This window comes from Mycobacterium sp. ST-F2 (genome assembly GCF_001905655.1).
Classification (GTDB): Bacteria; Actinomycetota; Actinomycetes; order Mycobacteriales; family Mycobacteriaceae; genus Mycobacterium.
Window position 1 is genome coordinate 55,967 of sequence record NZ_JMHT01000023.1, and the last position, 55,988, is coordinate 111,954.

Sequence of the window (55,988 nt, forward strand, 5' to 3'; positions counted from 1 at the left end):
AGTAGAACGACGTCACCGACGCCAGGTTGCACATCCGCTTGGTCGGGAAGTGGTGCAGGTTCTTGCCGAGCATCGCGCGGCGCAGCGTCTCCACCGGCAGCTGATGGCTGACGCACACCGCCTCGTGCCCCATGCCCTTGATCCGGGCGCGGTCCACCGCGGCCGTCATGCGCGCCGCGATGTGCTTGTACGGCTCGCCCCACGACGGGGTCTTGGGGTCGCGCAGGTGCCACCAGTTCCGCGGGTCGCGCAGGGCACCGTCACCCGGCGAGACGCGCTGTCCCTCAAACACATTCGTCGACTCGATGAGCTCGGGATCGGTGTCGATGGGCAGTCCGTGCCGGGCCGCGATGGGCGTCGCCGTCTCCTGCGCGCGCTCCAGCGGCGAAGCAACGACGTAGACGATGTCGCGCTCGGCCAGCCAGCCGGCGACCGCCGCGGCCTGTGCCTGCCCACGCTCGGACAGATGAAAATTGGGCTTGCGGCCGTAGAGGATCTTGTCCGGGTTGTGGACCTCGCCGTGCCGCATCACGTGCACGATCGTCTTGTCGGTCATGCGGGCTCCTGAGCTTGGGCGGCGGCCTGCGCGGCAGGGGGCAGCGCGTCGGCGATCCGGTCGAACGCAGCGTCGTCGAGTGCGGCCGAGACGAACCAGGTTTCGAAGGCACTGCACGGCGGGTAGATCCCGGCGTCGAGCAGGGCGTGGAAGAACGCCGGGTAGCGCCAGGTCTCGGTCGCCTTGGCGGATGCGAAGTCGGTGACGGGCGCGTCGCCGAAGAACACCGTCAGGAAGTTTCCGGCACGCGAAATCCGGTGCGCCACAGAGGCTTCGGTGAGCGCGTCGGACAGCAGCCCGGACAGCCGGTCGGCGTTGGCATCGAGGGCACGGTAGACGGCGTCGTCGGCGGCGCGCAGCGTGGCCAGGCCCGCGGCCATAGCGACCGGGTTCCCCGCCAGCGTCCCGGCCTGGTAAACGGGGCCCAGCGGGGCGAGGCGTTCCATCACCTCGGCGCGGCCACCGAACGCGGCGGCCGGCAGGCCACCGCTCATCACCTTGCCGAACGTGAACAGGTCGGCGGCGACGGGATCGAGTCCGTACCAGCCGCCACGGCTGACGCGGAAGCCCGTCATCACCTCGTCGATGATGAGCAGCGCGCCGTGCTCGGCGGTGATCTGCCGCAGCGCGGCGTTGTAGCCCGCGGCCGGCGGGACGGTGCCCATGTTGCCGGGGCTGGCCTCGGTGATGACGCAGGCGATCTGGTCACCGGCCGCGGCGAAGGCCTGGCGCACCGCCTCGACGTCGTTGTACGGCAGCACGATGGTGTCGGCGGCGGCCGCCCCGGTGACGCCCGGCGACGACGGCAGCCCCAGCGTCGCGATGCCGGAGCCGGCGTCGGCCAGCAGGGCGTCGCTGTGGCCGTGGTAGCAGCCGGAGAACTTGATGATCTTGGGCCGGCCGGTGAAGCCGCGGGCCAGCCGGATGGCACTCATGGTGGCCTCGGTGCCCGAGTTCACGAAGCGGATGCGCTCGACGGGCGCGACCCGGTCGATGATCTCGCGCGCCAGCTCGGTCTCGGCGGGCGTCGGGGCGCCGAACGACAGGCCGTTGACGGCCGTGGTCTGCACCGCTTCGACGACGGCCGGGTGGGCGTGGCCCAGGATCATCGGCCCCCACGAGCACACCAGGTCGACGTACCGGTTGCCGTCGGCGTCGGTCAGCCAGTAGCCATTGGCCGAGGTGATGAAGCGAGGGGTACCGCCGACCGAGCTGAAGGCCCGCACAGGCGAGTTGACCCCGCCGGGGATCACGGTCGACGCGTCGGCGAACAGTTTCGCGGAGACGTCGGTAGAGCGCATGGCCACCAGTGTCCCAGCCGCGCGCGAATGGACCAACTACAGGGTGTAGGAGCTGGCTCACGTTGGCGTGGGTCCGCGGCCGGTGACAGCCGAGATGGGCGAAATGGTCGCTCGACAGGACGCCCGAGCAGCCAATTGGTCAATGTCGACAGCGGGCAACCCACGGGCTACCCCACCAGCCACACGGGCCACTCCTGTGAGGCTCTCCCCCGACACCTTTCGCCCGGAGCCGTCAACTTTCCTTGACGTCAAGGAAAGTTGACGGGCTGAGATCGCACGTGTCATCAGAGATACGACACGCCTGAGCCGACACGCCGACGTCTCCCCCAACGTGCCGCCAGAGCGCCAGAACAGCCGGGAAGGCGATCTGTGTGCACCGTCGCGGTACGTCCGCTAGTTCTGCGGCGTCAGCTTGAAGACCGGGTGGTCGGCGTCGTCGGGCAGCTCGCGCCAGTACTGCTCGACGACCTTGCCCGCCAGCGGCCGGTACGCCGCGATGATCGGCGCCCGGTCCGCCACCGGTACCTCACTGGCCAGGTAGTTCTTCTTGCCGAGCGCCACCACCGGGTTCTCCCGGACGTTCTTCACCCACGCCGACTCGCCACGCGTCGACACCAGGTACTTCACCCCAGCCACCTCCGGCACGACGACCGGGATGCGCTGTGGCACATGGTTCGAGCTTCGGGTGACCGTCAGGGTCTGGCTGCCACCGATACCGGTCAGCCGCGCGATCGGGTTGAAGACATGGACGACGAACCACGGCGGCTTGAGGTAGGCCATGCGCCAAAGCGTATGGCTATACCGCGCTCAGCGCATCGTCCAGAATGTCCAGCCCGCGCTTGGCGTCGTCGATGCTGATGTTGCACGGCGGCACCAGGTGGAAGCGGTTGTAGTTCATGAACAGCAACAGGCCGTTCTGCTTGGCCCGCGCGTTGATGGCACCCATCTCGGGCGACGAACCGCCGTACGGCGCCAGCGGCTCCTTGGTGGCGCGGTCCTTGACCAGTTCGACGGCCCAGAACACGCCCAGACCGCGGACGTCACCGATGATGTCGTGCTTGTCGGCCAGCGCCGCCAGGCCCGGACCGAACACGTCGGTGCCGATCAGCTCGGCGTTCTCGACGATCTTCTCGTCGTGCATCGCCGTGATGGTCGCGACGGACGCCGCACACGCCAGCGGGTGGCCCGAGTAGGTGAGGCCGCCGCCGTACGGCTGGTCCAGGAAGCGCTCGAGGATCTTGTCGCTGACGATGACGCCGCCGAGCGGGACGTAGCCGGAGTTGACGCCCTTGGCGAACGTGATGAGGTCCGGGGTGACGTTGTAGTTGTCGAGCGCGAACCACTTGCCGGTGCGGCCGAAACCGGCCATGACCTCGTCGAGGATCATCACGATGCCGTACTGGTCGCACAGCTCGCGCACGCCCTGCAGGTAGCCGGGCGGCGGCGGCATGATGCCGACGGTGCCGGGCACCGACTCGAGGATGATCGCGGCGAACGCGCTCGGGCCTTCGAACTCGATGACCGACCGCAGGTGCGCCAGGGCGCGCTCGGACTCTTCCTCCTGCGTCAGCGAATTGAACTGGCTGCGGTACAGGAACGGGCCGAAGAAGTGCGTGGTGCCCTCGGTGCCGTAGTCGTTGCCCCAGCGGCGGACGTCGCCGGTGAGGTTGACCGTCAGCGCGGTGCCGCCGTGGTAGCTGCGGTAGGTCGACAACGTCTTGTAGCGGCCGGTGTACACGCGGGCCATGCGGATGGCGTGCTCGACGGCGTCGGCGCCACCGTTGGTGAAGAACACCCGGTTGAAGCCCTCGGGGGCGACCTGGCAGATCAGGTCGGCGGCCGTGGCGCGGGCCTCGTTGGCATGCTGCGGCGCGATGGTGCACAGCTTGGCGGCCTGCTCGGCGATGGCGGCGACGACCTTGGGGTGCTGGTGGCCGATGTTGGTGTAGACGAGCTGGCTCGAGAAGTCGAGGAGACGGTTGCCGTCACCGTCGATGAGGTAGCTACCCTCGGCGCCGGTGAAAACCATCGGGTCGAGCTTCCCCTGGGCCGACCACGAGTGGAATACGCGGCTGCGCTCCAGGTCATAGATCCGGCGGGCGTCAGCGTTGGCGGGCGCAGGCATGCATTCCTCCTCGGAGATGAATCAGCGGGTTACGGGCTGGTGTGCGACACAGCGTCGTCGCCGCTACCGGTCGGTAACTTTACTCGCTTCCCTGGCCGCCCCAACCACGATGGCGCACGATGGGGACATGCAGATTCCGCAGTCGGTCGCCCGGTTCAACCGTCGAGTCACCAACCCCATCCAACGGCTGTGGGCCGGCCGCGCGCCGACGTTCGTCATCCTCGAGCACGTCGGGCGCAAGTCCCGCAAGACGTTCCGCACGCCGCTCACGGTGTTCACCACCGCCGACGGCTTCGCCATCCTGCTGACCTACGGCCCCGACCGCGACTGGCTCAAGAACATCACGAAGTCCGGCGGCGGCAAGCTCACCCGGCGCGGCCAGACTTACGACGTCGTCGACCCGCGGGTGGTGAGCAAGGAAGAAGCGGCCCCGCTCGTCACCGGAGCGCTACGTAAGGTGTTCCCGCGCTTGCCTTTCGAGCAGGCGGTGCTGTTGCGCCGGGCCTAGCGCGTTTCGTCCAGTACCTGCTGCACCACGCGCATCGCGCTCAGCGCCGCGGGCGCGCCGCAGTAGCCCGTGGCGTGGATGATCGCCTCGACGATCTCCTCGCGGGTGAGGCCGTTGTTGAGGCCGCCCCGCACGTGGCCGGCGAGTTCCTCGTGGGCGCGCAGCGCGGTCAGCATGCCGAGGTTGAGCAGGCTGCGGTCGCGGCGGCTCAGCCCCGGCCGGTTCCACACCGCGTCCCAGACGTGCTCGGTGACGAAGCGCTGGATCGGCTCCGACTCGGTGCCGCTGGTGCGGGCCAGCGCGCGGTCGACGAACTCGTCGCCCATCACCTGGCGGCGGGTGGTGATCCCGGCGTCGAACGCCGAACCTGGCTCGCTGGTCATCCCTGAGTCCTTCTCTCGATGTGGCTGCCGCCGACCGTAGCGCAGCACTCCGAGGCCGAATTCGGTGAACACAACGCGATACCGGTCGCGGGTGACCCAGCTCTCAATTAGGTTCATGCCCGATTCACCTCACAGCCAACTGCCAGGAGCCATCGGTGCCCGAAACCGACCGTCCCGAGAGGGTTGCCCCCACCGGGGAGCAGTTCCTCGCCATGCAAGCCAGCCCCGAGTTCCAGGAATTGCGAACCAGGCTGCGCCGCTTCGTGTTTCCGATGACCGCGTTCTTCCTGGTGTGGTACGGCCTCTACGTCGCACTCGGGGCCTTCGCCCATGACTTCATGGCCATCCGGGTGTTCGGCAACATCAACGTCGGACTGTTGATCGGATTGGGCCAGTTCCTGACGACGTTCGTCATCACCGGGCTGTACGTGCGTTTCGCCAACCGCGAGCTCGACCCGCGGGCCAGCGCCATCCGTGACGAGCTCGAGGGCGCCTGATGCACACCACCGTTCTCGCCGCCGCGACCGTCGGCAACCCCGTCGCCAACATCGGCATCTTCAGTGTGTTCGTCATCGTGACGATGGTCGTGGTCATCAAGGCCAGCAAGCGCAACGCCACCGCCGACGAGTTCTTCACCGGCGGCCGCGGTTTCTCCGGTCCGCAGAACGGCATCGCCATCGCCGGCGACTACCTGTCGGCCGCGAGCTTCCTCGGCATTGCCGGAGCCATCGCCGTCTACGGCTATGACGGCTTCCTGTACTCCATCGGCTTCCTGGTCGCCTGGCTGGTGGCGTTGCTGCTCGTGGCCGAATTGCTGCGCAACACAGGCAGATTCACCATGGCCGACGTACTGAGCTTCCGACTCAAGCAGCGCCCGGTCCGGCTGGCGGCGGCCACCTCGACGCTGACGGTGTCGCTGTTCTACCTGCTGGCCCAGATGGCCGGGGCGGGCGGTCTCGTCGCCCTGCTGCTCGACGTGAAGAGCCGCGGCGGCCAGTCGATCGTCATCGCCGTCGTCGGCGTCCTGATGATCGTCTACGTGCTGGTCGGCGGCATGAAGGGCACCACGTGGGTGCAGATCATCAAAGCCGTGCTGCTGATCACGGGCGCCGCGCTGATGACGGTCATGGTGCTCGGCAAGTTCGGGTTCAACTTCTCCGACATCCTCGGATCGGCGCAGTCCGCGATCTCGCACGCCACCACCAAGGGCGTGTCGAGCCGCGACGTCCTGGCCCCGGGCGCACAGTACGGCGGTTCGCTCACCTCGAAGATCAACTTCGTGTCGCTGGCCCTGGCGCTGGTGCTGGGCACCGCGGGCCTGCCGCACGTGCTGATGCGCTTCTACACCGTGCCGACCGCGAAAGAGGCTCGGCGGTCGGTGGTTTGGGCGATCGCGCTGATCGGTGCCTTCTACCTCTTCACGCTGGTGCTCGGGTACGGCGCGGCCGCCCTGGTGGGCCCGGACCGGATCCTCAAGGCGGCCGGTGGAGTGAACTCCGCGGCTCCGCTGCTGGCATTCGAACTGGGCGGCGTGATCCTGCTCGGGGTCATCTCGGCGGTGGCGTTCGCGACGATCCTCGCGGTCGTGGCCGGCCTGACCATCACGGCGTCGGCCTCGTTCGCGCACGACATCTACGCCTCAGTCCTCAAGTCCCACAAGGTGACCGAGGACGAACAGGTGCGGGTATCCCGGATCACCGCGGTCGTGCTCGGCGTGTTCGCGATCGGGCTCGGCATCCTGGCCAACGGTCAGAACGTGGCGTTCCTGGTGGCCCTGGCGTTCGCAGTGGCGGCCGCGGCCAACCTGCCCACGATCCTGTACTCGCTGTACTGGAAGCGGTTCAACACCCGCGGCGCGCTGTGGAGCATGTACGGCGGCCTGATCTCGACCATCGTGCTGATCGTGTTCTCCCCCGCCGTGTCGGGCAGCAAGACGGCGATGATCCCGGGTGCGGACTTCGCGTTCTTCCCGCTGGCCAACCCGGGCATCGTGTCCATCCCGCTGGCGTTCCTGCTCGGCATCATCGGCACACTGACGTCGTCCGACACCGGGGACCCCGAGCGGAGTGCCGAGATGGAGGTGCGGTCGCTGACCGGCGTGGGCGCCGAGAAGCCCGTCGCGCACTAGGTCGCGGTCAGCGCATCGACTCCGCAGCCGGCTTGCCCGCCTGTCCTTGCAGCGCGGGCGGCAGGCTCGGCACGAAATGCCGTGCGGCGAAAGCACGGATCTCCTCGGCGCTGTCGAGCGCCTCGACGCTCGGCAACAGCAGCACCATCGCGGCGTAGCGCAAGATGGTGTCGGCCAGGTCGTTGACGGCCTGCTCGCCGATCCGGTCGGCGAACCCGTCCGGGAAGATGACACGCAACGCCGCCGCCATCCGGCCGACCGCCGCGCCGTAGTGGCGCTGCATGAGTTCGATGACGAGCGCGGGTTCGTCGGTCATCATCCGGTTCAGGACGCGGTGCCGCCGGAACCGCAGGATCGACAGCGTGAACGCCTCGACATACAGATTCGACTGCGGCCCAGCCTCTTTCAGCTCGCGCGCGATGTCGTCGAACAGCACGACGTTCTCGCGCTCGACGACGGCGGCCACCAGCTCGTCGCGGTTCGCGAACCGCCGGTAGATGGTGGTGCGGCTGACGCCGGCCCGGCGCGCCACATCGTCGAGCGCGACGCGGCGGAAGCCGTGCTGCTCGAACTCGACGAGCGCGGCGTCGAGGATCGCGGCCGTCGCGTCAGCGGGCACGCGCATAGCCCTTCTGCGCAAAGCTGTTGTACCGCACCGACATCGGCAACCGGTCCCACACCCAGTTCACCGGCTTGGTGCGCCAGGCAGCGGCGAACAGCTGGTAGGCGCGCTCCTGCCGGTCGGACCAGGGCAGCTCCAGCAGGTCCCGCGCCCGCGGCGGGAGCCCACCGGTGGTCAGGAACGCCGCGACGGGGTTGAACACCACCGCGATGACGCGCCACACCGCCGGGTTGACGGCCTTGGGCGCCGGAAAGCCTTTGGTCACATAGCCGACGCCGTACCGGGCCGTCTTGTGCGGCACCGCGACCTCGTTGATCATCCGGTCCCAGTACTCCTCGAATTCGGCGTAGGTGGCCGGCATGGGCCGGTCACTGACGCCGTAGCGGCGGTACCAGGTCTTGGACTCGAGGTAGATCTGCTCCTTCTCGGCATCGGTCAGCCGCTTGACGAAGGTGTCCGCGAAATAGAGCACCTGCTCGACGAACGTCGCGTGCGCCCAGTAGTAGGTCTCCGGGTCGAGCGCGTGGTAGCGGCTCCCGTCGGGCATGTCGCCTTTGATCTCGCGGTGGAAGTCGCGGACCTGGGTGCCGGTGTTGGCGTCGTCGGTGCCGTAGACGGTGCGGAAGATCGGCGGCAGGGAGCGCTTGATCCGCGCCGAGGTGTCCGCGAAGAACACCGAATGGTCCAGCACACCCTGGCCCAGCTGGGCGAGCATGTTCTGCAGCACCGCCGGCCGCGGGCCGATCAGGTACATCCGGTTGTCGCCGAAGTACTTCCACACCAGCGAGTCCGGCCCCAATGGCAGCGCGTCGGCTTTCCCCGTCGCTCCGCTCGCCCCGTCGACCAGCTCGGACTGTTCCGCAAGTTCGGTCATGCGGAACAGTGTTACAAATTTTGCACTCTGTAACAACTCCTATTTGAGCGGCAACCCCGTGATCGCGCGGGACATCACCAGCCGCTGAATCTCGCTGGTGCCCTCGAAGATCGTGAAGATCTTGGCGTCGCGGTGCCACCGCTCCACCGGGTAGTCGCGGGTGTAGCCGTTGCCGCCCAGAATCTGGATGGCCTCGTCGGTCACGTAGACCGCGGTCTCGCTGGCGACGAGCTTCGCCATGGAGCCCTCGGCGTTCTCGAACGGCAGGTTGTTGCGCGCCATCCAGCCGGCTCGCCACACCAGCAGCCGCGCCGCGTCGATGCGGCACTTCATGTCGGCCAGCTTGAACGCGACGGCCTGGAAGTCCCCGATCTTGCGACCGAACTGCTCGCGCTCCTGTGCGTACCCGAGCGCGTACTCGTACGCCGCACGGGACACCCCGAGCGCCATGGCCCCGACGGTCGGCCGCGTCCGCTCGAACGTCTTCATCGCGACCTGGCCCGCTGAGCTCTTGCCCTCACGGGTGCGGGCCACCCGCTCCTCGAACTTCTCTCGGCCGCCGACGATCAGGCGGCCCGGCAAGCGGACGTCGTCGAGCACGACCTCGGCGGTGTGCGACGCCCGGATGCCGTGCTTCTTGAACTTCTGTCCCTGACTGAAGCCCTTGGTGCCCGGCGGGATGATGAAGCTGGCCTGGCCACGCGATCCCAATTCCGGGTAAACCGAGGCAACGACGATGTGCACGTTGGCGATTCCGCCGTTGGAGGCCCAGGTCTTTGTCCCGTTGAGTACCCATTCGTCGGTGGCCTCGTCGTACCGCGCCCGCGTGATGATCGACGAAACATCCGATCCCGCACCGGGTTCCGACGAACAGAACGCGGCCAGCTTGGGATCGTTGATGTCGCCGTACATCTGGGGCAGCCACTCACCCAGCTGTTCCATGGTGCCGTTGGCCGCCAGTGACGCGGCAGCCAGACCGGTGCCCATGATCGACATCGAAATTCCGGCGTCGCCCCAGAACAGCTCTTCGACGGCGACGGGCATGCCGAGCCCGGTCTCCTCGGCAGTCTGAGCAGCAAAGAACTCCATGGAGTACAGGCCGACCTTGGCCGCCTCCTGGAGGATCGGCCAGGGCGTCTCTTCGCGCTCGTCCCACTCTTCGGCGGCGGGACGGATCACGTCTGCAGCGAACTCGTGAACCCAGTCCCGGACCTGGCAGACGTCGGCAGACAGTTCCAGCGAAAAAGACATGGGCGACACACTACTTGGCGCGCCGCCACCTCGCGGTACCTACTACGGCGAGCACCCCGGCCAAGGCCGCCAGCAACAAGGACAGCGTGATGAGCGACGGGTCATAGAGCACCGACGTCTTCACCGGCTCGCCGGGAATCACCGGCGCGACGTCGGCGATCGACGACGCGGCCAGCCAACTCACCACGGCGCCGACGGCCGCCAGCACCGCGACCACGAGCGCACCGGCGGCCACGATCTTGTCGCGGCTCATTCGTCGTTGTCCTCGCCGAGTTCGCGCACACCCAACGCCTCCAGCTGGGCCCGCAACCCGCGATGGCGCCGCGCCCAGGCCTGCCCGCTGCGCTCACCGGTCAGCTTGACGCCGATCCCGGTGCGGCCGCGCGGAACGCCCGTGAGCTCCCCGAACGCCCGGTACGACTGCCAGCGGGGCACGTCAGCGCCTCTGGCCTCCGGGAACATCCCGATCATGTCCGCGACCCGCACGGACTCGGTGCCTTGCCGCAGGTACTCGGGCGTCAGCTCGACCGAGGTGTGCAGCCGCGCCGCCTTGACCTGCAACCCCAGGAACCCGGTGACCAGGACGAGGAACACCACCGGCACCAACGGGTCCACCCGGTGCGCCGACCACAACTGCATCGCCGCGATGGAGGCACCGGAGAACGGACCGAGCGCCAACCACCACCAGCTGGCACCGACCTCGTGGAAGAGAATCTGCTCGGCGTCGGTGTCAGTCGGCGCGTCCGTCATGCGTTGGCCTTTCCGTCGAACCACGTCTGCGCCGCCGGCCGGGTGATCGAGACCGTCCCGCCGATCAACGGCAGCAGCGCCAACAACGACAGCAGCTGCGCCACTCCCAGCAGCGCGAGAAGGCCGACGACGATCACGATCGCCATGGACAACGCGACCGCGGCCCGACGAAACCGGTTGTCCCCCGAGCGGGCCCGGCCGGCGGAAAAAGCCATGGCGGCGCCGGCGAGGGCGGTGATGGCGCCGAAGCCCAGAACCAGGCCACGGTAGGCGGCGGGCACCTCCGCGGTGGCGGTCAACATGCCGCCGACCATCAGCAGCACCGCGGCCACCACCCAGCACCAGAAAGCGACCGTGACGGCCTGCGGTCGGGCGGGCGCGGAGGGCGTGGGCTCAGTCATATCCGGGCCAGCCTAGCGGGCCACATGTGCGTTCACGTCGACCTGGGCGCCCGCGAGCGGCCCCGAAATTCACGCTTCGCGCGGCGCGCCGCCGTACAGACACGGCCGCTCGCGGGTGGTTAGCGGACGAAGTAGGCGTTCGAATCGGGGCGGTGCAGCAGGTACACGCCGCCGCCGATCAGCACGGCGCCGCCGATGCCGCACACCGCGTAGCCCAGCGCCGCGGCCGCACCGTGGTAGTTGGCGAACAGGTTGGTGGTCAGGTACAGGATCGTGGCCGCCGACCCGCCGGTGAGGATGCTGCGCGCCCACCGGTAGCGCTGGCGCAGCAGCACCAGGAACGTGGCCACCAGGACCACGATGATGAACAGCATCAGGCCGGACACCGCGTACGCGTAGCCCGACACCTCCCGCTCGGGCGTCGTCAGCAGGTTGATGACGTAGCCGATCACCGACAGCGGCAGCGCGGCCGTCCACAGCCAGAAACCGGTGACGACGTCCTGCGGCATCTCCTGCGGCTCGGGTGCGGGCCCGTCGGGCCCCGGACCCTGCTGCGGCGGGTACTGCGGGTGGTAGGGGTTCTTCGGGTCGTGCGGGTTGAGTGGGTTCACCGCAGCCAGCCCGCGACGTCCGTCGCCCAGTACGTGAGGACGATGTCGGCGCCGGCGCGCCGAATGCCGACCAGCGACTCCAGGACCGAGGACCGCAGGTCGATCCAGCCGTTGGCGGCGGCTGCGCTGATCATCGCGTACTCACCCGAAATCTGGTACGCCGCAACGGGTACCGGCGAAATCTCGGCAGCGGCGCGCACCACGTCCAGGTAGCTCATCGCCGGCTTGACCATCACCATGTCGGCGCCTTCGGCGAGGTCCAGCTCGATTTCGCGCACCGCTTCGCGGGCGTTGCCCGGATCCTGTTGGTAGGTACGACGATCGCCCTGCAGGCTCGAGCCGACCGCCTCGCGGAACGGGCCGTAGAACGCCGACGCGAATTTGGCGGCGTAGGCCAGGATCGCGACATCGCTGTGCCCGGCGTGGTCCAGCCCGTCGCGGATCGCCGCGACCTGACCGTCCATCATGCCGCTGGGACTGACGACGTGTGCGCCCGAATGCGCTTGCGCCACGGCGAGTTTGATGTACTGCTCGTTGGTGGCGTCGTTGTCGACGCGGCCGTGCACGTCCAGCACGCCGCAATGCCCGTGATCGGTGAATTCGTCCAGGCAGGTGTCGGCCATCAGCACCGTCGCGTCGCCCAGGTCCGAATTCAGGTCGCGCAGCGCGACATTCAGGATGCCGTCGGGGTTGACGCCCTCGGAGCCGGTGGCGTCCTTGTCACCGTCGCACGGGATGCCGAACAGCATCAGCCCACCGACACCGGCCTCGACGGCTTCGGCCGCGGCGCGGCGCAGCGACTCCCGGGTGTGCTGCACGACACCGGGCATCGCGCTGATCGGACGCGGCTCGGCGAGCCCGTCGGCGACGAACAGCGGCAGCACCAGATGCCGTGGCTCCAGCGAGGTTTCGGACACCAGACGGCGCAATGCCGGGGTGGTCCGCAGTCGCCGCGGCCGATGCCGTGGATAGGACACAGGAATGCCTCCTCGTTCGCCGAAACCGCATTCCGGCAGGCAGAGTGCGAGTACCCGCCTGCTGGAATGCCGTTTCGATCGAGTTTAGCGGCGCCGGCTCTTCTTGCGCGGAGGCGGCAACGCACCCTCGGCGCGCAGGCGAGCGGCGTGCTCGGCCAGCGCCTCGACCAGCGGGCCGACGGCGGCGGTCTCCGGCTGCACGTCCACGCGCAGGCCGAATTCGGCTGCGGTTTCAGCGGTTTTCGGGCCGATGCAGGCGACGATGGTCCGGGCGTGCGGCTTTCCGGCGATACCGACCAGGTTGCGCACCGTGGAGCTCGAGGTGAAGCACACGGCGTCGAAACCACCGGTCTTGATCATCTCGCGGGTGTGCGCCGGTGGCGGTGCCGCCCGGACGGTGCGGTAGGCCGTGACGTCCTCGATCTCCCAGCCGCGCTCGCGCAGGCCCTCGGCCAGCGTCTCGGTGGCGATGTCGGCACGCGGCAGCAGCACACGGTTCACCGGGTCGAAAATGTCGTCGTAGTCCGGGAATTCGTCCAGCAGGCCCAGCGACGACTGCTCACCGGCGGGCACCAGCTCGGGGTTGATGCCGAACGCGCGCACCTTGTCCGCGGTGGCCTGACCGACACACGCGATCTTCACACCGGAGAACGCGCGGGCGTCCAGACCGAACTCGTTGAACTTCTCCCACACCGCACGCACCGCGTTGGTGGAGGTGAACACGACCCACTGGAAGCGGCCGTCGACCAGACCCTTGACCGCACGCTCCATCTGGGCGGGGCTGCGCGGCGGCTCGACCGCGATGGTCGGCACCTCGATCGGCAGGGCGCCGTGGCCCACCAGTCGATCGCTCATCTCGCCGGCCTGGTCCTTGGTGCGCGGCACCAGCACGGTCCAGCCGTACAGCGAGCGGCTCTCCCACCAGTTCAGCTTGGCCCGGTGCGCCACGGTCTTGCCGATGGTCACGACCAGCGGGCCCGCCAGCGGACCGACCGGCTCAGGGCCGACGGGCTTCTCCAGCACGGCCTTGTCCAGCAGCCCGGCCAGCGTGGTCTCGATGGACCGCTGCTGGCAGGTGGTGCCGTTGGCCGTCACGACGCACGGGGTGCTGTCGGTGAGGCCGTATTCGATCAGGGTGCGGGCGGCGTCCGGCAGGTGCGACACCGTCGCGTGCAGGATCAGCGGCCCGGGAGCCGCAGCCAGCGCGGCCCAGTCGACGTCACCACGGACGTCGGCCACGGTGTGCGACGAACCGACGGGCAGGCCCGCGTAGGTCGGCACCGCCGTCGACGACGGCAGGCCGGGCACCAGCTCGAAGTGCGCCGCGGTCTTGGCCAGCGCGTTCACCTCGGTGATGACGGAGTCGACCGACAGCGGGTCGCCGGCGACCAGACGCACCACGTCGACGCCGGTCTTCGCCTCGGCGATGAGCAGCTTGGCCACCTCGGTGGGGTCGCCCAGCGCGGGACGGACGTCGACACCGTGCGGGAACGTCATAGTCGGCGCGGCGGCCGGGGCCTTGTCGGCCGCGGCCTCGTCAGCCTTCGGTTCGGCGGCCGGCTCGGCGTCGGCCGGGTGCGGCCCGGACGTCGGCGGCAGATCGGTACCGATCAGCGCCAGCACCGCCTCGGGCACATCAGGGTCGGTGAAAACCAACGCCGCATGCGCCAAGACGTTCCGCGCACGCGTCGTCAACAGGCCCGGGTCACCGGGGCCGGAACCGACAAAGGTGATGCGGCCAGGCTTGTGCTGCTTACGCACTCGGGTCGTCATCTCTCACTCCCGCTCTACAGTCCGCTGATCCAACACGTCGCGCGCACCCAGGTCGAACAACTCCGCGGCCAACGAGAGCCCCAGCTCCCGTGCCCGTTCGGGTGTCCCGATCCCGGACGCCCGGATCACGTCGGATCCGTCCAGCGCCGCCACGCAACCGCGCAACGACAGCTCTTCGAAGACTCGGCCGTCCTCGTCGATGGACTCGACCACTTCAGCGATCGCACCCACCGGCGCGGAACAACCCGCCTCCAGTTCGGCCAACAGGACGCGTTCTGCGGTGATCGCGGCGCGCGTGTCGGGATGGTCCAGCTTTCCCAGCAGCGTCGCCAGCTCGGTGTCACCCACTCGGCACTCGACCGCGAGGGCGCCCTGCGCCGGCGCTGGCAACATCTGCACCGGCTCGAGGCTCTCGGTGACGACGTCGAGCCGTCCGATACGGGCCAGACCCGCTCGGGCGACGACAACAGCGTCGAGATCACCACTACTTACCCTGTTCAACCTGGTATCTAGGTTGCCTCGTAGGGGGCGGATTTCCAAACCGAGACCCAGTGCTCTAAGCTGTGCCGCCCGTCGCGGGCTGGACGTGCCGATCACCGAGCCGGCCGGCAACTCCCCCAGCACCATTCCGTTGCGCGCCACCAAGGCATCCCGCGGGTCTTCGCGCGGCGGCACGGCCGCGATGACGAAGCGCTCGTCGGGCGCTGTCGGCAAATCCTTGTACGAGTGCACCGCGACATCGATCCGGCCGTCGGCCATGGCGTGCCGCAGCTCGGCGGTGAAGACGCCGATGCCGATCTCGGCGACCGGCGCCTGGGACCGGTCACCGTCGGTGCTGATGATGACCAGCTCCGCGGGCTGCCCCAGAGCTATCAGGGCATCACGGATGGTGCCGGCCTGCGTGGTAGCCAGAAGGCTGCCCCTGGTGCCGATCCGGACAACGTTTTCGAGGGTAGTTACCAAGTGAGATTACTCAGCCTTGTCGTGATGGGGTTGCGGCTCGCCTGCCGCCAAATCTGGTGCCACCAAGGGCAGTTCGCCGGCGGACACGGCGTCGATGGCCTGCGGGTCGAGCTCGAACAGCTCGCGCAGCGCCTCGGCATAGCTGTCACCGCCGGGCGCGCTGGCCAACTGCTTGACCCGCACCGTCGGCGCGTGCAGCAACTTGTCGACCACCCGGCGGACGGTCTTCGCGACCTCGTCGCGGTGGGTGGCGTCGAGTCCCGGAACCCGGTTGTCGAGCCGCAACAACTCGGCCTCGACGACGTCGGCGGCCCGCTGGCGCAGGGCGGTGACGGTCGGGGTGACCTCGGCCATCCGCTGGCCGGCCAGGTAGCTGGCGACCTCCGCGGCGACGATCGAGCGCGCCGCTTCGGCATCGGAGGCAGCCGCCCGGGCCGACGGTTCCCGCTGGATGCGGTCCATGTCGATCATGTGCACGCCGGGCAGGCCGGCAATCGCACCGTCGACGTCACGGGGCATGCCCAGGTCGCAGATCACAAGCTGGCGATACTCCGGGCGGTTCATCAGTCCGCGGTGCGCATCGGCCAACGAGACCACCGGACGCACCGCGCCGGTACATGCGACGACGACGTCGGCGTTGGCCAGTGCGACCGCGATGTCCTCGAGCGTGTGCGCGGCCGCGTCGACGCCCTGGGCCTTCAAGTTCTCGACCATGCGCTCGGCCCTCGGCAGCGAGCGGTTGACCACCTCGACGCGGGCGATCCCGGCGCGCGTCAGGTGCGCAGCGGCCAGGGCACCCATGGAGCCGGCACCGATCACGGCAGCCGTCAGCCCGGTCAGGGAGGTGAGCTTGGTCTTGGCCATGTCCAGCGCCACCGACACCACCGAGGCGCCCGCGGCGTCGATCCCGGTCTCGGAGTGGACCCGCTTGCCGACCGACAGCGCGCGCTGCGACAGTTCGTGCAGGGTGCGGCCGACGGTCTGGTGGGCTTCGGCGGACGTGTAGGCCCGGCGCACCTGGCCCAGCACCTGCGCCTCGCCGATGACGGCCGAATCCAGGCCGCTGGCCACCGCGAACAGATGCTCGACGGCCGCTTCGGCGTACCGCACGTAGGCGTACTTGGTGAGGTCCTGCAGCGACATGCCCGACCGCTCGGAGAGCACCGAACCGATCACCGAGAGCCCGCCGTGGAAGGCGTCGACCACGGCATAGACCTCGACCCGGTTGCAGGTGGAGAGCACCATGGCCTCGGTGACCAGAGAGGACTGCAGCAGCAGCTCGATGATCTTGGCCTGTTCGGCCTCATCGGTGCTGAGCTGCTCGATCACCGAAACCGGCGCGCTGCGGTGCGAAACCCCGAACAGCAGTACGCTCACGGCCTCATCACCTCGTAGCACCTCCGTAGCGCAGGAAGGTTTCCCGGGCCTCGTCTGGCCGCAGGAACGCATTCAAAGCTAGCCGCTCACCGGCCCGCCGACCAAATTTGCTATACGTCTGCCGAATCCCCGGGTACGTGCTCGCCAGCGGCCTGATTGCCCGGGTCAGCCTGCGAGGTCGGCCCGCAACTGCTCCTCGTCGACCTCCCAGTAGCTGTGCTCAATGTCATCGAGCAGCACCACGGGCAGCCGGTCACCGAATTCCGCACGTAGCGCGGTATCACCGGCAGCAGCCAGGACGTCGACGTCCGTGCTCGTCAGGACGAATCCGAGCTCGTCCGACAGCTCCACCAGCTGAGCCGCCGCGCGCTCGCACATGCTGCAGCCGGCCCGGGTGAGCAACGTCACGCGGTGGCTGTTCCCTGATCGATCCACGCGCATCAGTATGGCGTGACCTACTGTTGAACCGTGTCCGAATCCAGCCCCCTGACAGCCGACGAGCCCGTGCCCGCCGGCGCTGACGACGGCCCCGATCAGGAGGCCGCCGACCAGGATTCGGGAGCCGACGAACCCGTCGCCCCGGCGCTCCCGCCGCCGCCCGACCTCACCGCGGCCGCGTTCTTCGACGTCGACAACACGCTGGTGCACGGCTCGTCGCTGGTGCATTTCGCCCGCGGCCTGGCCGCCCGCGACTACTTCAAGTACTCCGACCTGGCCCGGTTCGCCTACGCGCAGGCCAAGTTCCAGGTGACCGGCAAGGAGAACAGCGACGACGTCGCCGCCGGCCGCCGCAAGGCTCTGTCGTTCATCGAGGGCCGCCAGACCGCGGAGCTCGAAGCGCTCGGCGACGAGATCTACGACGAGATCATCGCCGACAAGATCTGGCAGGGCACCCGGGCGCTGGCGCAGATGCACCTCGACGCCGGCCAGCAGGTCTGGCTCGTCACCGCGACACCCATGGAGCTGGCCCAGACCATCGCCCGCAAGCTGGGGTTGACGGGTGCGCTCGGCACCGTCGCCGAGTCGGTCGACGGGGTCTTCACCGGCCGGCTGGTCGGCGACATCCTGCACGGCGTCGGCAAGGCGCACGCGGTGCGTCAGCTCGCCATTCGCGAGGGCCTGAACCTGCGCCGCTGCACCGCGTACTCGGACAGCTTCAACGACGTCCCGATGCTGTCGCTGGTCGGTACGGCCGTGGCCATCAACCCCGACGCCGCGCTGCGCGACGTCGCCCGCGAACGCGGTTGGGAGATCCGCGACTTCCGGACCGCCCGCAAGGCCGCCCGCATCGGCGTGCCGTCGGCGCTGGCCCTGGGTGCGGTCGGCGGGGCGCTGGCGGCCATGGCGTCGCGTAAGAGCAACTAGGTTTCGCTGAAAAGGACCACATGGCGGCTGCGGCGTGCCTACCAGCGACCATTTGGTCCTTCTCGGCGCGAACAGACTAAGCTCAGCCGCCATGGGCATTGCGGACGACATCATCGGAACCCACTTCCGGTACCCGGATTACTTCGAGGTCGGTCGCGAGAAGGTCAAGGAGTTCGCGCAGGCGGTCAAGGACGATCACCCGGCCCATTTCTCTGACGAAGGGGCCGCCGAGTGCGGCTCGGACACCCTGATCGCGTCGCTGACGTTCATCGCCGTCGCGGGGCGGCGGGTCCAGCTCGAGCTGTTCAACCAGTTCGACGTGCCCATCAACCTGGAGCGCGTGCTGCACCGCGACCAGAAGCTGATCTTCCACCGCCCGATCAAGGTCGGCGACCGGCTGTGGTTCGACTCGTACCTGGATTCGGTGATCGAGTCGCACGGCACGGTGATCGCCGAGATCCGCGCCGAGGTCACCGACGACTCGGGTGAGCCGATCATGACGAGCATCGTCACCATGCTGGGCGAGGCGCAGAACGACGACGAGGCCGGCGAGGTCAGCGCGCAGATCGCCGCGGCCCGCGATGCTGCCATCGCGAAAATGGTTGCGGCGCAAAAGGGTTGAGCCCCTTACCGCGAGCGGCCGTGTTTGCACGGCGACACGCGGTGAACGCCGGGCAGTAGCGTGCCCCTCGCGCGCGACGAGCGGCCGCAAAATGCACGCGCAATGCGGCGTGTCTGCGTACAAACACGGCCGCTCGCGGAAAGTCCCGCCGAGCACGGCCGCTCGCGGGATTTAGAGGAACGTGCCGCGACGGTTCGCCAGCAGCTGGTACAGCGTCTGCTGAATGGTGGCGCGCACCTGGTCGGTCAGCTCGAAGGTAACCATCGGATCGTCGGCGGCGGATTCGTCGTAGTCGGCTGTCGAGATGGGCTCGCCGAACTGGATGTACCACTTCGACGGCAACGGCAGCAGCCCGACCGGCCCGGCGAGCGGGAACAACGGCGTCAGCGGGAAGTACGGCAACCCGAGCAACCGGGCCAGCAGCTTCACGTCGCAGATCTTCGGGTAGATCTCCTCGGAGCCGACGATCGAGCACGGCACGATGGGCGCGCCGGAGCGCAGTGCCGCCGAGACGAAGCCACCGCGGCCGAACCGCTGCAACTTGTAGCGGTCCTTGAACGGCTTGCCCAGCCCCTTGTAGCCCTCGGGGAACACGGCGGTCAGCTCGCCGGCCTCCAGCAGCCGGTGGGCGTCGGCGGTGCACGCCATGGTGTGTCCGGCCTTGCGCGCGGCCTGACCGACCACCGGAAGGTCGAAGACCAGATCGGCGGCCAGCAGTCGGAGGTCCCGGTGCTTGGGGTGCTTGTCGTGCACGGCGACCGACGCCATGAGTCCGTCGAACGGCAATACGCCCGCATGGTTTGCCACGATCAACGCGGCGCCGTCGTCCGGCAGGTTCTCGATACCGGATACCTCGACCCGGAACCACGAGTTGAAAAGCGTTCGCAGCAAAGGAAGAAACACCGCATTGTTGAGATGCTGGTCAAATCCGAATTCGTCGACGACGTAGTCGCCGGTCAAGCGCTTGCGAATGAAATCCGCAGCGCCACTTATACGTTGGGCCAATTCGTTGGGCCCGTCCGGCACCGAGGAGCCGGATGCGGCAAACCGGTGCTGGTCGATCTCACGGACCACGGCAGCAATCTGCTCGGCCGATGCGCGGGTCCCGGGGTCGGTCAACAGCGAAGGATGTCGCAGCGTTGCATCCCGCCTCGAGGCACGACGTTGCGCGGAAGCGCGTGTCGAATTCGAATGTAGCGGAATGACTTTGGCTTTTGATTCGCCCGCCACGTCAATATCTCCCACCATCAAAAACTTGCGGAATCAACGTCCCCACCGCTGCGCTGCGGCCACTGCACGACGTTCTACTGAGCCTACCCACCCTGGACCGATAATGGGCGTCAGCGCGCGGCCTGAAACGTAATCGTCAAAAGCCTCCATGGTCGTCCACTTTGGGGTATGGCCGAGTTCCCTCGTCATCCTTGTGGTGTCCATGACCCGGCCATAGCGCATGTAGTCGGACTGTTCGCGGTCCAATTCGACGCCTGCCGTCGCTCGCCGCCAGGCGTCCAGGACCCACATCGTGGGCCCGGCGAGCGGCAATCCGATGCGGCCGGACCGGCGGATGGCCTGGCTCATCAGGATGATGCCCGGCGCCCCGATGTTGAAGGTGCCGGCCCGTCCGACCAGAGTGGCCCGTTCCAGCGCCCCGAGGGCGTCCTGCTCGTGCAGGAGCTGCAACCGTGCGTCGTGCCCGAAGGCGGTCGGCACCAGCGGTCCCGCCAGATACCTCGACAACGCGGTGTCCATGGCCGGACCGATCATGTTGGCCAACCGCAGAATGGTGACCGCGATGTCGGGCCGCCGCCGTGCGAGCCCGCGGACGTAGCCCTCGATGTCGATGCTGTCCCGGGCGAAGCCCTCCCCCGGTGGCCGGCGGGCGCTGCTGTCCTCGGTGAACATCACCGGATCACGCGGGCTGGACCCGTAGATCTCCGATGTCGACTTCAGAATCACCCGACGGACCGACGGAGCCTTCTGACAGGCTGCGAACAACTGCATCGCACCCATCACGTTGAGCTCTTTGAGCGCAGCGCGACCGGACTGCGGCACGTAGGACGCCGCCGCCGCATGGACGACGGTGTCGACGTTGCCGTTCCGGATCACCTTGGCGATGAAGGGATTGCGGATGTCCGCGCGGACGAACTCCGCGCGGCCCATCCGCCGCAGCATGTCCTTGCTCGGAGTGATCGCGTCGACCGCGATCACGCGCTCGATGAGCTGGTTCTGAGCGAGCCTGGCTGTCAGGTATCCGCCGAGGAACCGGCACGCCCCGGTGACCAGCACCACCTTGGGGTGGTGCAGGGTCTCTGGGATGTCCGGGCCGGAATCATTTCCGCCCGGCGCGGTGGGCCGGCTTCCAGGGCGTCCGTCGGCATCCATCTGGTCAGCCTAGTGGGCACTAGAGGTCATCGGCGGATGACACCGCCCGATGCGCTTACTTACCGAGTTTTCTGCGCTGAACCCGAGTACGACGAAGCAGCTTGCGGTGCTTCTTCTTCGACATGCGCTTACGCCGCTTCTTGATGACTGAACCCATAGACTTTGAAGTCTCCGCTACTAGACGTCGATCCGTGAAGATCGGTGTGAAACCAACCCCGCCACTTTACCCGGCCGGGTATCGCGCCACGAAAACGCCTACTGGATTCGCATACTCACCAACGATTTCGGCGTGCTCTGCATCGCTGACCGATACAAATCACGCCGAAGTCGTGACGGCGACTAACCCGCGTCGTGGTACGAGGACTCGAGCAGGTCGTGCACCGCCTTGGCATGCACCCGAAATGAGCGGCCGACACGCACCGCGGGCAACTCCCCGTTGTGCACCAGCCGGTATACCGTCATCTTGCTTACCCGCATAAGGCTCGCAACCTCGGCAACAGTCAGGAACTGCGTTCGTGGCTGATCGCCACCGTCACGCGCCGATGGCCCGTTCATAGACGTCATCGCAACCCAATCAATCAGGCACGGCCAGCTCCAGCGGCTTCCCCTCCGCTGGCACCAACGCGTGCTTACGAGAAGGAGAATAGCGTGGCCAATGTGGTTATTGCGACGGGTGTGGGGTAATCAATCTGAAATCTTAGAACTACTCAGATGTAATTCTTAGCTGCTCAGACCGGGTTTTTGCGGCTTCGACCGCACTCGCGACGGCAGACCGCAGCCCACCCCGTTCGAGTTCCCGCAGACCAGCGGCGGTAGTGCCCCCCGGAGAGGTCACCGAGGCCCGCAATTCGGCAGCGGTGGTGTCCAGCGGACCGACCCCGGAACCACTGCCCGAATCACCCATCCGATTGAGCAACATGGCCGCCGCACCGGCCATCGTCTGGGCCGCCAGCTCGGTTGCAACGGGCCGCGGGAGGCCCGCCGCGACACCCGCGTCGACGACGGCCTCGACCATCAGGAAGAAGTACGCAGGGCCTGAACCGGACACCGCGGTCACCGCGTCCATCTGCTTCTCGGGCACCGTCAGCACCGCGCCGACGGCGGAGAAGATCTCCGCCACCTCGGCCAGCTGCGCCTCGTTCGCGTATCGGCCCCGCGACAGCGCGGTGATGCCCGCACCGACCAGCATCGGCGTATTCGGCATGACCCGGACCACCGGCGCACCGGCCGGCAGCTTGGCCTCGTAGAAGGCCGTGGGGACGCCCGCGGCCACCGACACCACGACCTGCTCGACGCTGCTGCTGTCGGCGCCGGCAGCCGCGTCGGCCAGCGTCTCGACGACGCCCTCGACGGCGTCGGGCTTGACGGCCACGATCACATAGGCGGCGTTCTCGGCGGCGTCCGCGACATCGGTGACCCGGACGGAGTACTTCTCGGCGAGCTGCGCGGCCCGCGCCGAATTGGCCTCGGCGACCACCAGATCCTTGACCTGCCGCCCGGACTGCAACAGCCCCGCCAGCAGGGCCTCGCCGATATTTCCGCCACCGATGATCGCAATTCTCGCCACGGCAGACAGCATGCCAGGACCGCGCGGGGTCAGCGCAGCAGGTGCCGCCGCGCGAATTCGAGCGACTCGACGAGCAGCGCCTCGCGCTCGGCGTTGTTGCGTGCCGCCGATGTGGTGACCTCCAGGATCACGTGTCCGGAGAACTCGCTGGCGGCCAGCATCTGGCAGATCTGCTCCGTGGGCTGGCTGCCACGCCCGGGCACCAGATGTTCGTCGGTGGACGCGCCGTTGCCGTCGCACAGATGCAGGTGCACCAGCCCCTTGCCCATGCGCCGCGCCATGTCGACGGCATCGGTGCCCGCCGTCGCCGAATGCGACAGGTCCAGGGTGTAGTGGGCGTGATTGCCGTCCAGCGGGTCGTAGGACGGCGCGAACGCCGAGATCCCGGGTCCCGGGGCCCCTCCGCGCTTACGCATCCGCTCGATGGACGGCTGGCCGGTGCCGAAGAACCGGTCGGTGCGGAACGGGAACATGTTCTCGACCGCGACCAGCACGTCGCTCGAGGCCTCGAGCTCGGCGACCTGATCGGAGAAACCCTCGGCGTACCGGCGCTGCCACCGGAACGGCGGATGCACGACGACGGTCTGCGCACCCAGCTGTTCGGCGGCCCGCACGCTGCGTTCCAGCTTCGGGATCGGGTTGGACCCCCACACGCGCTGCGAGATCAGCAGACACGGCGCGTGCACGCTGAGCACCGGGACGCCCCAGCGCTGCGACATCCGCTCGACGGCGTCGATGTCCTGGCTGACGGGCTCGGCCCACACCATCAGCTCGACACCGTCGTAGCCCAGGCGGGCGGCGTACTCGAAGGCAGCTTCGGTCCGCAAGGGGTAGACCGACGCGGTGGACAGACCTACCTTGATGGCGGGACGCACAGGCCTCCGGTTCAGGCTGAGTAGAGCAGTGCCAAGGGTCCGAACGTGACCAGACCGCCGACCAGAATCGCGATCAGCGTACTGGCCAGGTCGTGATCCTTCCGGATCACCCGGATCCCGGCGACCAGGCCCAGGATCACCAGCATCGACAGCATCAGCGCCACGATCTGGTTCCAGCGCCACAGCTGGTCGAAGGCGAAGAACATGCCTGCGCCGAACGCGACGGCCAGCAGGCTCTGCCCGACGACCCACGCGCCGCGCTTGAGGCCGGACCCGGACTTCTCGTCGTCCTCGTGGTCGGTCTCGTCGTGGTCGGCCTCGCGGTCGATGGCTTCGTGGTCGACGTCCTCGTCGTGGGCGTCGTGGACGGCGACCAGCTCTTCCCGACGGGTGTCCGCGTCGGCGGCGAAGCCGCCGAACAGGGCGTCGTAGCGCTCGCTGCGGCCATTGCGTGACGGCTGACGCGTCGGCTCGGGAGCGGCCTCGGTCGCCACGGTGTCGTCGACGACGGGCACGGCGCCGGTGTCGAGCTTGGCGACGGGTTCGGCGTCGGTGAGCGAGAGCAGATCGTCGTCGATGTCCGCGTCGGCCGGCACGTCCTCGTCGACCGGGTCGGGGCTCATCTCCTCGGCGCCGCGGACCGGCTTGAACGACCAGCGGAAGGCGGGCTTGCGCGACGGCGCCACGAACTCCAGCGGGTCGGCCTCGGCGTCGCGACGGCGCAGGTGGTCCTCGTAGTCGTCGACCGCGGCATCGGCGGGCGCGGGCTCGACGATGTCGGTGTGCAGCATCTCGTCGTCGACGACGTAGTGGGCGCCGGTGTCGTCGGGCTCCATCTCGTCGGCCGCGGACGGGGTCTCGTCCTCGACGGCGACAGCCGCCTCCTCGACAGGGGCTTCCGGCTCCGGCTCGGCGACCGGCTCCGCCACGGACTCGGGCTCGGGCGCCGGCTCCGCCGGGGCCTCAGCCGGCTCTGCGTGCACCGTCTCCGGCCGGATGATCGGGATTTCGCCGGTCAGTTCGGCGACGGTCACCGCGTCGCTGTTCCCGCGCCGGCGGCGCCGGCGGCCACCGACGGGCGGCGCACCGATGGTGCCGTTCTTGGCCAGCAGCTCGGCGACCGAGATCGGTCGCGTCGCCGAGAAGTCGTCTGAATCTGTCATCGTGTCTCGCCTTTGGCGGGAGCCAATCCCGCGAACGTTTCCACCAAGTCGGTTCCATCGGCTTCGCTGTCGAGTTTCCGCAGAATGACACCCTCCCGCAACGCCCACGGGCAGATGTCCACCGCGTCGAGCGACAGCGCTCGCATGGTCGCCTCGGCCACCAACGCACCGGCCACGATCTGTGGCGCGCGGTCGGCACTCACCCCTTCCAACTCGGCTCTGTCGGCCGTGGTCATCCTAGAGATGAAAGATATGAGCTGTCTGAGGCCGGCGGCGGTCAATGTGCGCTTCACGCGCGGTCCGGCGCCCGACGGCGCCGCACCGGTGAGCCGGGCCAGCGACCGGAAGGTCTTCGACGTAGCGACCGCGAGCTCCGGGGTACCGGCCGCGAGCACCTTGGCGGCCGAGGCGGAGATCTCGTTGTCCAGCCAGTCGCGCAGCACCGCCACGCGCCGGCGGCCGGGCGGATCCTCCTGCAGCCATTCGCGTGTCAAACGGCCCGCACCCAGCGGCATCGACAGTGCGACATCGGGTTCTTCGTCGATGCCGCCCGACAGCTCCAGCGAGCCGCCACCGATGTCGAGGTTGATGATGCGGCCCGCGCTCCAGCCGTACCAGCGGCGCACCGCCAGGAAGGTGAGCCGCGATTCGTCGACCCCGGACAGGACCTGCAGCTGGACGCCGGTCTCGGCCCGCACCCGCGCCAGCACCGCCTCGGAGTTGGTCGCATCCCGGACCGCAGATGTGGCGAACGCCATAAACTCCGCACACCCCGAGCTGGTGGCGATCTTGGCGAACTCGTCGACGGTCGCGACGAGGCTGTCGGCGCCCTTGCGGGTCAATTTGCCGGTGTCATCGATCGCCTCGGCAAGGCGCAGTGAGGCCTTGGTCGAACTCATCGGGGTCGGGTGCCCGCCACGGCGCGCGTCGACCACCAATAGATGAACGGTGTTACTGCCCACGTCGAGGACGCCCAATCGCACGGAAACCACGGTAACGGGTCTACGGTTGCGTGCTGTGACCGCATCGCAGATCAGTCCCGGCGAGCCTTCGAAGCCTGGTTCCCACGAGGTGGGACTGGACTTTGCCCGCGAGTGGGTGGAGTTCTTCGACCCCGACAATCCGGAGCATCTGATCGCCGCGGACATGACGTGGCTGCTGTCGAATTGGACCTGCGTCTTCGGGACGCCGGCGTGCCAGGGCACCGTCGAGGGCCGGCCCGACGACGGCTGCTGCAGCCACGGCGCCTTCATGGCCGATGACGACGACGTCGCGCAGCTCGAGGAGTCGGTCAAGCTGCTGACCGACGAGGACTGGCAGTTCCGGGAGAAGGGCCTGGGCCGCAAGGGCTACCTCGAGATGGACGAGTACGACGACAAGCCCAACCTGCGGACCCGCAAGTACAAGGGCGCGTGCATCTTCCTGAACCGGCCGGGTTTCGCCGGCGGCATCGGCTGCGCCCTGCACAGCAAGGCCCTCAAGCTCGGCGTCGAGCCGCTGACCATGAAGCCCGAGGTCTGCTGGCAGCTGCCGATCCGCCGCACGCAGGACTGGGTGACGCGGCCGGACGGCACCGAGATCCTGCGGACCGTCGTCACCGAATACGACCGGCGCGGCTGGGGCGAGGGCGGCCACGACCTGGTCTGGTACTGCACCGGCGACCCGGCCGCGCACGTCGGCGCCCGGCCCGTGTGGGAGTCCTACGGGCCCGAGCTGACCGAACTGCTCGGCGCGAAGGTGTACGCCGAGCTGGCCGCGCTGTGCAAGCGCCGGGCCGGGCTGGGGCTCATCGCCGTCCACCCGGCAACGACGGCTGCCGAGAAGAAGTAACCGGAGGGGAACTAGCCCTCGAGCTTGTAGCCCAGCCCGCGGACGGTGACGAGGTGCACCGGGTTGGCCGGGTCGGCCTCGATCTTGGAGCGCAGCCGCTTCACGTGGACGTCGAGGGTCTTGGTGTCACCGACGTAGTCGGCACCCCAGACCCGGTCGATCAACTGGCCACGCGTCAGCACCCGCCCGCTGTTGCGCATCAGGTATTCGAGCAGGTCGAACTCCTTGAGCGGCAGCGTGATGGCGTCGCCGTTGACGGACACGATGTGCCGCTCGACGTCCATGCGGACCGGACCGGCCTCCAGCACCCCGTCGGCGCCGACGGCGTCGTCGGCCTCGCCACCGCGGCGCAGCACGGCGCGGATGCGGGCGATGAGCTCGCGGGCCGAGTACGGCTTGGTGACGTAGTCGTCGGCGCCGAGTTCCAGGCCGACGACCTTGTCGATCTCGCTGTCCCGCGCGGTCACCATGATGACCGGCACGCCCGACCGCGAGCGCAACTGCTTACAGACGTCGGTGCCGCTCATCCCGGGCAGCATCAGGTCCAGGAGCACGATGTCGGCGCCGGCCCGGTCGAACTCGGCCAACGCCGACGGACCATCGGTCACGACGGTGGCTTCGAAACCCTCCTTGCGCAACAGGAACGCCAAGGGATCGGCCAGGGACTCCTCGTCCTCCACGATCAGCACACTGGTCATTGGTTCGGTCGCCCTCCTTGTGATGGCAATGAGTGGTCGTCTCCCTCGTCGACATCCACGTCGTCCGAGTCGAGATAGGCCGGAATCGACAACGTGAACGTCGATCCGGTTCCCGGCTGACTCCACAGCCGGATGGTTCCGTTGTGGTTGGCCGCAACGTGTTTGACGATGGCCAACCCCAGCCCGGTGCCGCCGGTGGCCCGGGACCGCGCCTTGTCGACACGGAAGAATCGTTCGAAAACCCGTTCCTGGTCGGCTTTTTCGATACCGATGCCGCGGTCGGTCACCGCGATCTCGATGTTGTCGTCGTAGCGGCGCCGACTGATCGACACCTGGGAACCCTTGGGCGAGTAGGAGATTGCGTTGGACACCAGGTTCGCGAGCGCCGTCGCCAGCAGCGTCTCGCTGCCCAGCACTTGGTAGCCCCGGGGCGCGTCCGTCGTGATCGCGATGTCGGCGTTGTCGGCGGCCACCTTGTGCCGGGAAACCACCTCGGCGACAACGGAATCCACGTCCACCGCATCGAGGTGCGGCAGTGGCTCGGCGCCCTGCAGCCGGGACAGTTCGATCAGTTCACCGACCATGTTGGCCAGCCGGTTCGATTCGGTGACGATCTTCTCGGCGAACCGGTTGACCATGTCCTGGTCCTCGGACGACGCCAGCAGCGCCTCGGCCAGCAGCCCCATGGCGCCGACCGGCGTCTTGAGCTCATGGCTGACGTTGGCGACGAAGTCGCGGCGGCTGGCCTCCATGCGGGCCTGTTCGGACTGGTCGTTGACGTAGACCACCGCGAAGCGGCCGTCCTCCTCCGTCAGCTGACGCGCCAGGCCCCGCACCGCCAGCCGGGAGCGGCCCGGGGTGGCGCGTTTGGCCGGCGACAGGTCGAACTCAACGTCCTCGCCGGTGGCCAGCGTGCGCTGCGCGGCCTCCCAGGCCCGGTCGTCGAGCAGCCGGTCGCGCACCAGGCCGAGGTCACGGGCCAGGGAGTTGGTGTAGACGACGTCACGGTAGGTGTCGACGACCGCCATCCCCAGCGGGGACATGGACACGATGTGCGCGAACATCTCCGACACCGTCAGGCCGGACTGCTCGGCAGTGCGGCGCTCGCGGCGCTCGTTCAGCCGCGGCACCCAGCGCATGCCGATCGCGATGCCCAGAGCCAACGCGAGCAGCGCCGTGGCGGCCACCAGAGGCAGCGCGTACGACAAGCTCACGGGCAAATCGTACGCATCAGGTGAACGTCATCCCAGCAGCGAGCGGCCAGATCGGTACAAGTCACACGTACAAATCCAGGTGTTTCACTGGTGTTAACCGCAGTTCACCGGCTGTTCGCGACGTCAGTGCTGTTTGGCGCCCTGCGCGGCGACAGCGGCGGCACCCGCGGCCGCGGCCTCGGGGTCCAGGTACTCGCCGCCGGGCACCGTCGGCTTCAGATTTTCGTCCAGTTCGTAGCGCAGCGGGATGCCCGTCGGGATGTTCAGGCCGGTGATCTCGTCGTCGGACATGCCGTCCAGGTACTTCACCAGCGCCCGCAGCGAGTTGCCGTGCGCGGCGATCAGCACGGTCTTGCCGGCTTTGAGGTCGGCCGCGATGGTCTGCTCGAAGTACGGCACGAACCGCTTGACGACGTCGGCGAGGCATTCGGTCAGCGGCGCGTCGATGCCGGCGTACCGCGGGTCGCCGTCCTGGCTGTAGGTGCTGCCCTTCTCGATCGGGGGCGGCGGGGTGTCGTAGCTGCGGCGCCACGACATGAACTGGTCCTGGCCGTACTTGGCCAGGGTCTCGGCCTTGTCGAGGCCCTGCAGCGCGCCGTAGTGCCGCTCGTTGAGGCGCCAGTCGCGGTGCACGGGAATCCAGTGCCGGTCGGCGGCGTCCAGCGCCAGGTTGGCGGTGGTGATCGCCCGGCGCAGCAGCGACGTGTAGAGCACGTCCGGCAGCACACCCTGCTCGACCAGCAGCTTTCCGCCGCGAACGGCTTCGGCCCGGCCCTTGTCGGTGAGGTCGACGTCGACCCAACCGGTGAACAGGTTCTTCTCGTTCCACTGGCTCTCGCCGTGACGCAGCAGGATCAAGGTCGGCATCGGCTGATCTTCTCACGTGCGGGTTTTTGGCTCTCGCCGCACCTCGTTGCTCGTCGAGATTGACGTTATGGCTGGTTTTCGGGCCCGCGAGCCACCATTACGTCAAACTCGGCGACTCGCGACCTAAAGCCGGCCCGACCACCCGCGTTCCAACAGTGCCCGACGGACATCGCGCACTATCGCGCCGCCGTTGTCTTCCTTGATCACGTGGGTGACGTGCCATTTCATCCGCTGCAACTCTCGGTTGACCCAGACATCCATCGCGTATTGACGTCGCTCCGTGAGGTGTTGCTGGCCGTCGTACTCGGCGCCCACCTTGAACTCTTCCCAGACCATGTCGATGCGTCGCACGTACTGCCCGAACTCGTTGTAGACCACGTATTGCGTTGTAGGCCTTGGCAAGCCAGCATCGGTGAACAGCAACCGCAGGCGAGATTCTGGCGGGGACTCAGCGCCACCGTCAACCAGCGGCAGCGCCTTGCGCAGTGCAACCAACCCGCGTGCTCCGCGATGACGCTTCGCAAGTAGAAACACCTCATCCAGCTCAAACGGCGCCGCATTCATCAAGGCATCGAGCCTCGCCACCCCGTCATCTCGGGACAGGTTTCGCGCAAGGTCGAATGCGGTCCGGGAACGCGTTGTCACGCGGATGCCGTTGATCGTGGTCACCTCGTCATCAGGCAGGACGTCACGACGGATGACGAGGCCGTCCTGACGACGGCAAGCGCCGAAGACATCGATCGGGATGTCGTCGTCGACCCATTTGGCGCGATACAGCGCGGACGCCGCAACCCCGCCGATGACACCGTTCGGCACGGCGAGTGCAGCGCCGCGAATACGATCCCGCAGGGCCACATCGTGACCGCGCGGCAAGTAGACGCCACGAAGAATCGGCTGGTAGCGGCTGCGTAACCGCGCCCGGGTGAGATGACCAGATTCGAGAGCGTCGCTGCCCTTGAATGGAGTTCGCATGCCTGTTTAGACGTGTACGGACACCAATGGGCTCCAAGCCCCGTCGAGATTGACGTTATGGCTGGTTGCAGCGGCCACAAACGACCATTACGTCAATCTCGGCGCAGAAAGTCGGGCTACTCAGGCCGCAGGTGCTCGAACGCCTTGAGGTTCTTCAGCGACTCCCCGCGGGACAGCCGCCACTTCCACTCTTTCTCGATCGACGAGCGGAAGCCCAGTTCGAGCAGCGTGTTGAAGTCGAAGTCGACGGCCTCGATCACCTGGCCCATCAGGCGGTCGATCTCGTCGGGGGTCACCGCGTGCAGCGCCATGCGGCCGACGAGGTAGATGTCGCCGATGTTGTCCAGCGTGTAGGCCATGCCGTACAGCCGCCGGTTGCGGCGCAGCAGGTACTTGTAGACGCCCTCGAAGTTCTCGTCGGGCTTGCGGCAGACGAACGCCTCCAGCCGCACGCCGTGCTCACCGACGCTGAGCAGCGTGTTGGTGGTCAGCCGGCGCTCGCCGGGTAGCGCGACGACGATGCCGGCCCGGCCGCCCGCTCCCCCGTCGTGGTGGGAGAAGTCGAGCTCGTGCGTGCGCAGGGTGTCTTCGATCAACTGGGTGACTGTCGCCGAGCTCGTCATGCACGCACCCCCCGGCGGATCAGGAACCGGCGGCTGCGGCGTGCCGCGGCGTCACGCCGGGGACGACGGCCGCGGTAGTCGGCGATCGCCCGCGTGTAGCCGGCCAGCAGGGCGTCCACGGTGTGTGCCCACGAGAAGGTGGCGGCGTGCTGCAATGCGCCCTCGGCCAACGACTCCGGCCCCAATTCCAGCGTCCGGCCAATGGCATTGGCCCAGTCGACCGGATCGTGGCCTTGCACCAGAACCCCGCTCACGCCGTCGCGCACCGCGACGGGCAGCCCGCCCACCGCGGCGGCCACCACCGGCGTCCCGCAGGCCTGCGCCTCGACGGCAACCAGTCCGAACGACTCCGAATAGCTCGGTACCGCAACGAGATCCGCGGCACGGTAGACGTTCACCAGCTGGTCACGGGACTGCGGCGGCAAGAATGTCACACGGTCGGTGATACCCAGCTCGTCGGCGAGGGAAACCAGCCCGTCGGGCACGGCCAGGCCACTGCCCGACGGACCGCCGGCGACCACGACGCGCACGTCGGGCAGCTTGGCCGCCGCGCGCAACAGCACGTCGGGGGCCTTCAGCGGCTGGATGCGGCCGACGAAGGCGACCACCTGCTCATCGAGCGAAAGACCCAGTGCCGCACGGGCTTCGGCCTTGTCACCCGGCGTGAAGGTCTTCAGGTCGACGCCCGGGTAGGCCACGTCGATGCGGGCCGGGTCCGCGTGGTGCAGCGAAACCAGTTGCTGCGCTTCGTCTTCGGTGTTGACGATGAGCCGGTCGGCGGCGTCGACCACCTGCTGCTCACCGACGGCGCGCAGCGCGGGCTCCGGCGTATCGCCCTCTGCCAGCGACAGGTTCTTCACCGCGGCCCAGGTGTGCGCCGTGTGCACCAGGGGCACCGCCCACCGGTCCGAGGCCAGCCAGCCCACCTGTCCGGACAGCCAGTAGTGCGAGTGCACGATGTCGTAGTAGCCCGGCTCGTGGTTGGCCTCGACGCGCAGGACACCCGCGGTGAAGGCGCACAGCTGCGTCGGCAGGTCGTACTTGTCGAGGCCCTCGAACGGGCCGGCGACGATGTTGCGCACGAGGACGCCGGGGGCCACCCGAACCACCGGGGCGTCGGTCGACGACGTGGCGCGGGTGAAGATTTCCACCTCGACGCCGCGGCGGGCCAACTCGAGTGCACTCTGCAGGACGTAGACGTTCATACCGCCGGCATCGCCGGTGCCCGGTTGGGCCAGCGGCGAGGTATGGACCGACAGGACGGCGACACGCACGCCCTCCATCCTTACACCGTCGCGTGGACTGCCCTTCGTCCGGTGGTCCGAGCTGGGCATTTTGGGGACGTTCGAGGCCCGCGAGCGGCCGCGGAATGCACGGCTGACACGGCGTGTCGGCGCACAGACACGGCCGCTCGCGGGAGGTGGTGGCCCCGGGGCCGCTCGCGGGAGGTGGGGGCTAGAGCATGTTGGTGGCGGTGCGGCGGGCGACGGCCATGACGGTGATCATGGGGTTCACGCCGGAACAGGTGGGCATGGCGCTGGCGTCGGCGATCCACACGCCGGGGGTGTCGTGCAGCTCGCCCGTCGGGCCCGCGACCGAAGTCTGCGGGTCGGCGCCCATCCGCGCGCTGCTCATCTGGTGCGCGCTGAACACCGGGGTGCCGCCGGGCCCGATCGGCAGCTGGTTGACCTTTTCGATGAAGGCCTCCAGGTCCTCGCCACGCTGCCAGGGCGCGAACGGCTGGCCGGCTGCGTAAATCTGCCGCGCACCCGCGGCGGCGTGCATGCGGATGGACGTCTCGATGCCCTCCCGGAAGTGGCGGCGGTCGAGTTCGTCGGTGAACGGATACCAGTGCACGGCCTCCCCATCGGCGTCGACGGTGACGCTGCCTTCGCCGCGGTCCTTGACCAGCACGACCCAGTCGGCCCGGTTCTGGTACTCGCGGGCGAGTTCCTTGTGCTGCGCGCCGGACAACCACGGCACCGTGGCGGTGAACAGGCCGGGCAGGTGCTGCACGCATTCGATGAGGTAGCCGTGCCCGTCGTGGGCTTCGGCGAATTCGTTCATCACCCCGGCCATGGCGGGGCCGAACCAGGGCTCCTGGCGGTCGTCGTAGATACCGCTGACGAGAGTCGCCGGGTGCAGCCGCAGGCCGGTGCCGACGGCGGGGCCGCCGATGCCCGAACGCAGCAGCAGTGCCGGGGTTTCCAGGCTGCCGGCGGCCGCGACGACCTGCGGGGCGTTGATCACCACGCGGTGCGCGGCGCCGGTCACCGGGTCGGTGTACGTCGCCTCGACGCCGGCGGCCACACCGTCGCGCGTGACGATCCGGTGGGCCCGGGTGTTGGGCAGCAACTGCGCGCCGGCGTCGGAGGCGTCCTGCAGGAACGTCTTCATGGTGCCCTGCTTGGCGCCGGTCTGGTCACCCATGCCGCTGTAGCCGACGAGGGCCGGGTCGAAGCGTTCCGGGTCGATGTTGAGCTGGGCCACGCCGTACGAATAGTTCAGCGCCGCAGCACCTTCCGACAGGCGGTGGTGTGGCTGGTTCTGGACGGCGACCTTGTCGCAACAGCCGATGCGCTCGAACACCGCGGCCAGGTGCTCGTCGAACGACGGGCCGGTGACGTCCGTCAGCCCGAAGTCGTCGGCCCAGGTCTTGCGCACGGTCGCCGGGGTCAGCAGCGAGTTGGACCAGTTGACGGTGCTGCCGCCGCCGACTGTCGCGCCGGCGGCGATCGAGACCATGCCGTCGGCGCTCGGGAAGAAGCCGCCGCGCAGGAACAGGTTGTGATAGGCGACGGGTTCGAGCTGCACGAAGTCCGATTCGTTGCGGTAGCCGCCGGCTTCCAGCACGATGACGCGCTTACCGGCCTCGGCGAGCACCGCGGCCGCGACGCCGCCACCCGACCCGGAGCCGACGATGACGACGTCCGCGTCGAGTGTCGTGTCCGCGGCCGGGGTGAGCACCGACAGCGTCTTCGGCGTCGGTGGCGGCAGCTGCGCGGGCCCTGGGTAACCCATGCCGGCCCACAGCGGGTTTCTGTTCTCGCCGCCCGGCAGGCTGTACGAGAACAGCACCGACAGCGTGTACAGCGCCGTCATGGCGGCGGTGGTCTCCGGCGAGATGCGCGACAGGTTGCCGACGATCACCTCGCGCACGTTCAGCGGCTGGTGGTTGAGGCCGACGAGCTCGGCGGTGTCCAGCAGCTGCTGCAGGCCGGCGAACTGCTCGGCGGGCAACTTGGTGATCAGGTACTGCTCGAGCACCGCGTCGGTGCCCATGTCACTGCCCTTGGCGGCGAAGAACCCGGTGGGGTCGTCATCGCGGGGCACCGCGGCGACGTAGGTGTCGACGATGGTGGTCAGGGTCGTGCGCTGCTTGGCGGTGAAGGCGTTGGCCATGGGAGGTTCTTTCGAAAGTCGTTGGGGAGAGGGAGGTTTCAGGGCAGCTGCAGGGACTTGGTCTCGAGGAATTCCTCCAGGCCCCACTTGCCGAATTCGCGTCCGTTGCCGGACTGGCCGTAGCCGCCGAACGGGGCGTGGATGTTGAAGGCACCGTCGTTGATCTGCACCTGGCCGGACCGCAGCCGCCGGGCGACGGCGATGGCGCGCTCCGGGTCCGCCGAGTACACGCCGGCGTTGAGCCCGTAGATGCTGTCGTTGGCGAGGCGGACGGCTTCGTCCTCGTCGTCGTACGCCTGGATGACGAGCACCGGCCCGAAGATCTCCTCGCGGACGATGGCCATGTCGGGGGTGCAGTCCGAGAACACCGTGGGCCGGACGTAGAAACCGCGGTCCAGTCCCTCGGGCGGGGTCGGGCCGCCGGCGACCAGCCGTGCGCCTTCGGCGATGCCCTTCTCGATGTAACCGACGACGCGGTCGCGCTGTACGGCCGACACCAGCGGGCCCAGTTCGGTGGCCGGGTCGAAGGGCTCGCCGACGCGCAACGCCTCGGTGCCGGCCCGCGCAATCGCTTCCACCTCAGCGAGTTTCGCGCGCGGCACGATCATGCGGGTCAGCGCGATGCACGTCTGCCCGGAGTTGAGGAAGCACCGGGTCAGCCCCTCCCGCACGGCCTCCACCAGGTCGGCGTCGTCGAGCACCACCAGCGCAGACTTGCCGCCGAGTTCCAGGCCCACGCGCTTGATGGTCTGCGCCGCCACCGCGCCGATCCGGCGGCCGGCGGCCGTCGACCCCGTCAGCGACACCATGTCCACCTGCTCGTGCGCGACGAGCGTCTCCCCGACGCCGGGGCCGGTCCCGGTGACGAGGTTGAAGACGCCGGCCGGCAGGCCGATCGCGTCGAACACCTCGGCCAGCACGTAGGCGTTGAGCGGCGCGACCTCACTGGGCTTGAGGACGACGGTGCAGCCCGCGGCCAGGGCTGGCGCCACCTTGGCCGCGATCTGGTGCAGCGGGTAGTTCCACGGCGTGATCGCGACGACGACGCCGATGGGCTCGCGCACCACCAGCGAGTTGTAGACCTGCTCCTCGAACGGGAAGCTCAGCGCCACATCGGCGATCGACACGAACGACTGCACGGGCAGCCCCGCCTGGATCACGTTGCTGTACGCGAACGGCATGCCGACCTCTTGGCTGACCAGGGTCGCGATCTCGGTCTGCCGGCGCTGCAATTCCTCGGCCGCCAGCTTGAGGTACCCGGCGCGCTCGGCCACCGACGTCGCCGCCCACCCGGGAAACGCGGCGCGCGCCGCGGCCACCGCCGCGTTGGCGTCGTCGGCGTCGCCCAGCGGGATGGTCGCGATGACGTCCTCGGTCGCGGCGTTCACGACATCGAACCGCTCGGTGCCGCGCGACGGTTGCCACCGCCCGTCGATGTAGTGGGCATCGTGTTCGATCATCGGTAACTCCTGTCGGGGATTGTCAGAGATTTGTCATTGCGACCTATGCCATTCCCAGGGTGCGATGTGATGGCCGCCATATTCTTGGTCCGGCGGGACAACGAATCGCGCGACGTTGTTCGCGCGGACAAACGAGGAGCGAATCGATGCGGACCGACGCGGCCGTGACGGACTGGCTGGCGCAGTTCGCCGGGGCGTCGGAGAGCCGGGAGACGCTCGACCGCCTGGTCACGGTCGTCGACGACGAGATCGCCGAGGCGTTGCCCATGTTCACGGACCCGACGCTGCGCCGCGATCTCGACGCGAGCACCCGCTCGAACTGGAAGGGCTTCCTCGCGGTCGTGACGCACGACATCGTCGACGTGCGGCCGGCACCCGAGATCTATGACCTGGCGCGGACCCTCGCCCGCCGCGGGTACGAACTCCCGGTGCTGCTGGCGGTCTACCGCATCGGACAGCGGTCGGCGTGGCAGTTCATCACCGAGACGCAGGTCGCCGCCATCGGCGATCCGGAACTGCGCGCCGCGGTGCTGATGCAGCTCTGGCCCCGGCTGGCGAGCTGGCTGGACACCATGGTCGAGGCGCTGATCGTCACCTTCGCCGACGAACGCGACCAATGGCAGCGGGGCGCGCGGGCCCGGCGCGCCGAGACCGTGCGCACCATCCTCGCGGGCCAGGCCGTCGACATCGACGACGCCACCACCGCGCTGTCATACCCACTTCGCCAGCGCCACAACGCATTCGCGGTGTGGGTCGACGAGCATGTCGCCGACGCCGACGTGCAACGGCTGCTCGACGCCACACCGGTCACCGTCGGCGCCGCCCTCGGTGCCGACCGGCCGTTGACGATCAGCAGCGGGGCCCGCACCGTGTGGTGCTGGTCGGCCACGACCGGACCGTCGAAACCCTTGTCCGACAACGACATCGCCGCACTGCCCGAGTTCGTCCACGTCGCGGTGGGCACGTGCCATGCGGGCGTCGACGGATTCCGCCGCAGCCACGCCGAAGCCCTGGCCGCGCAGGCGGTGGCACACCGCCGCGGCGCCAACGCAATCCGCTATGCCGACGTCGAATTGGCTTGTCTGGCAGCAGGTATCGCAGGCGAAGACGGCATGGCCACCCTGGTACGCCGGGAACTGGGCACGCTCGCGGCGGCCGATGATTCGACGGCACGGCTACGCGACACGCTCCGGCTGTATCTGGAACATGCGGGCGACGCGAGGGCCGTCGGAGAAATCCTGAACCTGCACCCGAACACCGTCCGGTACCGCATCCGGCAGGCCGAACAACTCCTCGGGCACTCCGTCGACCACCGCCGCGTCTACCTCGAACTGGCGCTGCACATCGTCAGCGCCTTCGGTACGAGTTAGGCGGCGCGCAGCGCGCGGCGCATCGCGCCGATCGGGTCGGCGTACAGCCCGCCGAGAGACACCACACCGGCGCCGGCCTCCTGCACCCGGTTACCGAACGTGGTGACGCGAATGTCCCTGACGCCCAACACCGTTCGTTCCGCGAACGCCTGCTCGACAAGCGGCAGTCCCTCGGGGTACTCGGAGAACGCCTGGCCGCCGACGACGAGGTCATCGGGGTTGAGCAGGTCGCGCAGCAGCGCCACCGCACCGCCGAGCACGCGGGCCCGCTCGGCCAGCAGTTCCACGGCGGCGGTGTTGCCGGAGCGCGCGGCACGCAGCACCGCGGCGATGGTCGACGACGGGCCCTCCGCGGGCACGATCCGCTGCTTGCGGGCGGCGGCCAGCACGGCCTCGTCGCTCACCGTGGACTCGAGCCGGCCGCTGCCGCCGAGCAGTTCCGAATGCGCCGGCAGTCCCGAGATGGTGCCGGGGCCGCTGGCCGGCGAGTGCACCTTGCCGCCGATCGACAGCGCGTAGCCGACGGTCTCGCGGGCATACACATACAGGCTGGTGGCGGACTCCGCGGCGGCCGCCGAGCGGCGCGCACCCAGCAGCAGTTCGGCGCCGGCCATCGCGTCGACGTGCGACGCCAGCGACACCGGCAACCCCAGGGTCTGGGCCAGCACCGGGCCGACGGGCGCGTCCACCCAGCCGAGACGCGGGTGGTCGACGTGACCGGTGGCGCTGTCCACCACACCACCGGACGCGACCCCGACCCACAGCGGGCGGCGCCGGTGCCAGCGGCTCAGGTAGCGCTGCGCGCTGCCGGCGAGCGATGCCAGCGCGGCGTTCTGGTCGCCGCGCGGCGTGGGCGTCTCGACCACGTCGAGGGTGCGGCCGAAGAGGTCGGTCGCGACGATCGCGGTGGTCCGGGCACCGACGTGCAGGCCCAGGGTCAGGAACGGTTCGTGGTTGACTTCGACCGGGATGCGCGGTCGGCCGATGGCGCCGGCGACGGCCAGGTCGGCCCGCTCACGCAGCATCCCGGCGTCCAGCAGGGCCGTGACCTGCCGGTTCACCGTGGCGATACTCAGGCCGGTGGCCTGCGCGATCACGTCCCGGGCGATGGGGCCGCGCAGCCGCGCCGCACTGAAGACCGAGCCGGCGGCGGCGTCGGCGACCCGCAGCGACGGCGCGACGATGTGGAGACGACGGGCCTGGGGGTACCTCCCGCCTGCGGGGGACAGAGTGCGCTTGGCGTGGGCGGCAGAGCGGACGCCGGAGGGGGCAGAAACGGTGGAAACGGGAGCAGGCATTTGGGTGTCCTAGGGAAGAAGTCGGGCTGGTGGGTCCTGAGGCCACACCTGCCGACAGCTAGGACGAAGATATCCGTGTCGTGAGTCAGGCGCAGCGCGAAGCGCGACAACAACAACACGAACGCCGCACAGCGACGCCGGATGCCTGACTGATGATCACGAGAGGAACTTAGCACGCCTGCGGCGCAGCACAACGACCGCGATGAAGCGTGCGGCCAGTGACTAAGGTCGGTCACATGTCAGCTGAAGAACGCTCCGCGCGCGTCGCGGTGGTCACCGGCGCCAGCTCCGGAATCGGCGCCGCGACCGCGAAAACCCTTGCCGGCCTTGGCTTTCACGTCGTCTGCGCGGCCCGTCGCGCGGATCGGATCACCGCGCTCGCAGCCGAGATCGGCGGCACCGCCGTTGTGACAGACGTCACCGACCAGGCGTCGGTGGACGCTCTCGCGGCCCAGGTCGACGCCCTGGGACCGGTGCACGTACTGGTCAACAACGCCGGCGGCGCCAAGGGCCTGGCGCCCGTCGCGGAGGCCGATCTGGAGCACTGGGACTGGATGTGGCAGACCAACGTGCTGGGCACCCTGCGGGTGACGCGGGCGCTGCTGCCGGCCCTGATCGCGTCGGGCGACGGACTGGTCGTCACCGTCACGTCCATCGCGGCGCTGGAGACGAATGACAACGGCGCCGGGTACATCGCCGCCAAGCACGGCCAGGGCGCCCTGCACCGCACGCTGCGCGGTGAACTGTTGGGAAAACCGGTGCGGCTCACCGAGATTGCGCCCGGTGCCGTGGAGACGGAGTTCTCGCTCGTGCGATTCGACGGGGATGCCGAGCGTGCCGACGCGGTGTATCAGGGCATCACGCCGCTGGTCGCCGAGGACGTCGCCGAGGTCATCGGTTTCGTGGCGTCACGGCCGCCGCACGTCGATCTGGACCAGATCGTGATGCGGCCGCGCGACCAGGCGCCCTACAGCCGCTTTAACCGCCGGCCGCAGTAGTCGTCGGCGCCGACGAGGTCGAAGTCGCGGTCGACGCCGTCGTCGATGTCGTCGTCGAGGTGGACGACGACGTCGACGGGCTGGTCGACGTGGTGGCCGGACCCGTCGGCGGCGGTGTCGTGGTGGTCGTCGGCGTGCCCGAATAGGTCGGCGCGTCGGTCGGGGTCGCCGGCGCGCTCTGCGGGATCGACGTCTCCGGCGGCGCGGCGTTAGCCGGCGGCAGCGCCGACATCGAGACCCAGGTGGCCCAGTCGACGGCCCAGTCCCAGATGTCGCCGTCGGCGTAGGACAGCTGGATCGACGTGCCCGTCACCTCGACCGGATCGCCGTAGATGGCGGTCTGGAAATACTGCTGGGCGTTGTCGGTCGACAGGTTGATACAGCCGTTGGTGACATTCGTGTTGCCCTGCGCGCCCGAACTGGCCGGGTTGGCGTGGATGAACTCGCCGTTGTTGGAGATGCGCACGGCCCAGCGTTCGTGGACGTTCGAGTATCCGGCGGCCGGGTTCGACATCCAGAAGTCGGCGTACTTCTCGGTGACGACGTGCGTGCCGCTGCGGGTCACGTTGCGCGGCTTGTCGGCCTCGCCGTAGCTGCACGGGAAGTCGAACAGCACGCCGCCGTCGGTGATGACCTGGATGCGGTGGCTGGTCGCATCGGCCTTGACGACCTGGCGCCGCCCGATGTTGATCTCCAGCGTGCTGTCCTGCGCGCCGTAGGCGTCGTCGCCGAACGGGACGCCGTACAACTTCGCCGAGACGCTGACCTTGGTGCCCGGCGGGTAGTACTCGCGGGGACGCCAGTGCATGCGCGCACCCTCGCGCTCGTCGGGCAGCCAGGCCCAACTGCCCTCGACGGGCGGCTCGGTGACGACCTTGACGTTGCGCTCGACCGAGGCCTTGTCGCTGATCGACGAGTCGAACTGCAGGATGATCGGCGCCGCCACCCCGACGGTCTGCCCGTCGGCGAGCTGGAACTGGCCGTTGACCTGCTTGGTCGGGTTGACGGTCGTGAACGTCGCGGACACCGGCACGGCCTTGCCGTCCCGGCCGACGGCCGAACCGGTGAACGTGTACGTCGCGCCGAAGCCCAGGGGCTCGGCGGCGTTGAACGACGTGCGGTCCTTGTTGAACACCGCGGCGACGACCTTGCCGTCGCCGTTGGTCAGGGTCAGCTTCTGGAACCAGCCGTCGGTGACGTCGACGCCGATGCTGCTGGTCGGCACCACGTCGGTGGCGCCGTTTGCGGGCCGGTAGGTGATGACGGGCGCCGCGGTCTCTTTGGCAGGGGCCGAAGACGTTGAAGTGCCGGATCCATCCGAGCACGCGGCGAGCACGCCGGAAGTGCCGACGGCAATCGCGGTCAGCATCTGTCGCCGGTTCACACTCACAGGAATGAATTTACCTACAGCGAACAGCCGATTAAGCACGGTTCCGGTGTGAGATCTATCCCGAAAGCGGCCTTGACGCCGTCCCGAACCGTCCTGGCCAGGGCTAATACATCCTCGCTGCCAGCAAAGCCCCGGTTCGTCAGGGCCAGCGCATGCTTGGTCGAGAGCCGGGCCGGAGCGCCGTCACCCGGGTATCCCTTGCCGAAACCGGCCTGTTCCACGAGCCAGCCGGCCGCCAGCTTGACCCCGTTCGGGGCCGGGTAATTGGGTACGGGACCGTCCGATGCGTCCTTTATCCGTTCGAAGACGTCGGGCGGAACCACCGGGTTGGTGAAGAACGACCCGGCGCTCCAGGTGTCGTGGTCGGCGGCGTCGGACACCATGCCCTTGCCGCGCCGCAATGCCAGGACCGCCTCGCGGACCTTGACCGCATCGACCCGGGTACCCGGCTCGGCGCCCAGGCGGGACGCGAGTTCGCCGTACCGCAGCGGGGCGCTGAGCCCGTCCGGGTTCAGGGTGAACTCCACCTCCAGGACGACGGCGTGGTCGGAGTTCTTCAACACGCTGTGCCGATAGCCGAAATCCAGCGTCTCAGGGCTCACCCAGTTGTCGGCACCCGTCGCACGGTCGAACAGCCGCACCCGGCTGATGGTGTCGGCGACCTCGGCCCCATAGGCACCGACGTTCTGCACCGGCGTCGCCCCGGCCGAGCCCGGGATCCCGGACAGGCATTCCAGACCACCGAGCCCGTGCGCCAACGAGGCCACAACGACGTCGTCCCACAGCGCGCCGGCCTCGGCCCGCACCACGTTGCCCTCGACAGTGATCTCGGTGTTCGCCAGCAGGACGACCGTCAGGTCGGTCAAATCATCGGCGACCAGCACATTCGAACCGCCCGCCAGGACCAGCAGCGGACCCGGGCCGTCCCGCAGCGCGGTCAGCGCGCCGACCACCTTGGCGGTGGTATCGCAGGTGATCAGACGGGCTGCCACCGGTCCGACACGGAACGAGGTCAGGGGTGCCAGCGGCACGTCATAGTCGACCGCCGCGCCCCCGATATCCGAACTGACCACGGCCGCTAACGGTAGCGTGGCCGAGTATGGCCCGCTCTTTCGACATGGTTGCCGAATACCTCGGGACCGTGGCGCAGGTGCACAGCGCGTTCTGCAGCAAGGATTACTGGCTGGACCGGCTGGCAGAGGGCCGCGCCGACGTGTCGACCCTCGACTCGTTCGCCGAGGACGGCCACGGCGGCACGGACATCACCACCACGCAGACCATGCGCGCCGCCGGCCTGCCCAGCGTCGTCACCCAGTTCCACTTCGGTGACCTCAGCCTGGTCCGCGAAGAGCACTGGGGTCCGCTCGCCGACGGGCGTGCCGTCGGGACGGTGCGCAGCCGCGTCCCCGGCGCGCCCGCGACCATCACCGGCAGGGGTGTCCTGACCGCGACCGGAGACGGTGCGCGGCTGGACTTCTCGGCGCACGTCGAGGTCCGCATCCCGCTGGTCGGCGGCAAGCTCGAGGCGATGCTCGGGCAGCAACTCGGCTATCTGATCGAGCTGGAGCAGAAATTCACCAGCGACTGGATCGCCGCCCGCCGGTGAGCCGCCCATAAACTCGGGCCATGAGTTCGCCGTTGGGCCAGCCACGGGGTACTCCTGTCGGCCAGCCGACGCGCGGCACAACGGGATACAACCGCCTGCGCCGCAGCGACCGCTGGCTCGTGCACTCGCCGCGCGTGCGGGCGCTGCTGCGCGCCGCGCCGGATCCCGTGGTCGTCGACCTCGGATACGGCGCACTTCCGGTGACCACCGTGGAACTTGCGTCCCGGCTACGCACGGTCCGGGCGGACGTCCGGGTGGTCGGTCTGGAGATTCACCCGGACCGGGTGCGGCTGGCCCGCGAGCTCGCCGGCGACGTCGTCGAATTCGGCCTCGGCGGCTTCGAATTGGCCGGGCACACACCGGTTCTGGTGCGCGCGTTCAATGTGTTGCGGCAGTACGACGTCGCCGACGTACCCGCCGCGTGGACGGAGATGACGGGCAGGCTCGCACCCGGCGGGCTGCTGGTCGACGGCACCTGCGACGAGTTGGGCCGGCGCTGCTGCTGGGTCCTGCTCGACGCCGACGGGCCGGTGAGCCTGACCCTGTCGTGCGACCCGTTCGCCATCGAACGGCCCTCCGATCTGGCGGAGCGACTGCCGAAAGTGCTTATCCACCACAATGTTCCGGGCCAGCCGATCCACCAGCTGCTGCACGCCGCCGACCGCGCCTGGGCCACCACGGCCGGGCACGGGGTGTTCGGTCCGCGGGTCCGCTGGCGGGCGATGCTCGACCTCCTGGTGGCCGAGGGCCAACCGCTGGAGCCGCCGCGGCGCCGGTTGCGTGACGGCGTGCTGACCGTGCCGTGGTCGGCCGTCGCACCCACATCGTGACGACGAGCGCATAGGGTTCGCCGTATGCCGTCACCCCGCAGCCGACTGCAATCGCCGGTCGTCCTGGCCTCGGCCGCGGCGGTGATCGTCGTCGCCCTCATCGTCGCGGCCGTCCTGAGCAAGCCGCGGCCCGTCGACGCCCCGCCACCGGCGCCCAACCAGCCCACCGCGGCACCGCAGCCTGTCCCGTGCCGGCTCGACACCGTCGTGACAGCCCTCAGCGTGCGCCAGAAACTGGCCCAGCTGCTGATGGTCGGGGTCAAGAACCTGGCCGACGCGGAGGCCGTCGTCCGGCAGCAGGAGGTCGGCGGCATCTTCATCACCAGCTGGACCGACTACTCGATGCTCGGCGCGCCCCTGACCGCGCTGGCGCAGGAACCGCGGCCGCTGCCGATCGCGGTCAGCGTCGACGAGGAGGGCGGCCGGGTACAGCGGCTGAAAGGCCTCATCGGCAGCCAGCCGTCGGCGCGCGAGCTCGTCGCCGCGGGCAAGACGCCGGAACAGGTTCGCGAGATCGCCCGGCTGCGCGGCCTGGCCATGAAAGAGCTCGGCATCACCATCGACTTCGCCCCCGTCGTCGACATCACGAACGCGGCCGACGGCACCGTCATCGGCGACCGCTCGTGGGGCAACACCGCCGAAATCGTCACCGCCTACGCCGGGGCATACGCCGACGGCCTGCGTGACGCCGGCCTGCTGCCGGTGCTCAAGCACTTCCCCGGCCACGGCCACGCCTCCGGCGACTCGCACCAGGGCGGCGTCGTCACCCCGCCGCTGGCCCAGCTCGAGACGCTGGACCTGGTGCCCTACCAGTCTCTGACGACCCACAGGCCCGTCGCCGTGATGGTCGGCCACATGCAGGTGCCCGGCCTCACCGAGACCGACCCGGCCAGCCTGTCCAAGGCCGCGTACGACCTGCTGCGGTCCGGTCACTACGGCGGCCGGCCGTTCGACGGCCCGGTGTTCACCGACGACCTGTCCAGCATGGGCGCCATCACGCAGCGCTACAGCGTGCCCGAGGCGGTGCTCAAAGCCCTGCAGGCCGGCGCCGACACCGCGCTGTGGATCACCACCAAAGAGGTGCCGGAGGTCCTCGACCGGCTGCAGCAGGCCGTCGACTCCGGCGAGCTGCCCACCGAACGCGTCGACGACGCCGTGCGGCACATGGCGCTGACCAAGGATCCGTCCCTGGCCTGCACCCGCTGATTACGCTGGGGCGCATGCGCATCGCACTGGCCCAGATCGGCGCCGGCACCGACCCCGAGGCCAACCTGGCGCTGGTCGCCGACCACACGGCGCGCGCCGCCGACGCCGGTGCCGACCTGGTGTTGTTCCCCGAGGCGACGATGTGCCGGTTCGGGGTGCCGCTCGCGCCCGTGGCGCAGCCGCTCGACGGCCCGTGGGCGGACGCCGTCCGCGACCTCGCCGAACGGTCGGGTGTGACCGTGGTGGCGGGGATGTTCTGCCCGACCGCCGACGGCCGCGTCACCAACACCCTGCTCGCCACCGGCCCGGGCCTGGACGCGCACTACCACAAGATTCACCTCTACGACGCCTTCGGATTCGCCGAATCCCGCACTGTGGCAAGAGGTTTCGAGCCCATCGTGATCGACGTTCCGACTGCCGACGGCACCGTGCCCGTCGGCCTCACGACGTGTTACGACGTCCGGTTCCCGGAGCTGCATCTCGAGCTCGCCGAGCGCGGGGCCAAGCTGCTGACCGTCCACGCGTCGTGGGGTTCGGGCCCGGGCAAGCTGGACCAGTGGACGCTGCTGGCCCGCGCCCGCGCGCTCGACACCAACTGCGTCGTCGCCGCCGTCGACCAGCCCTACCCCGGTGACGAACTCGCAAAGAAGGGTCCGACCGGCAACGGCGGGAGTCTGGTGGCCTCCCCCACAGGCGACATCGTGGTGCAGGCCGGCATCGAGCCGGAACTGCTGGTCACCGACGTCGACCTGGCCGCCGTCGAGCGGGCCCGCGAGACCATCGCCGTGCTGCGCAACCGCACCACGATTCCGCGTAAGGCACAATCGCAAGGGTGACTGACCCCTGGGCCCGCCCCGCCAATGAGGACGCCGCACCATCTGCCGAGCCCGCGCCGCAGGCGCCGGAGGCTCCGGGTGCCCAGCCCACCGAGGTGCTGACGGCCGCCGACGTCCCGCCCGCCTACGGCGCCGACGCTCCCGCCCCGGCCGCCTACGGCGGCGACGTACCGCCGACGTCCTACCCGGCTCCACAGCAGGTGCCCGCCACCGATCCGCCGAAGAAGCGCCGCGGTGTCATGGAGCTGCTGCGCGACCCGATGTCGCTGATCCTGATCATCGTCATCGCACTCGCACTGTCGGCTGCGGGTGTGGTCGGCGGCGAGTTCTACGCCCGTAGCCGCGGCAACAGCGTCGTCTCGCAGTCCGTCCAGTGCGTCGTCCAGGACAAGGTCGACGTCCAGTTCGGCGCGACGCCGTTCCTGTGGCAGGTCGCCAACAAGCACTATGACCACATCACGGTGACCACGGCCGGCAACCAGCTGCGTTTCGCCAAGGGCATGAAGGCCCAGATCAACATCGACGACGTCAAGCTCGACAAGACGGCGAAGTCGGCCGGCACCATCGGGTCCCTCGATGCGACCGTCACCTGGTCGGCCGACGGCATCAAGCAGACCATCGCCGACACCGTCCCGGTGCTGGGTGGCCTGGTCTCCGACGTCACCACCGACCCGTCGTCGGGCACCATCGTGCTGGACGCGCCGATGACCCAGATCGTGGCCAAGCCGACGCTGTCCGACGGCACCATCTCGCTCAAGGTGGAGCAGCTCACCGGCCTGGGCTTCCTGCTGCCGCGCGAGTCGATCCAGCCGGCGCTGGACCTGTTCGCGTCGCAGCTGACCAAGGACTACCCGATGGGCATCAAGCCGGAAGCCCTGCAGGTGACCGGTACCGGCGTGACCGCGAAGTTCGGCACCAAGAACGCGACCATCCCGCTGGGCCAGCAGGACACCTGCTTCTCCGGCCTCTGATCCCAGCGATTTGTGCACGATTTTCCGCGGTGACCGCGGAAAATCGTGCACAAATCCCTAGTTGAGGCCGTCGAGGACGGCGCGGGTACCGGACAGGCCGAGCCGGGTGGCGCCGGCGTCCAGCATCGCGACGGCGTCTGCGGCCGAACGGATACCGCCACTGGCCTTGATACCCAGCGCCGGGACGGTCTGGGCCATGATCTCCACGGCCTGCACGGACGCGCCGCCTGCCGGGTGGAAACCGGTGGAGGTCTTCACGAAATCGGCGCCGGCGTCGGCGGCCGCACGGCAGACCTCGGCCAGCGTCGGAGCGCCGGCCATGGTCAGCAACGCAGCGGATTCGACGATCACCTTCAGCACCGCCATCGGGGCGGCCCCGCGGACCGCGGAAATATCGGCGAACACCGCCGAGATGTCGCCGGCGATGGCGGCGCCCACGTCGATCACCATGTCGACCTCGTCGGCACCGCGCCGACCGTCGGATCCGACGACCGACAACGCGGCCTCGCGCGCCTTGATCTGCGAATCATGCTTGCCCGACGGGAATCCCACGACGGTCGCGATCTTGACGCGCTCGGGCACCTCGACCGCGCCGAGCATCGACGGCGACACACAGACCGCGCAGACTCCCAGATCGGCGGCCTCCCAGCACAGGCTCGCCACGTCGGCGGCAGTCGCCTCGGGCTTGAGCAAAGTGTGGTCGACCAGTGCGGCCACCTGCTGGCGGGTCCAACTCATCAGAACGGCTCCTCTGCGCCACCGGGATTGCAACGTGCTCTCACCATCTGGTTGTCGTCGACCACCGGGCGCCACGGCTCGAGATTCCAGCTGGTCTTGCCGGGCGCGCCCGCCTCGGCGAAATACCAGTGGCACATGAACTGGGCGCGCATGCCCGGGGTGTCGGCGTCAGGTGCCAGGCTCAACACCTCGGACCACGCCTCGTCTCCCGGCTGCGTGGCGCCCAGGCCGGACGCGCGCCGGCCGGCCCACGTCGGATACACCCGCAGGCTCTTCGAACCGTCCCATTGCGTCCACCGGGTGTGGTCGACGTAGGGCGGCGCCGGAACGGTTTCGGTGGGATCAGCTGCGGACAGCGGGGCCGGAGCCAGCGTCAACACCGCGGCAGCCAGGACCGCGCACCGGATCGCCCGCACCGATTACCGAGATTTCCCTTGGACCTCAAGGAGTTTGGGCTTCACATCGACCAGGTAGACACCGGTGGCACAGGCGGCGATGGCCGCGCCCACCGGCGGGCCGATGATCCAGCCCAGGACGGCACCGCTGCCCAGGATCGCCAGCCACACCGGCTTGGTCAGTTTGTCGACCGCCGTGTAGGCGTCCGGCCGCTGCATGGCGGCATGCACGAACGCATAAACGGTCGTGGCCAGCACCGCGATCTGCAATGCGAAAAGGACGTAACCCACCAGGCTTCCGAGGTACACGCCCTCAGCCTATGTGGGTTACGTCCCTGACGTCGAACCTGATTACTTCTGGGTGACCTTCTTGGCCGGGGCGGCCTTCTTGGCCGGAGCCTTGGCAGCGGCCTTGGCCGGGGCGGCCTTGGTCGCAGCAGCCTTGGCCGGGGCCTTCTTGGCGGCCGGCGCCTTCTTGGCCGGGGCGGCCTTCTTGGCCGGGGCCTCTTCCTTCTCGGGCAGCTCGACGCCGACCAGCTTGGCGGCGCGCTCGCCGACCGCGCGGGTCTGGCTGGCCACGTTGCCCAGGGCGTCCTGGGTCAGCTCGGTGACCTGCTCGGTGTAGTTCTCGACACGCTCACGCACGTCCTCGACGCGCTCACGAACGCTCTCGATGGACGACTGGGTGCGCAGGCGCTCCAGCGCGGCCTCGCCACGCTCGACCAGCTTGTTGTAGGTGTTCTGAGCGTTCTCGGCGTAGGTCTCGGCGGCCTTGCGCAGCTCTTCGGTGCTGAACTTCTCGCGCAGTTCCTCAACCTGGCCCGGCAGTTCTTCCTGCAGCTTGGTCAGGCGGGCACGGCCCTCTTCGACGCGGGCGTTGGCATCGGTGCGGGCCTCTTCGGCACGCTCACGCAGGCTCGCGACGATCTCGTTGACGGTGGCCAGGGCCAGGTCCGCAGCGCCGACGGCGGCGAACAGCGGGGCCTTCAGGTCCTCGATGGTGGGCTGGGCGGTCTCTTTGTTCTCTGCCATGGTGTTTCCTTTCTGGTTACTGCGTTTGGTCAATTGGCTACGGGATGGTGAGTGTCAGTCGTTGTCTGCTCCTCACTAGCGGCTTCCAATTCGGGCTGTTCAGGAAGTGGTTTGGCGTCGGCTTCGTTCTGCTGCCGGAACGACGTGTAGATGTCGAGCAGCACCTGCTTCTGCCGCTCGGTGATCGACAGGTCCGCGATGATGGCGTCGCGCACCTCGCCGGCGGCACTGGGCTCCAAAATCCCTGCCCGCACGTACAGCACCTCGGCCGAAACCCGCAGCGCCTTGGCGATCTGGTTCAGCACGTCGGCGGACGGCTTGCGCAGCCCACGTTCGATCTGACTCAGGTAGGGGTTACTGACGCCGGCCTTCTCGGCGAGCTGCCGGACCGAGACCTGCGCAGCCTCCCGCTGGGTGCGGATGAAGCTGCCGATGTCCTGCGCAGCATTCGACATGACGGCGGCGATATCTGCATCCTGCGCCATGTCGTTCCCCTGTCTTCGTCGACCGCTTGTGGTAGGCGATCCGTACGAAGTCAACGGTAGGAGAGGGTGCTAACTATTGCAAGCGCTAGCAAGCGCCAGCTAGCACTTTCAGACGAGCAGCTCCGCGATCGTGTAGATGACCAGGCCGGCCAACGATCCGACGACCGTGCCGTTGATGCGGATAAACTGCAGGTCACGACCCACATGGAGCTCGATTCGCCGGCTCGCCTCGTCGGCGTCCCAGCGTTCGATGGTCTCCGTGATGATCGCTGTGATCTCCGTCCCATATTGCGCTACAAGGTGTTTTGCGCCCCTGACGAGCCAGTTGTCGACCTTGTCGCGCAGCTCCGCGTCGTCCCGCAGTGATTCCCCGATCCGCACCACCGAATCTGCAATCCGCGTGCGTAAAACCGACGATGGGTCGTCCACCGACTCGAGGATGATGCGCTTGGCGGTGCTCCACGCGGTCTCCGCCGCCCGCGCCACTTCGTCGCGCGCCAGAATCTGTTCCTTGATCCGTTCGGCCCGGGCGATGGTGTCCTCGTCGTTCTGCAGATCATCGGCGAAGTCGAAGAGGAACTTCGTGGCCGACATGCGCAGCTCGTGCTCGGGGTTGCGGCGCACCTTGTCGGTGAAGTCCATCAGCTCGCGGTGAATTCGGTCGCCCACGAGGTGGTCGACCCAGCGCGGCGACCACGTCGGCGAATCGCGCTCGATGACACGCTCGATGATCTCGCCGGCATTGAGCGACCACTGGAACGCCCGGTCGGCCAGCAGCTGCAGCAGCGCCTCCTGCCGCCGCTCGGCCAGCAGGCTCTCCAGCACCCGGCCGATCGGCGGGCCCCACTGCGGTTCGGCGATGCGCTTGACGATCATCCGGTCCAGCACGTGCTGCACGTCCTCGTCGCGCAGCAGTTCCACCAGCACGCGCAACACGGTCGACGCCTCGGCCGCCACCCGCGCCGCGTGCACCGGTTCGGAGAGCCACTTGCCCAGCCGACTGGCCACCTGGGCGTCGCGCAGCTTGGTCTCGACCACTTCCTGCGACATGAAGTTCTCGCGCACGAAGGTGCCCAGACCCTCACCGAGCTGGTCCTTCTTGCGCGGGATGATCGCGGTGTGCGGGATCGGGATGCCCAGCGGATGACGGAACAGCGCCGTCACGGCGAACCAGTCGGCCAGCGCGCCGACCATGCCCGCCTCGGCGGCGGCCCGCACGTATCCCACCCACGGGCCCGTCCAGCTGTACGCGCCCCCGCGGGCCTGCAGCCATGTGCACACCGCAAACAAGACCGTCGCGCCGAGCAGGAAGCTCAGCGCGACCGCCTTCATCCGGCGCAGATTGCGACGCCGCTCCTCGTCGGCCGTCCGGTCGGCGCCGGCAAACGACTCCGCGAGACTGACGTGCGGTTCGAGGGATGCCTGGTGCCTCGGATGGGGTCCAGGTCCCGGCCTGGGTCGGTGTGCCACGCTTCCATCATCCTGTATGCCCGCCATGGTCGCCCCGTATTATTAAGCGGACCTAGCGGAATGGACGTACTGCGACCGTGGCACAGCAAAACGCACCTTCGTCGGCAAAAGCCGACGGGCGTAAACGACGCTGGCACCAACACAAGGTCGATCGCCGCAATGAACTGGTCGACGGCACTCTCGAAGCCGTCCGGCGCCGCGGCAGCAACGTCAGCATGGATGAGATCGCGGCCGAGATCGGCGTGTCGAAGACCGTGCTGTACCGCTACTTCGTCGACAAGAACGATCTGACCACCGCGGTGATGATGCGCTTCGCGCAAACCACCCTGATCCCCAACATGGCGTCGGCGCTGTCGTCGAACCTCGACGGCTTCGAACTGACCCGCGAGATCATCCGGGTGTACGTCGACACCGTCGCCGCGGAACCCGAGATCTATCCGTTCGTCTTCGCCAACAGCTCGGCGAGCAAGAGCAAGGCCATCGCCGACTCGGAGCAGATCATCGCGCGGATGCTCGCTGTCGTCCTGCGCCGCCGGATGGCGCATGCCGGCATGGATACCCGCGGCGTCGACGCGTTCGCATTCCACACCGTCGGTGGCGTGCAGTTGGCCACCCACTCCTGGATGTCGAATCCCCGGATCACCGCGCCCGAGCTCATCGACTACCTGACCATGCTGTCGTGGAGCGCGCTGCGGGGCATCGTCGAAGTCGGCGGGTCACTCGACGAATTCAACGCGCAACCCCATCCGTCCCCGACCATCCCGGCGCATCTGATTCACTGATCTACGTGACCTCCGATCTGCCGTCGCTGTGGACCCACGAGCCGCACAAGCACCTGGAGTTCAAACCCGGCCACCTGGTGGAAGACATCGACCCGGACGCCACTCCCGGGTTCCGCGGCCGCAAGTCCGACGCCCCCGATCTGCAGACCGAACGCAACGAGCGGTTCGCCGAACTGCAGGAGATGCTGTACGCGGCCAGCCGCTCCGGGGACCGGCGATCGATCCTGTTGGTCCTGCAGGGTATGGACACCGCCGGCAAGGGCGGCATCGTCAAACATGTGGTCGGCGCCGGCAATCCGCAGGGCATCCGATACTCCAGCTTCGGCAAGCCCACCCCCGAAGAGCTGTCCCACCATTACCTCTGGCGGATCCAGAAGGCGGTACCACCGGCCGGGCACATCGGCGTCTTCGACCGCTCGCACTACGAGGACGTACTGATCGTGCGCGTGCACAACCTGGTGCCGCCGTCGGTGTGGGAACGCCGGTACGACGAGATCAACACGTTCGAGCGCGAACTCACCGATACGGGGACGACGATCATCAAGGTCGCGATGTTCGTCTCGCTCGACGAGCAGAAGAAGCGGCTCGCAGAGCGGCTCGACCGGCCCGACAAGTACTGGAAGTACAACCCCGCCGACATCGACGAGCGGCTGCTGTGGCCCAAGTACGAGGAGGCCTACCAAGCCGTGCTGGACCGCACCTCGACCGACTACGCGCCGTGGCACGTCGTGCCGTGCAACCGGAAGTGGTACGCCCGGCTGGCCATCACCGAGTTGCTGATCGAAGCCCTGGAACGGCTCGATTTGTCGTGGCCTCCGGCCGATTTCGATGTGGAAGCGGAGAAGAAGCGCCTGGCCGAGGCGTGACTGACGCACAAAGCAAGAAGCCCCCGACGGCGCGTCGGGGGCTTCTTGTGTGAAGAACTACTTGACCAGCGTGAACTGGCCGATGTTGGTGATGCCGCGGCGGAAGAAGTCGGCACAACCGGTCAGGTACTTCATGTAGCGGTCGTAGACCTCCTGGCCCTGCAGGGCGATGGCCTCGTCCTTGTTGGCGGCCAGGTTGGCGGCCCACATGTCCAGCGTGCGCGCGTAGTGCGGACGCAGCAGGTGGGTGCGCTCCAGGGTGAAGCCCGAGTTCGCGGCGAGCACCTCGATGTCCTCGACGGCCGGCAGCTGGCCGCCCGGGAAGATGACATCGCCGATGAACTTCATGAACTTGAGGTCGCTGATGGTGAGCTTGATGCCGTTCTCGCGGAAGAACTGCTGGGTGTGCGCGAGGATCGTGTGCAGCAGCATCCGGCCGTCATCCGGCAGGATGTTGTACGCCCGCTCGAAGAAGATCGGGTAGCGCTCCTGCTTGAAGGCCTCGAAGGCGCCGATCGAGACAATGCGGTCGACGGGCTCGTCGAACTCTTCCCAGCCCTGCATCCGGATCTCGATGCTGCGGTTGGTGTCGAGCTTGCCCAGCCGCTCGCGGGCGTACTCCGACTGCTCCTTGCTCAGGGTGATGCCGATGACGTTGACGTCGAACTGGGTGATCGCGCGCTCCAGCGCGCCGCCCCAGCCACAGCCGATGTCGAGCAGGGTCATTCCCGGCTTCAGGTCCAGCTTGCCGAGCGCCAGGTCGAACTTGGCGTTCTGCGACTCCTCGAGAGTCATGTCTTCGCGCTCGTAGTAACCGCAGGTGTAGCCCATGGTCGGCCCGAGCCACAGGGCGAAGAACTCATTCGAGATGTCGTAGATCGACTGCGACTCCTCGTAATGGGGTGTCAGATCGATGTCGGCTTGAGACATATCGGTATCTATCCTTTGCGTTTACGTCCGCTGGGGCGGGCGGCGCTACGGCCTGGTGTGGCCAAATTGCATACCCGTACGTGCGCAGCCTGACGGGCCCAGCGAAAAACAACCCGCACGCAAGGTTAACGAAAATTACTGCCAGGCTCCAACCCGGCGTCTGTCAGTAGGTATAGAAACCCTTGCCGGACTTCTTACCGAGCTGCCCGGCCTCGACCATGCGCAGCAGCAACGGCGGCGCTGCGTACAACGGCTCCTTGTACTCGTCGTACATCGAGTCGGCGATCAGCTTCATGGTGTCCAGACCCACCAGGTCGGCGAGCTTCAACGGTCCCATCGGGTGGGACAACCCGGCCACGACGGCGGTGTCGATGTCCTCGACGGTGGCGAAGCCCGACTCGGCCATCCGGATGGCGGCCAGCAAGTAGGGAACCAGCAGGAAGTTGACGACGAACCCCGAGCGATCCGACGCCCGCACGACCTTCTTGCCCAGCACCTCACCGGCGAAGGCCTCGACGCGCGCAGCGGCTTCGGGGGCGGTCGCCACCGAGGAGATGAGCTCGACGAGAGGCAGCACCGGCACCGGGTTGAAGAAGTGCAGACCCAGCACGCGGCTCGGGTTCTTGGTCGCGGCGGCGATGCGCATGATCGGGATGGACGACGTGTTCGACGCCAGCACCGCATCGGGGTCGGTGATGATCTCGTCAAGCTGAGAAAAAACCTTCGCCTTGACGGTCACGTCTTCGACGATGGCCTCGATGACGAGCTGACGGTCGGCCATGTCGGCCAGGTCGTTGGTGAAGCTCAGGCGACCCAGCGCCGCGTCGCGGTCGGCCTCGGACAACTTGCCCTTCTTGACGGCGTTGTCCAGCGACTTGGTGATCCGCTCGCGGCCGGCGGTGGTCAGCGCCTCGGTCGGCTCGAACGCCAGGACCTGCGCACCGGCCTTGATGCAGACCTCGGCGATACCGCCGCCCATCTGTCCGGCCCCGATGACTCCGACCCGTTCGATTGCGTTGCTCACCGCTGTCCTCTCCTTGTGAATACAGATGAAGATATGCGACAGGCCCCGCCCAGATCCTGAGCGGGGCCCGTCATTTCAAAGCCAAAGGACTCAGTGACTCAAGCCCTCGGTTCCACTTCGCAAGCTCAGTGGAACTGACCCTCTTCGGTCGAGCCCTTCAGTGCCGCCGTCGAGGTGTTCGGGTCCACGGTGGTGGCGATCTTGTCGAAGTAGCCGGCGCCGACCTCACGCTGGTGCTTGGTCGCGGTGTAGCCACGGCCCTCGGCCGCGAACTCGCGCTCCTGCAGGTCGACGTAGGCGGTCATGCCCTCGCGGGCGTAGCCGTAGGCCAGGTCGAACATGGAGTAGTTCAGGGCGTGGAAGCCGGCCAGGGTGATGAACTGGAACGTGAAGCCCATGGCACCCAGTTCCTTCTGGAACTTGGCGATGGTCGAGTCGTCCAGGGCCTGCTTCCAGTTGAAGGACGGGCTGCAGTTGTAGGACAGCAGCTGGTCCGGGAACTCGGCCTTGACGGCCTCGGCGAACTTGCGGGCGACCTCGAGGTCCGGCACACCGGTTTCCATCCAGATCATGTCGGCGTACGGGGCGTAGGCCTTGGCACGCGCGATGCAGGGCTCGATGCCCTTCTGCACGTTGTAGAAGCCCTCGGCGGTGCGCTCACCGGTCACGAACGGCTTGTCGCGGTCGTCCACGTCCGAGGTGATCAGGGTGGCGGCCTCGGCGTCGGTACGCGCGATGACGACGGTGGGGGTGTTGGCGACGTCGGCGGCCAGGCGAGCCGAGGTCAGGGTGCGGATGTGCTGCTGGGTCGGGATCAGCACCTTGCCACCGAGGTGGCCACACTTCTTCTCCGAGGCCAGCTGGTCCTCCCAGTGGGTACCGGCGGCACCCGCGGCGATCATGGCCTTCTGCAGCTCGTAGACGTTGAGCGCGCCACCGAAGCCGGCCTCACCGTCGGCGACGATCGGCACCAGCCAGTTGTCGACGCTCTTGTCGCCCTCGACGCGGGCGATCTCGTCGGCGCGCAGCAGCGCGTTGTTGATGCGGCGGACGACGGCCGGCACCGAGTTGGCCGGGTACAGGCTCTGGTCCGGGTAGGTGTGGCCCGAGAGGTTCGCGTCACCGGCGACCTGCCAACCGGACAGGTAGATGGCCTTCAGGCCGGCGCGGACCTGCTGCACGGCCATGTTGCCGGTCAGGGCGCCCAGCGCGTTGATGTAGGAGCCGTCGCCCTTGGTGACGCCGTCCCACAGGATCTCGGCGCCACGACGCGCGAGGGTGTTCTCCTCGACGACGCTGCCCTGCAGCTCCTCAACCTGAGCTGCGGTGTAGTCGCGGGTGATGCCCTTCCAGCGGGGGTTGGTGTCCCAGTCCTGCTGAATCTCAGCGGCGGTACGTGGCTTTCCGACGTTGGACATTGTGCTCCTTCGTGAGGCCGCGTCGCCGTGGGCGCCAGATTCAAAGTGATTGTTAACGCTTTGGCGACTTCGCTTGTGTGCTGTCATCGACGATGGCACAGCACATACCCGCAGGTCCAGCGGTTTCCAGTGCCAACTTTCGCCAACACTCCTAGCCAAGTTGCGAAGATTGCGAATTTGCTGAGGAGCTTGACCGGTTCAGTAGCTACCCGGCGGTAACCGAAATGTGCTGGTCAGTACGCTCGTACTGTTAAATCGGCGCACTCAGAGCGCGAACAGGCAGGCGACCGCTTTGACCTCGTCACCGACCACATATGTGAGCGTTGTAACACTGCGGTCACATAGCTCAGGGCCGAATTTTTCGGTCGGCCCGGCCGGGTACTCGTGGGTGATGATCTCCAACCGATCCCCCAGGGCCACCGCGGCGTCGTGCTCGATGATGACCCGCAGCGGCGCTTCCAGCAGCTCGGGACGGTAAGTCTGCAGGTGATCCTCGACCACCGACCAGTAGACGGAGTTGTTCATGTGGTCGAACAGGTCGATGTCACTGACGCGGACCGGAAAGTCCACGATCCGGACCGCGTCTTCGCGGGCCCCCGCTTTGAGGTAGCTCTTCCAACGCAGTCGATCAGTCGAGGCCGTCCGCTTCAAACCGGCCAGGAAGTCATCCGTGATCCTGGCCGGCCCCTGCGTCTCCAGGTTC

General features: G+C 68.2%; 60 protein-coding genes and 1 pseudogene (2 of these 61 running past the window's edge). 15 read left to right on the plus strand and 46 right to left on the minus strand.

Annotated features, from left to right (window positions below):
- The 4 genes from EB75_RS10605 to EB75_RS10620 all read right to left on the minus strand — a co-directional run.
- Positions 1-556, minus strand: the 5' portion of a protein-coding gene (locus EB75_RS10605; RefSeq protein ID WP_073695362.1) for a histidine phosphatase family protein. The gene continues 53 nt to the left of window position 1, outside the view; the window shows 556 of its 609 coding nt (coding positions 1-556); the start codon lies at positions 554-556; its stop codon lies beyond the left edge, outside the window.
- A complete protein-coding gene (gene hemL, locus EB75_RS10610) occupies positions 553-1,857 on the minus strand; it encodes a glutamate-1-semialdehyde 2,1-aminomutase (protein ID WP_073695363.1) in 1,305 nt (434 codons plus the stop codon). Before hemL ends, EB75_RS10605 begins: the two co-directional genes overlap by 4 nt.
- A 393-nt stretch (positions 1,858-2,250) precedes the next feature.
- A complete protein-coding gene (locus tag EB75_RS10615) occupies positions 2,251-2,637 on the minus strand; it encodes a pyridoxamine 5'-phosphate oxidase family protein (protein WP_073695364.1) in 387 nt (128 codons plus the stop codon).
- 16 nt (positions 2,638-2,653) lie between these two features.
- Entirely contained in the window at positions 2,654-3,982 is a 1,329-nt protein-coding gene (locus EB75_RS10620; protein WP_064858637.1) for an aspartate aminotransferase family protein, read from the minus strand.
- Between the two features lie 127 nt (positions 3,983-4,109).
- On the opposite strand from EB75_RS10620, the gene EB75_RS10625 reads away from it, so the two are divergent.
- Complete coding sequence (locus EB75_RS10625) at positions 4,110-4,490, plus strand: nitroreductase family deazaflavin-dependent oxidoreductase (RefSeq protein WP_073695414.1); 381 nt, start codon at positions 4,110-4,112, stop codon at positions 4,488-4,490.
- Here EB75_RS10625 and EB75_RS10630 read toward each other — a convergent pair.
- Complete coding sequence (locus EB75_RS10630) at positions 4,487-4,873, minus strand: carboxymuconolactone decarboxylase family protein (protein ID WP_064858689.1); 387 nt, start codon at positions 4,871-4,873, stop codon at positions 4,487-4,489. The two genes, EB75_RS10625 and EB75_RS10630, sit on opposite strands and share 4 nt — an antisense overlap.
- A gap of 155 nt (positions 4,874-5,028) precedes the next feature.
- On the opposite strand from EB75_RS10630, the gene EB75_RS10635 reads away from it, so the two are divergent.
- Together EB75_RS10635 and EB75_RS10640 are read left to right on the plus strand one after the other, a co-directional pair.
- Entirely contained in the window at positions 5,029-5,370 is a 342-nt protein-coding gene (locus tag EB75_RS10635; protein ID WP_073695365.1) for a DUF485 domain-containing protein, read from the plus strand.
- Positions 5,370-7,001 (plus strand): monocarboxylic acid transporter, encoded by a 1,632-nt coding sequence (locus EB75_RS10640; protein WP_073695366.1) that lies wholly within the window; start codon positions 5,370-5,372, stop codon positions 6,999-7,001. The genes EB75_RS10635 and EB75_RS10640 overlap by 1 nt, the downstream gene beginning before the upstream one ends.
- 7 nt (positions 7,002-7,008) lie before the next feature.
- Here EB75_RS10640 and EB75_RS10645 read toward each other — a convergent pair whose 3' ends face one another.
- The 12 genes from EB75_RS10645 to EB75_RS10700 form a co-directional block, all read right to left on the minus strand.
- Complete coding sequence (locus EB75_RS10645; RefSeq protein ID WP_073695367.1) at positions 7,009-7,626, minus strand: TetR/AcrR family transcriptional regulator; 618 nt, start codon at positions 7,624-7,626, stop codon at positions 7,009-7,011.
- On the minus strand, positions 7,610-8,497 hold the full coding sequence (locus tag EB75_RS10650; RefSeq protein ID WP_073695368.1) for an oxygenase MpaB family protein: 888 nt from the start codon (positions 8,495-8,497) through the stop codon (positions 7,610-7,612). Before EB75_RS10650 ends, EB75_RS10645 begins: the two co-directional genes overlap by 17 nt.
- Positions 8,498-8,536: 39 nt before the next feature.
- Entirely contained in the window at positions 8,537-9,748 is a 1,212-nt protein-coding gene (locus EB75_RS10655) for an acyl-CoA dehydrogenase family protein (protein ID WP_064858690.1), read from the minus strand.
- Between the two features lie 10 nt (positions 9,749-9,758).
- Entirely contained in the window at positions 9,759-10,001 is a 243-nt protein-coding gene (locus EB75_RS10660) for a hypothetical protein (RefSeq protein ID WP_073695369.1), read from the minus strand.
- On the minus strand, positions 9,998-10,498 hold the full coding sequence (gene mce1N / locus EB75_RS10665) for a transport-regulating membrane protein Mce1N (protein WP_073695370.1): 501 nt from the start codon (positions 10,496-10,498) through the stop codon (positions 9,998-10,000). The genes EB75_RS10660 and mce1N overlap by 4 nt, the downstream gene beginning before the upstream one ends.
- The gene (locus EB75_RS10670) at positions 10,495-10,899 is read right to left on the minus strand and encodes a hypothetical protein (RefSeq protein ID WP_020101207.1); all 405 of its coding nucleotides are present in this window, start codon (positions 10,897-10,899) and stop codon (positions 10,495-10,497) included. The genes mce1N and EB75_RS10670 overlap by 4 nt, the downstream gene beginning before the upstream one ends.
- Before the next feature lie 119 nt (positions 10,900-11,018).
- A complete protein-coding gene (locus EB75_RS10675) occupies positions 11,019-11,510 on the minus strand; it encodes a hypothetical protein (protein ID WP_083612152.1) in 492 nt (163 codons plus the stop codon).
- The gene (gene hemB / locus EB75_RS10680) at positions 11,507-12,487 is read right to left on the minus strand and encodes a porphobilinogen synthase (RefSeq protein WP_073695371.1); all 981 of its coding nucleotides are present in this window, start codon (positions 12,485-12,487) and stop codon (positions 11,507-11,509) included. The genes EB75_RS10675 and hemB overlap by 4 nt, the downstream gene beginning before the upstream one ends.
- 84 nt (positions 12,488-12,571) lie before the next feature.
- Positions 12,572-14,260, minus strand: a complete 1,689-nt coding sequence (locus EB75_RS10685; RefSeq protein WP_020101204.1) for a bifunctional uroporphyrinogen-III C-methyltransferase/uroporphyrinogen-III synthase — start codon at positions 14,258-14,260, stop codon at positions 12,572-12,574.
- 3 nt (positions 14,261-14,263) lie between these two features.
- Positions 14,264-15,223: a hydroxymethylbilane synthase gene (hemC, locus tag EB75_RS10690; RefSeq protein WP_073695372.1), complete on the minus strand. Its 960-nt coding sequence runs from the start codon at positions 15,221-15,223 to the stop codon at positions 14,264-14,266.
- Positions 15,224-15,229: 6 nt separating this feature from the next.
- Complete coding sequence (locus tag EB75_RS10695; protein ID WP_073695373.1) at positions 15,230-16,600, minus strand: glutamyl-tRNA reductase; 1,371 nt, start codon at positions 16,598-16,600, stop codon at positions 15,230-15,232.
- Between the two features lie 165 nt (positions 16,601-16,765).
- Positions 16,766-17,035 carry a glutaredoxin family protein gene (locus EB75_RS10700; RefSeq protein WP_286150146.1) on the minus strand — a complete coding sequence of 90 codons (270 nt, stop codon included), beginning with the start codon at positions 17,033-17,035 and terminating at the stop codon, positions 16,766-16,768.
- 33 nt (positions 17,036-17,068) lie between these two features.
- On the opposite strand from EB75_RS10700, the gene EB75_RS10705 reads away from it, so the two are divergent.
- A complete protein-coding gene (locus EB75_RS10705) occupies positions 17,069-17,965 on the plus strand; it encodes an HAD family hydrolase (RefSeq protein ID WP_142239534.1) in 897 nt (298 codons plus the stop codon).
- 91 nt (positions 17,966-18,056) lie between these two features.
- The gene (locus tag EB75_RS10710) at positions 18,057-18,587 is read left to right on the plus strand and encodes an FAS1-like dehydratase domain-containing protein (protein WP_073695375.1); all 531 of its coding nucleotides are present in this window, start codon (positions 18,057-18,059) and stop codon (positions 18,585-18,587) included.
- Positions 18,588-18,758: 171 nt separating this feature from the next.
- Here EB75_RS10710 and EB75_RS10715 read toward each other — a convergent pair whose 3' ends face one another.
- The 8 genes from EB75_RS10715 to EB75_RS10750 form a co-directional block, all read right to left on the minus strand.
- Positions 18,759-19,835, minus strand: coding sequence for a lysophospholipid acyltransferase family protein (locus tag EB75_RS10715; RefSeq protein WP_502689359.1), 1,077 nt, complete (start codon positions 19,833-19,835; stop codon positions 18,759-18,761).
- Positions 19,836-19,850: 15 nt separating this feature from the next.
- A complete protein-coding gene (locus EB75_RS10720; RefSeq protein WP_073695377.1) occupies positions 19,851-20,969 on the minus strand; it encodes an SDR family oxidoreductase in 1,119 nt (372 codons plus the stop codon).
- A 55-nt stretch (positions 20,970-21,024) separates the two neighbouring features.
- The gene (locus tag EB75_RS10725) at positions 21,025-21,126 is read right to left on the minus strand and encodes a 30S ribosomal protein bS22 (RefSeq protein ID WP_003402602.1); all 102 of its coding nucleotides are present in this window, start codon (positions 21,124-21,126) and stop codon (positions 21,025-21,027) included.
- A gap of 182 nt (positions 21,127-21,308) precedes the next feature.
- Positions 21,309-21,533: a cell division/environmental response transcriptional regulator gene (locus EB75_RS10730; protein ID WP_029105159.1), complete on the minus strand. Its 225-nt coding sequence runs from the start codon at positions 21,531-21,533 to the stop codon at positions 21,309-21,311.
- 139 nt (positions 21,534-21,672) lie between these two features.
- Positions 21,673-22,536, minus strand: coding sequence for a pyrroline-5-carboxylate reductase (gene proC, locus EB75_RS10735; RefSeq protein ID WP_174557653.1), 864 nt, complete (start codon positions 22,534-22,536; stop codon positions 21,673-21,675).
- 29 nt (positions 22,537-22,565) lie between these two features.
- Positions 22,566-23,411 carry a sugar phosphate isomerase/epimerase family protein gene (locus EB75_RS10740; RefSeq protein ID WP_073695379.1) on the minus strand — a complete coding sequence of 282 codons (846 nt, stop codon included), beginning with the start codon at positions 23,409-23,411 and terminating at the stop codon, positions 22,566-22,568.
- 11 nt (positions 23,412-23,422) lie between these two features.
- Complete coding sequence (locus EB75_RS10745; protein WP_064858646.1) at positions 23,423-24,574, minus strand: Rv0497 family membrane protein; 1,152 nt, start codon at positions 24,572-24,574, stop codon at positions 23,423-23,425.
- Positions 24,571-25,557, minus strand: coding sequence for a Ppx/GppA family phosphatase (locus EB75_RS10750; RefSeq protein ID WP_064858693.1), 987 nt, complete (start codon positions 25,555-25,557; stop codon positions 24,571-24,573). Before EB75_RS10750 ends, EB75_RS10745 begins: the two co-directional genes overlap by 4 nt.
- A gap of 25 nt (positions 25,558-25,582) precedes the next feature.
- Between EB75_RS10750 and EB75_RS10755 the strand changes: the two genes are divergently transcribed.
- Positions 25,583-26,404 (plus strand): DUF3109 family protein, encoded by an 822-nt coding sequence (locus EB75_RS10755; protein WP_502689360.1) that lies wholly within the window; start codon positions 25,583-25,585, stop codon positions 26,402-26,404.
- An 11-nt stretch (positions 26,405-26,415) separates the two neighbouring features.
- Here EB75_RS10755 and regX read toward each other — a convergent pair whose 3' ends face one another.
- The 8 genes from regX to EB75_RS10795 form a co-directional block, all read right to left on the minus strand.
- Positions 26,416-27,102, minus strand: a complete 687-nt coding sequence (gene regX / locus EB75_RS10760) for a two-component sensory transduction protein RegX (RefSeq protein WP_061001482.1) — start codon at positions 27,100-27,102, stop codon at positions 26,416-26,418.
- On the minus strand, positions 27,099-28,316 hold the full coding sequence (locus tag EB75_RS10765; protein WP_073695380.1) for a sensor histidine kinase: 1,218 nt from the start codon (positions 28,314-28,316) through the stop codon (positions 27,099-27,101). The genes regX and EB75_RS10765 overlap by 4 nt, the downstream gene beginning before the upstream one ends.
- Positions 28,317-28,439: 123 nt before the next feature.
- Positions 28,440-29,183, minus strand: coding sequence for a phosphoglyceromutase (locus EB75_RS10770; protein WP_061001494.1), 744 nt, complete (start codon positions 29,181-29,183; stop codon positions 28,440-28,442).
- A 123-nt stretch (positions 29,184-29,306) separates the two neighbouring features.
- The gene (locus tag EB75_RS10775; RefSeq protein WP_073695381.1) at positions 29,307-30,155 is read right to left on the minus strand and encodes a type IV toxin-antitoxin system AbiEi family antitoxin; all 849 of its coding nucleotides are present in this window, start codon (positions 30,153-30,155) and stop codon (positions 29,307-29,309) included.
- A gap of 116 nt (positions 30,156-30,271) precedes the next feature.
- On the minus strand, positions 30,272-30,778 hold the full coding sequence (locus tag EB75_RS10780) for a type III secretion system chaperone family protein (RefSeq protein WP_073695382.1): 507 nt from the start codon (positions 30,776-30,778) through the stop codon (positions 30,272-30,274).
- Positions 30,775-32,061, minus strand: a complete 1,287-nt coding sequence (gene mshA / locus EB75_RS10785) for a D-inositol-3-phosphate glycosyltransferase (RefSeq protein WP_073695383.1) — start codon at positions 32,059-32,061, stop codon at positions 30,775-30,777. The genes EB75_RS10780 and mshA overlap by 4 nt, the downstream gene beginning before the upstream one ends.
- Before the next feature lie 172 nt (positions 32,062-32,233).
- On the minus strand, positions 32,234-34,180 hold the full coding sequence (locus EB75_RS10790; RefSeq protein WP_073695384.1) for a GMC family oxidoreductase: 1,947 nt from the start codon (positions 34,178-34,180) through the stop codon (positions 32,234-32,236).
- Between the two features lie 38 nt (positions 34,181-34,218).
- Positions 34,219-35,640 (minus strand): aldehyde dehydrogenase family protein, encoded by a 1,422-nt coding sequence (locus tag EB75_RS10795; RefSeq protein ID WP_073695385.1) that lies wholly within the window; start codon positions 35,638-35,640, stop codon positions 34,219-34,221.
- Between the two features lie 146 nt (positions 35,641-35,786).
- On the opposite strand from EB75_RS10795, the gene EB75_RS10800 reads away from it, so the two are divergent.
- Entirely contained in the window at positions 35,787-37,010 is a 1,224-nt protein-coding gene (locus EB75_RS10800) for a PucR family transcriptional regulator (RefSeq protein ID WP_073695386.1), read from the plus strand.
- On the opposite strand, the gene EB75_RS10805 is transcribed toward EB75_RS10800, so the two are convergent.
- Positions 37,007-38,308 (minus strand): ROK family transcriptional regulator, encoded by a 1,302-nt coding sequence (locus tag EB75_RS10805; protein WP_142239535.1) that lies wholly within the window; start codon positions 38,306-38,308, stop codon positions 37,007-37,009. The two genes, EB75_RS10800 and EB75_RS10805, sit on opposite strands and share 4 nt — an antisense overlap.
- A gap of 236 nt (positions 38,309-38,544) precedes the next feature.
- Here EB75_RS10805 and EB75_RS10810 point away from each other — a divergent pair, with 236 nt between their 5' ends.
- Positions 38,545-39,306: an SDR family oxidoreductase gene (locus EB75_RS10810; RefSeq protein WP_073695387.1), complete on the plus strand. Its 762-nt coding sequence runs from the start codon at positions 38,545-38,547 to the stop codon at positions 39,304-39,306.
- An 82-nt stretch (positions 39,307-39,388) separates the two neighbouring features.
- Here EB75_RS10810 and EB75_RS10815 read toward each other — a convergent pair.
- Together EB75_RS10815 and EB75_RS10820 are read right to left on the minus strand one after the other, a co-directional pair.
- Positions 39,389-40,675: pseudogene (locus EB75_RS10815) on the minus strand (L,D-transpeptidase); the annotation flags it as partial.
- Positions 40,676-40,710: 35 nt separating this feature from the next.
- A complete protein-coding gene (locus EB75_RS10820) occupies positions 40,711-41,769 on the minus strand; it encodes a UDP-N-acetylmuramate dehydrogenase (protein ID WP_073695388.1) in 1,059 nt (352 codons plus the stop codon).
- A gap of 26 nt (positions 41,770-41,795) precedes the next feature.
- Here EB75_RS10820 and EB75_RS10825 point away from each other — a divergent pair, with 26 nt between their 5' ends.
- Genes EB75_RS10825 through EB75_RS10845 form a run of 5 tightly spaced genes read left to right on the plus strand, consistent with a single transcriptional unit; the run spans position 41,796 to position 46,145 of the window.
- On the plus strand, positions 41,796-42,302 hold the full coding sequence (locus EB75_RS10825) for a DUF2505 domain-containing protein (protein WP_073695389.1): 507 nt from the start codon (positions 41,796-41,798) through the stop codon (positions 42,300-42,302).
- A 20-nt stretch (positions 42,303-42,322) separates the two neighbouring features.
- Positions 42,323-43,132, plus strand: coding sequence for a class I SAM-dependent methyltransferase (locus tag EB75_RS10830; RefSeq protein WP_073695390.1), 810 nt, complete (start codon positions 42,323-42,325; stop codon positions 43,130-43,132).
- A gap of 24 nt (positions 43,133-43,156) precedes the next feature.
- Complete coding sequence (locus EB75_RS10835) at positions 43,157-44,338, plus strand: glycoside hydrolase family 3 N-terminal domain-containing protein (RefSeq protein ID WP_073695391.1); 1,182 nt, start codon at positions 43,157-43,159, stop codon at positions 44,336-44,338.
- Between the two features lie 14 nt (positions 44,339-44,352).
- Positions 44,353-45,174, plus strand: a complete 822-nt coding sequence (locus EB75_RS10840) for a carbon-nitrogen hydrolase family protein (protein ID WP_073695392.1) — start codon at positions 44,353-44,355, stop codon at positions 45,172-45,174.
- Positions 45,171-46,145, plus strand: a complete 975-nt coding sequence (locus tag EB75_RS10845; RefSeq protein ID WP_073695393.1) for an LmeA family phospholipid-binding protein — start codon at positions 45,171-45,173, stop codon at positions 46,143-46,145. Before EB75_RS10840 ends, EB75_RS10845 begins: the two co-directional genes overlap by 4 nt.
- A 57-nt stretch (positions 46,146-46,202) precedes the next feature.
- On the opposite strand, the gene deoC is transcribed toward EB75_RS10845, so the two are convergent.
- From deoC to EB75_RS10875, 6 genes are all read right to left on the minus strand, one after another.
- Positions 46,203-46,883, minus strand: a complete 681-nt coding sequence (gene deoC / locus EB75_RS10850) for a deoxyribose-phosphate aldolase (RefSeq protein ID WP_073695394.1) — start codon at positions 46,881-46,883, stop codon at positions 46,203-46,205.
- Positions 46,883-47,299 (minus strand): DUF2599 domain-containing protein, encoded by a 417-nt coding sequence (locus tag EB75_RS10855; RefSeq protein ID WP_419197055.1) that lies wholly within the window; start codon positions 47,297-47,299, stop codon positions 46,883-46,885. Before EB75_RS10855 ends, deoC begins: the two co-directional genes overlap by 1 nt.
- Before the next feature lie 3 nt (positions 47,300-47,302).
- Complete coding sequence (locus tag EB75_RS10860; protein WP_073695395.1) at positions 47,303-47,587, minus strand: DUF2516 family protein; 285 nt, start codon at positions 47,585-47,587, stop codon at positions 47,303-47,305.
- A 42-nt stretch (positions 47,588-47,629) separates the two neighbouring features.
- On the minus strand, positions 47,630-48,310 hold the full coding sequence (locus tag EB75_RS10865; RefSeq protein WP_073695396.1) for a heparin-binding hemagglutinin: 681 nt from the start codon (positions 48,308-48,310) through the stop codon (positions 47,630-47,632).
- Between the two features lie 29 nt (positions 48,311-48,339).
- A complete protein-coding gene (locus EB75_RS10870) occupies positions 48,340-48,795 on the minus strand; it encodes a helix-turn-helix transcriptional regulator (protein WP_073695397.1) in 456 nt (151 codons plus the stop codon).
- 108 nt (positions 48,796-48,903) lie between these two features.
- Positions 48,904-50,292, minus strand: a complete 1,389-nt coding sequence (locus EB75_RS10875; protein ID WP_083612154.1) for a DUF445 domain-containing protein — start codon at positions 50,290-50,292, stop codon at positions 48,904-48,906.
- 50 nt (positions 50,293-50,342) lie between these two features.
- On the opposite strand from EB75_RS10875, the gene EB75_RS10880 reads away from it, so the two are divergent.
- Together EB75_RS10880 and EB75_RS10885 are read left to right on the plus strand one after the other, a co-directional pair.
- Entirely contained in the window at positions 50,343-51,047 is a 705-nt protein-coding gene (locus EB75_RS10880; protein WP_073695399.1) for a TetR/AcrR family transcriptional regulator, read from the plus strand.
- Between the two features lie 5 nt (positions 51,048-51,052).
- Positions 51,053-51,913 (plus strand): polyphosphate kinase 2 family protein, encoded by an 861-nt coding sequence (locus EB75_RS10885; protein WP_168176025.1) that lies wholly within the window; start codon positions 51,053-51,055, stop codon positions 51,911-51,913.
- 57 nt (positions 51,914-51,970) lie between these two features.
- Here EB75_RS10885 and EB75_RS10890 read toward each other — a convergent pair whose 3' ends face one another.
- The 4 genes from EB75_RS10890 to EB75_RS10905 form a co-directional block, all read right to left on the minus strand.
- Entirely contained in the window at positions 51,971-52,843 is an 873-nt protein-coding gene (locus tag EB75_RS10890) for a cyclopropane mycolic acid synthase family methyltransferase (RefSeq protein WP_073695400.1), read from the minus strand.
- Positions 52,844-53,006: 163 nt separating this feature from the next.
- Positions 53,007-53,867, minus strand: a complete 861-nt coding sequence (locus EB75_RS10895) for a 3-hydroxybutyryl-CoA dehydrogenase (RefSeq protein ID WP_073695401.1) — start codon at positions 53,865-53,867, stop codon at positions 53,007-53,009.
- 125 nt (positions 53,868-53,992) lie between these two features.
- On the minus strand, positions 53,993-55,285 hold the full coding sequence (aceA, locus tag EB75_RS10900) for an isocitrate lyase (protein WP_073695402.1): 1,293 nt from the start codon (positions 55,283-55,285) through the stop codon (positions 53,993-53,995).
- A gap of 264 nt (positions 55,286-55,549) precedes the next feature.
- Positions 55,550-55,988, minus strand: partial view of an acyl-[acyl-carrier-protein] thioesterase gene (locus EB75_RS10905; protein ID WP_073695422.1) — the 3' portion only. It continues 338 nt past the right edge of the window; 439 of the gene's 777 nt are visible here — the last part of the coding sequence; the start codon falls outside the window, past its right edge; its stop codon occupies positions 55,550-55,552.

What these genes read in the sequence shown, in the direction of transcription:
- hemL (WP_073695363.1), bottom strand. Translation starts at nt 1,857, where the DNA reads ATGCGCTCTACCGACGTCTCCGCGAAACTGTTCGCCGACGCGTCGACC.
- EB75_RS10615 (WP_073695364.1), bottom strand. Translation starts at nt 2,637, where the DNA reads ATGGCCTACCTCAAGCCGCCGTGGTTCGTCGTCCATGTCTTCAACCCG.
- EB75_RS10620 (WP_064858637.1), bottom strand. Translation starts at nt 3,982, where the DNA reads ATGCCTGCGCCCGCCAACGCTGACGCCCGCCGGATCTATGACCTGGAG.
- EB75_RS10625 (WP_073695414.1), top strand. Translation starts at nt 4,110, where the DNA reads ATGCAGATTCCGCAGTCGGTCGCCCGGTTCAACCGTCGAGTCACCAAC.
- EB75_RS10630 (WP_064858689.1), bottom strand. Translation starts at nt 4,873, where the DNA reads ATGACCAGCGAGCCAGGTTCGGCGTTCGACGCCGGGATCACCACCCGC.
- EB75_RS10640 (WP_073695366.1), top strand. Translation starts at nt 5,370, where the DNA reads ATGCACACCACCGTTCTCGCCGCCGCGACCGTCGGCAACCCCGTCGCC.
- EB75_RS10645 (WP_073695367.1), bottom strand. Translation starts at nt 7,626, where the DNA reads ATGCGCGTGCCCGCTGACGCGACGGCCGCGATCCTCGACGCCGCGCTC.
- EB75_RS10650 (WP_073695368.1), bottom strand. Translation starts at nt 8,497, where the DNA reads ATGACCGAACTTGCGGAACAGTCCGAGCTGGTCGACGGGGCGAGCGGA.
- EB75_RS10655 (WP_064858690.1), bottom strand. Translation starts at nt 9,748, where the DNA reads ATGTCTTTTTCGCTGGAACTGTCTGCCGACGTCTGCCAGGTCCGGGAC.
- EB75_RS10660 (WP_073695369.1), bottom strand. Translation starts at nt 10,001, where the DNA reads ATGAGCCGCGACAAGATCGTGGCCGCCGGTGCGCTCGTGGTCGCGGTG.
- mce1N (WP_073695370.1), bottom strand. Translation starts at nt 10,498, where the DNA reads ATGACGGACGCGCCGACTGACACCGACGCCGAGCAGATTCTCTTCCAC.
- EB75_RS10670 (WP_020101207.1), bottom strand. Translation starts at nt 10,899, where the DNA reads ATGACTGAGCCCACGCCCTCCGCGCCCGCCCGACCGCAGGCCGTCACG.
- EB75_RS10685 (WP_020101204.1), bottom strand. Translation starts at nt 14,260, where the DNA reads ATGACGACCCGAGTGCGTAAGCAGCACAAGCCTGGCCGCATCACCTTT.
- EB75_RS10710 (WP_073695375.1), top strand. Translation starts at nt 18,057, where the DNA reads ATGGGCATTGCGGACGACATCATCGGAACCCACTTCCGGTACCCGGAT.
- EB75_RS10715 (WP_502689359.1), bottom strand. Translation starts at nt 19,835, where the DNA reads ATGGTGGGAGATATTGACGTGGCGGGCGAATCAAAAGCCAAAGTCATT.
- EB75_RS10720 (WP_073695377.1), bottom strand. Translation starts at nt 20,969, where the DNA reads ATGGATGCCGACGGACGCCCTGGAAGCCGGCCCACCGCGCCGGGCGGA.
- EB75_RS10725 (WP_003402602.1), bottom strand. Translation starts at nt 21,126, where the DNA reads ATGGGTTCAGTCATCAAGAAGCGGCGTAAGCGCATGTCGAAGAAGAAG.
- EB75_RS10730 (WP_029105159.1), bottom strand. Translation starts at nt 21,533, where the DNA reads ATGACGTCTATGAACGGGCCATCGGCGCGTGACGGTGGCGATCAGCCA.
- EB75_RS10745 (WP_064858646.1), bottom strand. Translation starts at nt 24,574, where the DNA reads ATGACAGATTCAGACGACTTCTCGGCGACGCGACCGATCTCGGTCGCC.
- regX (WP_061001482.1), bottom strand. Translation starts at nt 27,102, where the DNA reads ATGACCAGTGTGCTGATCGTGGAGGACGAGGAGTCCCTGGCCGATCCC.
- EB75_RS10770 (WP_061001494.1), bottom strand. Translation starts at nt 29,183, where the DNA reads ATGCCGACCTTGATCCTGCTGCGTCACGGCGAGAGCCAGTGGAACGAG.
- EB75_RS10775 (WP_073695381.1), bottom strand. Translation starts at nt 30,155, where the DNA reads ATGCGAACTCCATTCAAGGGCAGCGACGCTCTCGAATCTGGTCATCTC.
- EB75_RS10780 (WP_073695382.1), bottom strand. Translation starts at nt 30,778, where the DNA reads ATGACGAGCTCGGCGACAGTCACCCAGTTGATCGAAGACACCCTGCGC.
- mshA (WP_073695383.1), bottom strand. Translation starts at nt 32,061, where the DNA reads ATGGAGGGCGTGCGTGTCGCCGTCCTGTCGGTCCATACCTCGCCGCTG.
- EB75_RS10790 (WP_073695384.1), bottom strand. Translation starts at nt 34,180, where the DNA reads ATGGCCAACGCCTTCACCGCCAAGCAGCGCACGACCCTGACCACCATC.
- EB75_RS10795 (WP_073695385.1), bottom strand. Translation starts at nt 35,640, where the DNA reads ATGATCGAACACGATGCCCACTACATCGACGGGCGGTGGCAACCGTCG.
- EB75_RS10800 (WP_073695386.1), top strand. Translation starts at nt 35,787, where the DNA reads ATGCGGACCGACGCGGCCGTGACGGACTGGCTGGCGCAGTTCGCCGGG.
- EB75_RS10805 (WP_142239535.1), bottom strand. Translation starts at nt 38,308, where the DNA reads ATGCCTGCTCCCGTTTCCACCGTTTCTGCCCCCTCCGGCGTCCGCTCT.
- EB75_RS10810 (WP_073695387.1), top strand. Translation starts at nt 38,545, where the DNA reads ATGTCAGCTGAAGAACGCTCCGCGCGCGTCGCGGTGGTCACCGGCGCC.
- EB75_RS10825 (WP_073695389.1), top strand. Translation starts at nt 41,796, where the DNA reads ATGGCCCGCTCTTTCGACATGGTTGCCGAATACCTCGGGACCGTGGCG.
- EB75_RS10830 (WP_073695390.1), top strand. Translation starts at nt 42,323, where the DNA reads ATGAGTTCGCCGTTGGGCCAGCCACGGGGTACTCCTGTCGGCCAGCCG.
- EB75_RS10835 (WP_073695391.1), top strand. Translation starts at nt 43,157, where the DNA reads ATGCCGTCACCCCGCAGCCGACTGCAATCGCCGGTCGTCCTGGCCTCG.
- EB75_RS10840 (WP_073695392.1), top strand. Translation starts at nt 44,353, where the DNA reads ATGCGCATCGCACTGGCCCAGATCGGCGCCGGCACCGACCCCGAGGCC.
- deoC (WP_073695394.1), bottom strand. Translation starts at nt 46,883, where the DNA reads ATGAGTTGGACCCGCCAGCAGGTGGCCGCACTGGTCGACCACACTTTG.
- EB75_RS10865 (WP_073695396.1), bottom strand. Translation starts at nt 48,310, where the DNA reads ATGGCAGAGAACAAAGAGACCGCCCAGCCCACCATCGAGGACCTGAAG.
- EB75_RS10870 (WP_073695397.1), bottom strand. Translation starts at nt 48,795, where the DNA reads ATGGCGCAGGATGCAGATATCGCCGCCGTCATGTCGAATGCTGCGCAG.
- EB75_RS10875 (WP_083612154.1), bottom strand. Translation starts at nt 50,292, where the DNA reads ATGGCGGGCATACAGGATGATGGAAGCGTGGCACACCGACCCAGGCCG.
- EB75_RS10890 (WP_073695400.1), bottom strand. Translation starts at nt 52,843, where the DNA reads ATGTCTCAAGCCGACATCGATCTGACACCCCATTACGAGGAGTCGCAG.
- aceA (WP_073695402.1), bottom strand. Translation starts at nt 55,285, where the DNA reads ATGTCCAACGTCGGAAAGCCACGTACCGCCGCTGAGATTCAGCAGGAC.